The organism is Brevinematales bacterium (genome assembly GCA_026415355.1).
GTDB lineage: Bacteria > Spirochaetota > Brevinematia > DTOW01 > DTOW01 > SKYB106.
On record JAOAHF010000012.1, the window covers coordinates 1 to 57,671 of the forward strand.

The window sequence follows — 57,671 nt, forward strand, 5'->3', positions numbered from 1 at the left end:
ATCTTAAATATGCTTTCACAAACTCATTCCCCATACCTAATCTCTAAAAACATACAGAATCCTCCAAACACCCTCAAATACTACCACCTAAACTGAATAGAATCTATTGGAATATACTAGGAGAATCTAGATTAAATTGTTCCTTCCTATACACTTCTAACCTATTTATTTTTACTTTCAGTTGATTATCAATCAAATCTATAAAAGTCATATCTGTACCAAAGCTTCTCTAAATCTAACAAAATTCTAGATTGTCATTTCTACTTAGGTTAAGAGACTCTTTAACATTTCTCTACTTTCCCACTTATTTAACAAGGCATAGGATTCTATTTAAAATACATTTTTACGAAAATACTCTACAAAACTTTTAGATACTAAAATGTTGTTTTTAAGAAACCTATTATATAAAATATTTTTAGGTATCGGAGGATAGTATGGAAGTAAACACCGAGATTGTAGACAATGAAATCGTAAAAATAAAAGTCAAAGGTGAGTTAAGCATATTTTACATAGATCCCTTCGAAAGTACAGTACAAAAGAGTATTATTGAGGGAAAAAGCAAGTTTATATTTGATCTAAGAGAAGTTACTTACATAGACTCAATGGGCATTGGTCTGCTATCCATAGCAGCAAACAGTGCATTTCAAAAAGGAGAAAGAGTAACAGTCATAGTTAATAATCCTAAAATAAGGTACACCTTAAATGTCTCTAGACTACACGATTTCATAAACATTGTAGAAACCGAGGAAGAGGCATTAAACTTATTCAGGAAATAATTATGGTTTTCAAGAAGAGGATTTTCTCTACCTTCTCAGATTTAAAAGAACTAGAAAATGATTTTGAAAGTTTTCTAAGGGTAAACAGGGTACCAAGTGATGGAATATACGACTTAAAAATGGCAGTTCATGAATACCTTTTAAACATTATGGAGCATGGATATCACTGGATACCAGATAAAACAATAGAATTCGAAGCAGAAGTCAAAATGAAGGGCAAAAAGTTCGAAATATCTATAACAATACAAGACCATGCACCAAAATTCGAAATATCAAGAGAAAAAGTCCTCAAATCAATCGACAATAAAAGCTTCAGAGGGAGAGGTCTTTTAATGATACTAACTTTTATAGATGATATAATCTATGATTACTCATTTCAAGATGGAAATAGAGTAACAATGACTAAGTCTATTTTAATATCCTCATAAAAGCTCAGAAAGATATCTTACTACATCAACCATACTAAAAACACCAACTATATCTCCTTTCTTATTAACAACTGGTAATTTTCTTTTATTCTTTGAGATCATTAACCTCAACGCATCTTTTAAAAGCATATCTTCATTTAAAACTATTTCTTCTTGTTTCTCAACGATCTCTTCAGCCGTTATATCCTTTGCTTTATCAGGAGCAAATATGTACTTAATTAGATCAGTCGCATAAATCATACCAACAGGTCTGTCTTTATCTAAAACAATAACACCACTTATCTTTGACTTTATCATTTTATCAACTATCTTCGTCAAAGGATCTTTCAAGCCAACATAGTAAACAGGAGAAACCATGAATTCTTTAACTCTAGCATTTGATAAATCCATTTCATCCTCCTTAGGAAAGTATAACCAAAACATACTACAAATTACAACTGAATACTGTGGATAAAGACACAAATTTACAAAAGTACGCTAATCAATAGCATAACCTTGGGTAAAAACTACAACAGAATTAAAGATCAAAGCAGTTCCCATCCACACCATAATACTTAACCTACTATATGAAGTATAGTAAAAACCAAATCAACTTGCGACGATTATCTTTGTTCCTCACCTTCAATTATATCTTCAATCTTATCTTCAGAACCGGACAGAGATACTATGAAAACAGCATGCTCATATGAATATCTTGCAACTAAAGAATTATCAACATATTTTTTGAAACCAATAAAAGGAATTTTTGTCAAAAAAAATAATACAGCACCAAAAAGCAAAAATACAACCCATCCACCCACCAACACACCTAGTAATCTGTTTATAACACCAATCCTGAATAAATCTATTAGATTTTTGAGCAAAATGTAAACTATGAAAAAAACTATAAGGGAAACAAACATCATAGACAAAACAGCAATTGCAAACGAATATTCTTCGGCCACACCCACATGTTTAAAAAATGAAGACAACGGAGTAGCAAATGCATCTATAAGTACTATAGTTACAATGATACCTATCACAAGCACAAATATACCTATGAAACCTTTCTTAGCACCCCAAATTATACCCATAACCACTAAAGACATAAGTATTACATCAAGAATATTCATAACTCTTTAAATTATTTTACATCCAACCATATTATTTCAAATTGAAAAACTATTCAGAAATATATAGTAAAATAACCTGTAATAGCTAAACTTTAGGTTTCCCAAAGATCTTTCAATTTATCCATTATACCCTTTTGATTTCCAAGCAACATTATTCTCTCAACATACTTTGCGAGTATATCAAACTCTATATTTACCAAATCACCATTCCTCAAAAATTTTAAATTTGTTGTCTCATAAGTAATAGGAATAACAGCAATAGAAAAACTACTAGAGATATCGTCAACCTCGTAAACAGTAAGACTAATTCCATCAACAGCAATCGATCCTTTATACACAACATACTTGATAAAGTGCTTAGGAACAGAAATTTTCAATTTATATCCGTCACCTATTTTATCAATTTCCATTATTTCCCCTGTAGTATCAACATGCCCTAAAACAATATGACCATCTAGAAAAGTACTAGGTGTCAAAGGTAATTCAAGATTTAGAATAGTTCCTTCTTTCAGAGTAGATACTGTACTTCTTTCAGACGTCTCATAACTTACGAAAAATTCTAAATTACCGTTTTCCTTGTTGACAACAGACAAACATACTCCATTAACTGCAATACTGCCACCTAAATAAGTAAAATCAAATATTTCTTTAGCTTTGACTACAATTTTACCCTGGTAGTTCCCATTAAGTCCCCTAACCAATACACCTGTATGTTTAACTATACCTGAAAACATAAATTGCTATCACTACTAAAAATTTTGTAATACTTTGTCAACCAAATTCATTCTATCAAAATTAGGATATTTATCTTTTATTCTTCTGTAATATACAATAGCTTCTTCTCTATCGCCATTCTTTTCAAGAGATACCGCAAGTTCAAATAAAGTTTCTGGTGTTTCTTTGACATTTACTGCTTGTTTATAAAAGCTTATCGCTTTACTAAAATCATTTTTCCTTGCATAGGATTTACCCAATCCGACAAGTGCCCTATACGAATCCCTAAACTTATCTCTCACTTTAGAATAATATTCTATAGCGTCATCATATAATCCTTCATTAAGCATGGCATCTCCCATACCTATAAGTGCATTGTAATCGTAAGGGTTTATCGAAAGTGCCTTCTTAAACAACTTTATTGCTTCAGCAGACTTATTCCTCTTGAGATAAACAAAACCTAGTCCAGCATAAGGTTCTGATAGATTCTGATTTTTCTTTATAATCTCTGAAAAAATTGAAGATGCTTTATCAATATCACCTTGACTTAAGTAAAGATTAGCAAGTGTTGTAAGTAAAAGTGGATCATCTTTATTTATCGAATACGCCTGCTCTATATACTTTCTTGCCATACTAGGATCTTCTTTAACAAATAGGTAAGAATTTCCAAGATTGTAAAGTGCTGCAAAATTTTTTGAGTTAATTTTAACAGCACTAGCATAAAATGGCATAGCCTTATCTGGCTGTCCTAGTTTATCATAAGTATTGCCTATCTTAACAAGCAAAGAATCATTATTCTTCTCATATTTATAAGCAGATAAAAAGTAATTAAGTGCTTTTTCATACTCACCATCAATATAGTATATAGTACCTAAATTAATATAAGGCTTAGAATAAGAAGGATTAACAGATATTGCTTGATTAAAAGCTTTTATCGCCTCACCTTTATCTCCAAGAACATAGTAACTCAACCCTAGATTATAATAAGCCTTGTCAAAACTTGGACTTATCTCAACTGCTTTCTTAAACTCTCTAACTGCATCATTATACATCTTCCTTGTATAATATATAATCCCCATTCTATATCGCATATCAGGATCATCTTCTCCCGACTGTAAAACTTTGTTAAACTCGTTTAAAGCATTATCATAGTCATTATTGTCATACAATATATTACCTTTAGTAAGGTGAGAGTACGGCTCATCAGGATTAGAAGACATAACTTCATTTGCTAATTTAATAGCTCTATCAGGATTTCCTTTACGATAGGTAGTATAAGATAAAGCTCCCTTTGCTTTAGAGTTCTCAGGATCAAGTTCATTCGCTTTCTCAAACCTTACGTGCGCATTGTTTATATCTCCCTTCCTTAAATATGTAATCCCATCTTTATAAATTTCCTCTGCTTGCTCTTTTTTATCCTTACCTTTTGTTTCTTTCAGTGGCTGAATAGGACTATCTTGAAACTGTCTCTCTTGAGATATGTCTGGTACCTCAACTTTAACCTTAACTTGCCTATTTATCATTTCTTCTTCCTTAATTCTTTTCCTTTTCATAACCTCCTTTCTCAAATTAGAAACTTCTTCATCACTAGGGTTTTCCATATATAGTTTATCAAGATAATCAAGAGCTCTTGAATAGTCACCTTCCTGAATATATATCTTGGCCAAACTAATTAGCTTATCTCTATTGCTACTACCATCCCTAATAATCAAAAATAATACTACTAAAAGAGCTATAATCAACAAACCTATAAAACCAATTATACTAACTTTCTTAAAATCCATAAAACCTCCTCATTAAATATATTACTATAGAATAAACAAATTAATCAACTTTGTCTTAATCCAGACAAAATCTAAAACTGAATACAACTACTAAACTCTTGAATAAAACATAACATTAGCACCAAAAACTAAACGTTCAACAAAGTCTATAAAAGTTTAAAATCTCCTATTATACCTTATATTAACCTTAGGTTCAAACTCCATGATCTTCCTACCCAAATCATCATTAAGCACAACTGAACCATACTGAAACTCAAGAAAGAAATCATAAAAAGAGACACCCAGAATAAAATTGTGTAACGGCACATTCGTAAAGACATTATTATCTCCCAAAGTATCAAACACCAATCTATACTCCAACAATAAACTTGACAGGATTGACTTACCTATTCTAATCTCAGTACCCTTTATTAAATCTCTTGTAGTGAAAAAAGAATTACCTTCAAGTATAGAAGTAAAGTATGTTGACAAAAGCGGAGATCTAAATACAAAAACATCAAGTCCAGTATACCTCCTTATATTATAAGACAGTACATCGTAAATTCCCACAGACTCAAAAAACGAAACTCCTTGTTTAACAGTGTCTCTAAACTGAGTAGGTAATCCTAAAAGCATAGCAATTTCCGACTGTGCTCTTTCAGGTTCAGATCTATACGAAGTTCTCAAAGATGTAATTCTACCAGACACATCCATAATTATCTTTACGTTTTCTTCAGTCCTATTATCAAAAGTAAACGTGTAAAGAGTTCCACTAACAAAAGGAACAAAGTCCATCTCATTACCATAAAACACCATTTTTATGTTATCAACATTAAAATACCTACCAAGATACTTCAAAAATCCTGAACCAATCGTAACTGTACCTGTCAAAGAAAGATTATTTCTAGCTACACTCCCTCTAACTAAAACATTACCATCAACTATATTCCCTTCAAGAAGCTCAGATTCAAAATAACTCTCTGAAAGATTAAGAGTTAAATTCCACTCCGAAAGTTGAGCAAAATTATAACCCCAAAACTCATCTTTAGATTGTTCATTGTAAAATATAAGGTAAGAAACCCTACTACCCTTGAGAAGCTTCATATTACCGCTTATAATCGGTGAATTTGCTCTACCTTTTATGTTCAAAGATATAGAAGAAGCACCACTTAGTTTAAGATTTCCCAAATCAAGATTTTGATTTAAAACTCCCCTAATCTGATGTAGTGTTATGTCAAGAGTCGGATCTGAAAGATTCTTCAAATCTATTAACGAGGACAACATCACTGATGTGTTACCATTCAATAGATAAATATTTCTAGCAATTACTTTGTTTCCCTGAAATTCCACTCTCGATTTTTCCGAAAAGAATGTTTGATCAATAAAACTTACCTTAACAGATTTAATACTGATAATACCATATCCTGTAGCCTCTAAAGTACTAACATCAAAACTTACTTTAACATTTTCAAAAAAAACATCTCCATCAATACTATCAATAAACCCCGGAATTAACAGAAAAGACAAAGGAATTCGACCTTTCAGAGTTCCAACAACCCTATCACCAATTTCTCCTGAAAACGAATATAGTTCAGTACCATTGCGATAATACGAAAAATTAATCACCTTATTGCTATTATAAATATTCAATCCATCTCCATCCCCATAAACGCTTAAAAAGTCTTTACTCCAGACTATCATTCTATCCCACTTTTCTTCGAGACCAGAAAACCCCTGAGTATTAACTTTGATTTTACCCTTAAACATATCATCTTGAAAAACACCACTTAAAGATAGTATTTCTTTATCTCGCCTTACACCACCAATCCTCTCTTTGAAGGAAAGTTTCGAACTTACAAAACTACCATCAAAATACGTACTAATAGTAAATGTATTGAAATAGTTAAACAAAAACAAAACAACACTAATACTATCATCCATTTTATTAGCACTAAGTTTGATTCTATTGAAAACACCTTCTGATTTCAAAGATAAATCAGCATTAAACTCTTGTATACTACTAAAACCTGACTTTTGAAGATCAATCCCAACTTTTATTCTTCCACTAACCAAAGATAAAAATCCATAAGACACAGGAAATTTATCAAAGTTACCTAACACACTCAAAAAACTATCAGAAGGATTAAAATTAAATTCTATGCCAGAATTACCAATTCTAAATTTACCACTTATGACATCATCAAAAACTATATTCCCGTAGAACTCAACAGCTCTAGTATGCGTATACAAAAATCCATTCGTTACTACAAGATTACTCAAGTTTCCCAAAATAATAAACTTTGATGAAAAAACTCCTGTAGAAATATCAAAACTTAAGTTAACATAAGGATAACTCATCAAACCAAAAACCTTATTTAAACAAACATTACCAAAATCTAGATTAGTCAATGACAATCTAAGAAGCTGCCTTTGAGGATCTAAAACAATATTGCCATACTTAGTAGAATTAATAAAAACGGCTTTAGTATCACCATAAACTTTTAGATAATCTCTCAAATCACCTCTTATCAAAGTTAGAAAACCTTCAAATTTTTCACCACTAATAAGGATCTTTCCGCTGAGAGATGTATCTAATCTCTTTATAATCAAATTATCCAAAACTAAATTATAGTTGTTCAAATACAATCCAAAATAAAGATCATCGTTTTCACCGAACATTTTCAAAACAAAGTTAGTATTTGTAAAAAACAACGACATCTCTAAATCTTCTAAATTACCAAGTTTTAAATAATCTAGTATCTGAGAAGAAAATGCTTTATCTAATACTATAAAACCTTCAAACTTATTCAAATCTAGTCTAACCTTCGCATAAGAGTTATCAAGAAGCAAATAATTAGAATAAATCTTTAATCCATCTAATATCTTCCCCCTGACAACATCAGTATCAAGATACGAGTACTCAACACTAAATACTTTCCCCAACCTTGATACCATACTTAAGTTCACATCTCTGCCAGCAAATAATATACTTTTTACATATACAGAAAGTTTATTACTATCAAGATTGACAACAATTCTTCTATTACCATTCTTATAGATCCCAAATAGATAAGTATTTTCATAATTACCTAAATAATAAACATATAAATTACTTGAAACAACACTAAAAAAAGTGTTACTAGAATAGCTCTTTATCTTAATACTTGTATCTTTGAGAATACTTTTTGCTATCGTATCAATTTCAGGCACAAAATTCTTGAGTTTAATTATATTATTCCTAAAACTCTCAATCTCGTATGCTTTACTAAGAAGATCCTCTATATACAACTCTGCCTCTACACCACTATTACGTATCTGGACATATCCATTATAACCATTACCTAATGCTACTCCAACAATACTCCCGTTATCCTCATAGAAGTTAAACTTCACATCATCAACAGCAACTCCTAGAATCTCGTTGCTAGTAAAAGCTAAAATTCCATTTAGGCTTTTTATACTACCATCGTTCGAAATACTCATAACACTAGAACCATTCAAAACTGTTGCAAATAATTTTATAGTTTCCCTAGAACCAATTTTCACTTGAGTTATAAAATCAAATGAAATGTAATTTTTAGAAACCCTAAAATACAACTCCTTAAATTTAAAATCAATATTGTTCCAACGAAAATTAACATCATTTATCTCAATTCTAGTCCTTTGAAAAAATCTAACCAAATCGTATGTGTTTAGTCCAATATTACTAGTGTAATTACTATTGCTAGATACCAAAAGTATGTCAACATTCGATAAACTAACATAACTAACAGGTAACCTATCAAACAGTAATTTTCTCACATCCAAGTGTATAAAAACATCATTAATCTTGCTACTCAAAATAGCATTCGAAATAGACAAATCCTTGAAAAAAACTTTTAAGTCAGGAGTTATAGCAAAATACTCAAAGTCAACATTTATACCACTTGAGGATAAAAAAACTCTGATATCATCCTTAAAGTTGTTTAGCACTATATTCATAGTGAATATAGAAAAAAAGTAAATCACTACAACAAAAATAATAACGTATAGTATTTTCAGAATCTTCAAAACCTTCATCATCCAGAATAATTATACTAAAAAGTACAAATTTAACAAAAATTAAATACCAGAGAATAAATTACTCTCAAAAACACAAAACGAGGGGTAAAGTCCCCTCTTAAAACTTACTTAATATCCAAAACTAAAGTTTCGCTGCTCGAAACAACATAAAGCTTATCACCAATTATCAAAGAAGTACTAGCCTGAATATCGAATTCTTTTACCATTTCACCATTATTTACGTTATAAACAAACACACCTTGAGTTGTAGTAGCAACTATGTACTCACCCACATAAGGCATTCCTTTCTGTTTTCCGTTCAAATCAATCTCATATTCAATTTCACCATTTTTCTTTACAGATACAATCTTTCTATCTCCAAATAGTATAATTCTATCTCGTGTCGATATAGGTAATGATTCTGTTTGTATGTCGGTATTTACTGATATTTCTTTAAACTTTTCAAGATTCACGATATGAAGTCTACCTTTCAAAAACACGAATAAGTTTTCACCATCCGAGGATAATGATGCTTTCCTGACAATAGATAGACTCATCTGACCAATTTTGGAATGAGAACCATCTCCAGATATTGAATAAACTTCACCTATTTCATTAATTGAAATTGCTCTATCCTTTATTGCTACTATATCAGAATAAACACTACCTATCTTTGCAACTTTTTTATCACCAGTCTTTATATCAATTATGTAAACACCATCTATTGATGGAACAAAAACTTTATCACCTAAAACAGCAGGTCGCGATACTACTAGAGTACCCCTAGATGACTCACCTAAATTGATCGACTGCAACAATCCACCATCAAATGAAGATATATTAACTACAATAAATTCATTCTCATCCTTTGATAATGAAACAATAATTCCATCACCAAATCCGTAGGCCAATCCTTTCACACCTACACTCTTAATACTCTTACCATCAAATACTATAACACCTGAAGATGATGGTATTAGAGATATGGTACCATGTTTTGCCCACTTGCCATATCCAGAGACAATATTCATACCAAAATTCATTTTCACAGTTTTCTCTTCTTTAGGCTTCAACTCTTCTTTAACATCAATTGTGATTTTACTATCCTTTGTGAATCTCATCTTTTCTTTAAATATAAACTTATTATCCTTTTTAACTCCGATAATATAATCAACATTTTTCCCCAAAATTCTTTCAACAGGAATACTTGAAATCTCAACATTATTTATGTACAACATAGCATCTTTAGTTGACTCTGTAGGCAAGAAAGATACTCTCACCGAATTCTCATAATCAACCATTATATCCTTTGAAATAGACTTATCAATAGATGCCAAAACCTGTTTATTAGCACTTTCAACCACCAAGCGATTTTTTGAAGATATCTGCTTAACTATTTTATTAATCTCCTCAATAAAATCATCGGTAGTATCAAAAGCTCCGACAGGTAAAGAAGATTGAACAGATTGTTCTACTTTTTTCTGAATCTTTTTATCTACATAAACTTGCTCACCTTCTTTTACAACTACACTCAAAAGAACATTTTTTTCAATATTTTTTCTCTGCTCATCATTAAGCTTTTGAATTTGCTCTTCAAGAGTTTTAGACCTAATTCCTACTGAAACCTTACCTTCCGATACAATAACTCTAGTTCCACCATTTTCATCAGAGTAAACCATAAATTTTGTTCCCCTAACAGCAGCAATCGCCGTTGATGTCCTGACTTTTAACTCACCTCCCTTCAAGTTACCAACAGCAGATTTAACAGTACCTTTTACTAAGTCAACGATACTTTCTTTTTTACCTTCTACCACAGAAACAATCTCAGATAGGGAAATTTCAGTTTTTTCTCCAATTCTCAAAACTATTCTTTTATCAACTTGCACTTCACATTCAGACGACTTACCAGTTCTTATGACATCTTCCTGTTTGAGAATGTAACCAACTTCAGCATCAAAAATAACACCTCTACTCTGAATCTTAACATCACCCACCACCATAGATACAATACCTCTGGTATATACATTTCCCGAAACCTCTGGTACTTCTTCTTTAGTAGTTTGCTCAGTAGATAATACCTTATCTTCTTTAACAACAGTCTTTTCAGAAACCTTTAGAAACTGATTAACCAAGAGCAATCCTCCTATTAAAACAGCAAGAATCGGCAAAGAAACAATTAAAATCCTGGATACATTCATAGTTTTTTCCTCCTTTAAAAACAACTCTCCTTTAAACTCCTTAGAAGTACTTTCAAACTTACTGAAGCTTAAGCTTTCTTTTAAGAGCTTTTCTATGTCTTCCATTTTCAACTCCTACTATAATATACCGTTCAAATACTAACTTTTTGCAATATCAGAAAAATCATTTGTGAAGATTCTACAAAACTTAACATCAAACTCTAGTTTAGAATCGAAAGATTTTGTAGAACATAGAAAATCAAATTATAATTCCATTCACTCCCACTCTATCGTAGCTGGTGGCTTTGATGTTATATCATATACTACCCTAGTTATCTCATTAACTTCTCTTACTATCCTATTAGCAACTTTGTTAAGAAATTCGTAAGGAAGCTTAGACCAATCTGCAGTCATGCCATCAACACTATTCACACTTCTCAAAGCAACAACAAAACCATAACTTCTTTCATCACCCATAACACCAACAGCTTTATCAGAAAGCAAAACAACAAAAGACTGCCAAACTTTGTCATAAAGATTTTCCCTCTTAAGTTCATCTATGAATATCTTATCAGCCTTTCTCAAGATATCGAGTCTTTCTCTTGTTACTTCTCCGATTATCCTAACAGCAAGACCTGGTCCAGGAAATGGATGCCTATTTAGTATGTTATCAGGTATGCCTAATACTTTACCTAGCTTTCTAACTTCATCCTTAAACAAAAACTTAAACGGCTCAAGAATTCTACCTTCCTTTTCAAGTTGCCTTATTTCTTTAACTCTGTTGTGATGTGTTTTTATAGTAGAAGACGGACCCTTAACAGAAGAAGTCTCAATAACATCCGGATATAAAGTACCCTGAGCAAGTATATCAATATTCCCTACATTCTTAATGAAAACTTCAATAAATTTTTTACCTATTATCTTCCTTTTATCTTCTGGATCTTTAACTCCTTTCAACGCTGATAGAAACTCTTCTTCGGCATCTATATACTCAACTTCAATTCCAAGAGATCTAAAGTTATTTATAACCTCATCAGTCTCGTTCATTCTTAACAATCCTGTATTCACAAACACAGGTTTAAGCCGCTTACCTAACACAATATTCAAATAAACAGCCATAACTGTTGAATCAACCCCACCGCTAACAGCCATAACTACATTTCTATCACCTACAAAATTTACTATTTTCCTCCTCTCATCTTCCATGAACTTTTCAACAGACCAAGATTTCTTTGCATTACAGACCTTAAAGACAAAATTCGATATTATCTCAGTTCCATATTGCGTATGAAAAACTTCAGGATGAAATTGAACACAGAAAAACTTACCATCATCAGATTGGACAGAAGCGATAATATTATTTTTTGTTATAGCAATTGGTTTGAATTTTGAAGGCAATTCAACAACAGAATCTCCATGGCTCATCCAAACAACTATATTTTTAGGTATGTCATGAAATAAAATTGAATCAGACAAAATCTCTAACTCAGTATAGCCATATTCCCTATATTTTGATTTTTCTAACTTACCACCCATAACTTTACACAACAATTGCATACCATAACATATACCAAGAATAGGAACACCATATTTTGCCAAAAAATCCAACGATATCGTTGGAGCACCTGGATCAACAACACTAGAAGGCCCTCCAGATAAAATTATACCTTCTATAATCTCTTCACCTAAATGAGAATGCAACCCTTTTTCGTCTATATTATAAGGAAATATTTCTGCATATACTCCTAATTCTCTTATTCTTCTTGCGATAAGCTGAGTGTATTGGGATCCAAAATCTAATATAACTATCATAATTCAAACATTTTAAATAATTCATCAACCCAACTTCTAATTGAAAAGCTCCTCTATAACCTGTAGTACTAATTTGTTTAGCAGATCATTACATTTTCATAATTGCTACTATGTATAAAGATTTTCTATTTACAGTACTGTCAAGCCTTATATCTTCGTTAATAATAGCATTATCCGTACTATTCATAATTACGGAACAACCAAGTGAAAATGTAATAAGATTAGTAACTTATTTACTCATAATTTCAATAACAACAAACTCCTTATTAAGCTTCACACTATTATCATTAAAATTAAAAATGCCATTTATAAGAACAATATCATTTATAGGTAACCTAACCTTTCTTCTTTTACCTATACTTCTAAAATTAGAAGATCATTCATCAATTATTAAAATAACGTTTCTCCTTACTATGTCCTTTATTCTTCATATGTCAATATCAGACATCTTTATTAAAATAGACAAACAAAATACTATCTTAAACATATTTTCCTCTAGATTACTCAATATGTCTCTCTTCTCAATTTTAGGTCCAATAATAACATGGGATACTAAATTCTCTATTATAAGCTTAGCATTTGTAACATTAGCTATAATAATATCAGAAACAAATAGATACAGAGTTATATCAAAAAACCTAGATTATTCTGGAACAGACATTCTTTTAAAAACATTTAGTAAAACTGTTAAATCTATAAACAAAAAGCTAGAGGAAAATAATGCATTAGTAAATGCACTTAAACTACAAATGGAAATATTCACAAACTCAAAAAAAGAAATATTATCAATCATAGAATCACTCAAACAAAATATCACGGAAGTAATATCATCAATTGAAGGATACGAAGATGAATATGAAAATATAATTCAAATAACAAACACAACCATAACAGAGTACTCAACCTATATTTTAAGTCTTGAATACAATCTTTCAATTTTCACGGAAAATATAAATTCTATAAAAAAAATCCTAATAGAATTTAATTCAACAATATCATCAAAAATATCAAAAAAAGAAGATATATTCAAGAACTTCAAGGAAACAGAACCAATATTGGATTCACTTATCAACAAAATAGACTCTGTTTCAGAAATTTTGACTAATATTATTACTAACGAAATATCTCTATCAACTACTATAAACTACATATCCGATGAACTAAGTGCACTAAATGTTATCTCAACAAACGCTCAGATTGAATCAACGAAGATAAAAGGATCTAGGACCATGACAACAATAATAAATGAGATAACAAATATCCAAAATAATATAAGGGCATACGTAACATCAATGCAAGATATATTCTCAAAAATCAAAGATCTCTTTGATTACATTTCTTCAACGTCACAAAGCCTTCTAAAACATTCAGACAGAGTAAAGTATAATATAGGACTAATCAACAACACATTACAAGATGTTATAACAACATTTTCAAACGAAACACTTAAAATAGACAAACTCATTTCAATGATTGAAAACATACAAGACGCAATATCATCTTCTCAAGAAAAAATAAGGGATTTCAGAAACTTCCTAGAAAAGCTTACAAGAGGTTCAATAGTATTAGAAAAAGTAAAATCTAGTATAACTTCAACCAAAAGCCTAATTAATGAAATACTTATATCCTTAGACGAAATACAGCAAAATGTATCAGAAAGTTAAACTATTTGCAAAAAAAGACACTCTATCTTTCGTTCTATCAGAAGAGGAATTCGTAATACTAGATTACGAAGGTAGACTAAACTTAGTATTTAACAAAGGTATCATGTATAGAAGGGGATACGACAATATTATAGTGTGTAGTAAAACAAATAACACTAATTATTACGAAACTATACCTAACAATCAAAAAACAAGGATCATAGATAGATATTATACAAAAATAAAAGAGATTATAGATAAATCACTTTTTGACATTATGCTACTGGAAACTAATAATCAGATACTCAGATATACACTGGAAAAGATCAAAGCTTTAAACAGTAATGCTTTAGAAGAAGACGGTAAAAAATTTAGAAGTATATTCAAACCAATAACCATAATCCCACCCGAGAATTATCTTTCGTTATACATACCTATAACAGAAGGATGCTCTTACAACAAGTGTAGCTTCTGTAATCTCTATAAAGATAGAAGCTTTAGAATAAAAAACCCAACAGAAATCGATAAACTTATGAAGGATATTATAGACTTTTTTGGACTATCACTACTCACAAGAAAGAGTATATTCTTAGGCGAAGGTAATGTAATAGTAGAAAATAACCAGACGATCTTACAGTCGATACAAATTATAAAAGAACACCTGAGTAAAACTAAACATATATCGTTTAATTTTGAAGACTCATTCTATGGGTTTATGGATACTTTCCACACTAAAAAAACTATAAAAGAACTAGAAGAACTCAAAAAAGCAGGAATAAGAAAAGTATACATTGGACTTGAAACAGGAGACGATGAATTAATCGCAAAAATACTCTTAAAACCATCAACTTCAAAAGAAACTATTCAGGTAGTAAATAATCTAAAAAGTGTAGGCATCAATGTTGGTATTATAATCATAGTAGGAATTGGTGGTAAAAAGTATAAAAATTCTCACTTTGATAAAACAATTCAAACAATATCAGAAATGAACTTAGACAGTCAAGATACTGTATTTTTATCACCCCTGATTGAGTACTCAAACCTTGATTATTCAAGAATAATAAATGAGCTAGGAATAGAAAGAATGTCAAAAGATGAAATACACCAAGAACTCAAAAGATTCAAAGAAGCACTAACTAAGATAAAAAAGTTAAAAACTCCTATCTACAAAGTAGATAGATTTTTGTATGCATAGTTTTTAAACCTATCTCTCAACCTCTTCAAGCTTATTCCCACATTACTAACAGTCATACCAAGAAGTTTAGCAACATCAGAATATCCACACAAAATATTCATCTTCTTTAACCTTTCAATTCTATTTTCAGTGGGTTTTTTATTTATTAACTGTATCAACTTTTTTCTTAATTCACACTTCTTAAAAACTTTCTTAAGTATATCCTGATACTCAGACAAAACTTGTTCAACAGGCTTGTTTGTATATTTTGAGATTAATTTTATATCCTCCGGAGTTAGTTCAAAGATAAACGTCTTTATTATAAGCTTTGAAAACTCATCAAGACTTTCAAAAAACTCAACAGCAATAGATATAAGACTATCATCAAAACTAAGATTATCACTAGAAAGCACGCTAAAAATATTTACATCGTTCAATTCAGATTCATAAACTATCTTCAAAGTGCGTCGCTTCCCTGCCAGAAAATTCTTGTAATAATTGATAAGAGAAGCCGTCAAGTATGTTACAAACTTACATCCTTTATCTTTAAATTTGGCTACTACACTTTCAACTCTTTCCATAAAGTAAATATAAAAATCACTAGCGTCATCTCTTGAGGAATTATACAAAACTATCGGAAAGTTATATACATATAGAGAAATTTCTCTTATTATAGCATTCATAACAGATTGATTTCCATTCTGATACTCACTAATAAGAGATTTGACTCTATTCTCATCTACAAGTGCCATATAACTGAAAAATATATTTACACTAAGTATTACTCTCTATCAAGTTAAAAATATTTTAAAAACCAAACTCAAAATCAACCAGATACTCCAAAAAGAAACTCAAGCTAAGTTAATGTCATGTTACAAAATAGATAAAGTATTCTTGGTTCCCATCGGTACCTTTGAGTTTTGATTTTGTTATTCCAATAACATTGAACCCTTTATTCTTAATAAAACACTCTATCTTCTCAAGCGCTAAATGATGATATTCTTCTTTTGCTATCCCATACTTACCTATATATCTAGGCTCAAGCTCAAACTGGGGTTTTATAAGCACAACAAATTCGACTTCTTTACCTACAACATTAAAAACAGAAGGTATAACCTTCTCAAGCGATATAAAAGATAAATCCATAACAACTAAATCTATTCTATAGTCAAAAAATACTTTACCTTCCTCAACGAATTTATCCAGATATCTAGCATTTATTTTTTCATAAACCTTAACTCTAGGATCTGTCCTTATTTTAGAATCAATCTGCCCTATTCCAACATCAACTCCGTAAACAAACTTAGCTCCTCTCTGCAAGAGACAATCAGTAAACCCACCTGTTGATACTCCAACATCCAAACATACTTTGTCTTTTACATCTATTTTAAACTCCTCAAGAGCACCTTCCAACTTGTATCCTCCTCTACTCACATACCTTGGTTTCTCAATCTCTTCTATTATATCACTTTGTTTCACTTCGTAGGAAGGCTTATAAACTTTTTCTCCATTAACTTTAATTATACCTGCCATTATCATTCTTTTGGCTAATTCTCTTGACGGCACAATCCCTCTATTCACCATAGCAACATCTAACCGCTCTTTTTTCATAATTATAAGTATAATGTATCTGGATTCAGATATACTAACTCTATCTCATATAGAGTATCCGCAACACAAAACAGAGAATATTTCTATCCTTCTAAATCCAAAAAACAAGGTATATCCTTTGATTAATTTGAAAACACCCAAAGCTGATAATTATATTAGTCTTATGATTTTAGTCTTAAGGAACTCACCCATAGAAGGATTAGGATACCTCGAAGAAGTACTATCAAACTACCACATAAGGTATAACTATTTTGACACTAAAAATCTATCAGATGATATTCTGGAAACATTAGCACTAGATAAATACAGCGGTCTAATAATACTAGGGGGGCCCCAATCGGTTTACGAAGAAAATATATACCCATATCTAACAGTTGAGAAGAAAGTGATAGATAATTTCATAAATAACAATAAACCAATTCTAGGCATATGTTTAGGATCACAGCTAATAGCAAGTACTTTAGGTGCTAGAGTATACAAGGGTGATAAAGGCGAAGAAATAGGATGGTACGATATAAAAATAACCGGAGATGGAGCAAAAGATCCCGTATTCTCAAAATACTACTCCTTAAAAGTCTTTCAATGGCATAGTGATACTTTCGATTTACCCAAAGATGCAGTTAGAATAGCAACTTCTGACAACTACCTAAATCAAGCATTCAAATACAAAAAAAATGTATACGCTATTCAATTCCATACCGAAGTAAGGTTATCAGATGCAAAACTATGGATAGAAAAATCAAATCTAAATCGAAGTAAAATAGAACAAATACTAGGAGATTTTGATATTCATTTCAATCAAGTAAAAAACATAAACAATGAGATTGTTTGGCACTTGTTTGTAAATGTATGATTGATAAAACATATGCTCTACCCAGTAGGATAGAAAATATACTTTATATCTCATCGGCAATCAGCACATTTACCGATATAGCAATAGTGGATGTTGAAAGAAAGGTCATATACCTTAAAAACACTAGCCAAATATCTAATCAAGATATGATAAGTATCCATAAAAGAACCATAGAAGAATATAACATATTTAAAATACCGTTTCTTTTCGGATCACATAATAATACAAAGTTTTTATCATACTATTTCAGAACCAAAGATTCAGAACTAACTCTGATAGGCTTTAGTGAAAATGAACTGGAAATACAAGATATCGCAACTTTCAAGCTAATAGCAATAAATATAAAAGAACTTTTTGAAATAATTGAAACAACAGCAACTATAATCGAAAAACTAACAGAACTTGAGTCAATAATCTCCTTCTACAAATCTATAACAACTCCACTCAATAGAGAACTATTTTTAGCATACATACTTGATAAAATAATATCCGAACTTGGAGCAGAAGTAGGAAGTATAATGATACTCGACAAAGATAAAAATATATCTTCTTTGTTTCAATTAGGACTTGAAGAAGAAACTACCAAAAACATATTTTACAAAATAAGGAAAGAACATGAAATAGATAAAATCACAATAATAACGCCAAAAGAAATACCTAATCTGATACCTAACAATTCTAAAAGACTAGAAAATCTAATACTATACCCCATAAAGTTTGAAAACGAAGTAGTAGGGGTAATAATGCTAGCAAATAAAAGAGTAGGTATAAATTACATACCATTCCAAGATCAAGACATACATAAATTGAACGTTTTGATAACCCCAGTAGGTATAATAATAAAAAACTACATAATGTTTAGAGATTTATTCATATTCAACCAGTTGAACCAGAAAATACTTTCAAACATAACAAGCATAATAGCACTAACCGACCCAAACTACAAAGTTAAATACATAAACAGAGAAAATTCAAAAGAAACCATAGAAAAACTTATAGAAAAAGCAAAGGAAGAGGATAACCAAATTCTATCATCAAGAGGAATAGAGATAGAGATAAACGGCAATTTTTATGAAGTAAAAGCACAACCAATATTTGAAGAATCAGGAAACCTTACAGAAATACTATGGACTATCGAAGACATAACCTACAAGAAAGAACAGATAAATAGGCACATACTATCTGAGAAAATTAACATAATAGGAGAATTAGTCTCCGGTATAGCACACGAAATAAGAAACCCTCTTACCTCAATAGGTGGTTTCGTTGAACTTCTAAAAACAAGAAAAAATGATCAGGACTTCATTAATAAGTTTATAAACATAATTTCAAAAGACATAGGTAGAATAACAAATCTACTTAATAGCTTTATAAGATTCTCAAAACCTGTAAGCTACGAAATAACAGACGTAGACATAAAATCAGTAATTTCTGAAACACTTGATATACTAATGTATCAGATAACACAAAAAAACATAAAAATCATAAACAAACTTGAAGATGAAATAATAATCAAAGGTAATTACAATCTTCTACTACAGGTATTCACAAACATAATCCTAAACTCAATTCAAGCAATAACCCACAACAAAGGTAAAATAGAAATAGGATATATGAACTACTCAGATGAAACAAATAGTTACATTGTAATTTACATAAAAGATAATGGTATTGGAATACCAAAAGAAATACAAAACAAAATATTCGATCCATTCTTCACTACAAAACCAGATGGGACAGGTCTTGGGCTATCCATATGTCAAAAAATAGTAATGGATTTAGGTGGCTTTGTGAAAGTCAAAAGCGATGAGGAATTGGGAACCAATATGATGGTATTCTTACCTTACCGCAAAACTAAACAGTTGTCCTAATAACAGATTCTATTTTCTTTATATTCCTATTGTATATCTCAACTAGAAGGTTATACCTCATAGCATTCTTAGAAAATTCAACCATTTCTTTATCTATGTCAACACCATTTTTATCATTTCTATAGAAAGTATCGTATTCTATACTTATTCTCGGTTTCACAGTCCTATAGTCTATTCTTTCATCAAAAGGTATATGTCTGGAATCAGACATCCTAGCAGGATACAAAGGCTGCTTTTCCGAATCTAGTGCTCTTTTAAGTTGAGACTCAAAGCTAACTTCAGCTCTCCTAAATCCTGGAGTATCCGCATTAGCTATGTTATCAGATATAACATTATGCCTTATCACAACAGCATTTAAATCTCTTTTTATTATGTCAAGTAACTTACCATCTTTGTGAGATGTTGAAAATATCATACTAATATTTTCGTTTCATTATCCAAAATCTAAACATTTCAATATTCCTCCCACAACTAAGTCTATTAGCAAAATATCCTTACTAATTTCAAAAACTACTAACTACAGTAAAAAAACTATAATTGCAAACCTATGACATAACTATAATTCCATAGAAAAACCTATACTAATACTATCAAAATCTTTCATTCTCGCAAGAGACGATTTACCATTTCCATCGATACCTAAAATATTTATATACATTTTCATTCCAATTACCGGGTAATAACCAACTTCAATTCCCCCAAGTACACCAGAATTATTTAAAACATCACTAAATCCATTACTAAATCTACTCATAATATCATCAACATTCAAGATGGAATACAATCTTATCTTAAGAACATCACCAAAAAACTTTCTTTCAAGATTGATTATGAAATAATCCTGTAGTTTCTCTTCATAAAATCCTCTCTCAAGCCCTAAGCCATGGGCAAACTGGAAATTGATATAAAAAACTCCTTCGATATCTCTATCGACACCGAATATGTATTTGGTATATATGTCTTTCAGATAATTTACTGAATAGTTTGTAGAAACATAATTTGTATTGGTTCCAGTAGGTAATGGGGAATAAGCGATAACAGCATTGTCAATGTTATAGCTTCTACTAATCTCCTGTGGAATAAATATTCCCATCTCAAACCACCCAACAACAAAGTCAAAATCTTTCGACAAATCAAATCCTATGATATTCTCTCTATGATACGATAATCTATAATTCAAACCATACACGAAAGTGTTGGTTTCAACAATCGGTGGAAGTAAGCTAATAGGTTTTATTGTTATGATATTGGAAATATAAAGATTTTCAAAATAAGGTAAATCATTAATTCTACTAACAAATGAAACTGAACCATCAAAACCCCAAATTCTACCTCCTACTTTTACTCCAAAGGAAACATTTGTTATATTTAAATCAACATTTTTTAGTTCCCCAACTGGATTACTATAAATCTTGCTACTAATCATCCTTACCTCATCCAATATGCTTTTAGTTATGGTATCAAAATACATATTAGCAAAACTACCACCAAATTTGGCACTCTCAAAAACAGGTTGAGATACAAATTGAATGTAACTCTCGTCAAGTAAAGGTAAAAATATCTTTAAGTTTAAAAGCCATGTTGGATACTTGGTAGAGAAATCAATAGCACTCATAAGGTCAAATCTATTCAATACATCTGTAGGATTAATCCTATCAGCCCTACCCCAAGATAGTCTCTGCCTACCGATAGAAAGCGATACAAAATCAAATATAAATTCATCAACTTTGAGATATACCTCATAAAGTGATATTTCAAAATCATTAGGATAAATGATGGACACTAAATTTTTTGAGCCTATATTAGGCACAATAAAAGAATACCTAGCAAGAAGAGAAGAATAAATAAGGGTATCATTACCTAGATCAGATGATAACTTTAGCTTTGAAGACAATGCACCTCCATCGAGATTACCGTTGTCAATCCCAAAAGATAAAAAAGAAAATATATCAACACTCAAATCGGTAGCAGAATAACACACTAGAGGTATAATAAAAACGAGTATAAAAAATATTACATACCTCATAATCCCTCCTACCTCTCAAGAAATCTTTGAGAAAATATACCTCTCGCTTCAAGACCTTGGTCAAACTTAACATCTTTGCTTATTATTTCAGTAGAAGTATTATTAGCTATCGATGTCATCCTAATTCTAGAAAGAACAAAATAGTTTGCTTTCTTTTCAGTTTCAAGTACATCCAAAACTTTCTTTAACTTGCCCTTTTCATACATCTCAAGCTTCTTCGGTAAGAAAACATCCTTTAAAACAACCATCAATATTCTATCATAAGACCAATCAGAGTTAGGTTTTCTTACCAGCTCGAGAGTATAAGTTGTGCTATCTTCTGATAGTATCTTTGGATCAAAATCTTCTGAGTAATCAAATCCTCCCATTTCTCTATATGAAAAGTCGGTACCCTGAAAATTCTGATCTTTCATACTTCCTTGAACAGCTCTAACTTTTTTATAAGCTGGTAAGTAAACATACATCTCATTATTAGGTAAAGTCAAAATACCTACATTTTTAACACTTTCTGGTGAAATAAACTTTGCAACTCTTTTATCATTACCAGCGCTCCATATTCTCATTTCTCTCCTTTCTTTCTCCTTACCCTCCTTGTAAAGTATTACCTCTACAATACTTTCTCTATCTTTCTCTTTCGAGAGATTATTCTCTACTTTATCAAGTATTTCTTTAGCACTCAAACCATAAACATAGCTAATAACAAACATCATAATCAAAGAAAAAATCACTCTCTTCATATTCCCCTCCTTTAACTAACTAGTTATATAATAACCAAACTCAGATATTTTTTTCAACGAAATATTAATATCATAAAAAAATTACACTTTCTCAAAGGCAACAAGTTTTCAATAGATTTTGAATAAACCACAGATTTTAGAAACATTTACATTCGTAAGTTTATAATCTTCATATGAAAGTATTTCTCATAGGAGATGGAGATATTGTCGAGATAATAACAGAAGAATTCTTGAAGAATAATGTTGACGTGTATGTTGTTTCGATAGACAAGAATTTTGCTATGGGTCCTAATTTTGAAAAGGTTGACAGTTACTCAGAAGTTAGCAAAAACTTCTTTGAAGACAGAGATATATCTTCCTTCGACAAGTGCATAGTAGCAATAGGTGAAAAAAACATATTAGATGCTATCAACATAGCAGCAATACTACAAGAAATTGGTATTGATACTCTTGTTATTGTACCAACAAAAAAATACGAAAGTATATTTAACAGGATCGGAGTCAACTTTGTTGTACCTTCTTATGACATTGCTTCCAAAACAGTTGGTGAATTACTACTCAAGTCTGGTCCTGTTGAAAGTGCATTACCATTTATAGAAGATTACTTTATCGCAAGGATAAATATACTACCCGAATCAAAGATATGTAATAAAAAAGTATCTGAACTAGATATAAGAAATAGATTCAATATTAATATCATAATAGCTTTCAAAAGAGAAAGTATTCAACTTGAAAAAGGAATATCAAAAACATTTTTTAGTAAGATAGATGTAAAAGCACAAACAGTTCTTGATGAAACAATGTCAATAGTAGTAGTAGGGCCTCTAGATGATATTAAAAAATTTATCGACTATATGTATGGAGAAACCTAATTTCCAAGATAAACTTATCAGGCAAATCCGTTATAAGTTTTTGAGGAGTAAATTTTTTTACTCCCATATCTTTTATCTCCTGTAACTGGATCACTATTTCTTCACCGCTTATGAAGAAGAAAGTATCTCCCTCTTTTATCTTAGAGAAGTTAAAATACCTCTTATGAACTGGCATAGGAATTACTGAGTTGTATTTAGTAACAAGAAGTATTGAAGACTTACCATCATTTACAACATTCATTTCCATATTCCTAATTACTCCACAAACTATATTGGTATCAACTTCAATAGGACTCAAGGAATAAACTATATTCCTTATTTCTCTTGGTAATTTATCAATGCTAATCCTTCTATTATGGAAATAATCTTCCAAGAATCCCTTAATTGTTGCTACGAGTACAGAAGAATGAATTGAATTAGGTAGTATCCAAACTATACAGAAAAATACACCATTTTCAGTTTCCTTGAGTTTGTAAACTACTGGCTTATCAAGTTCACTTTTAACATAAGCATTTATTTCAAAAGCGTCACCTCTCAAACTACGAGAGTATATGAGCGGCTTAATAAAAACATTAGTAGATACAGAATAGCTTAATTTAAGGATATCTTTACTATGTCTATAAGTTGTATATTTTACCAATGAATTCATAAATCCTCCTACCAACTTTGCTACAATTTCCAAAAGTTCAATCTCTCTTGATGTCAATATACTACCTCCAACTTCCTTACCAAGCATTACAACACCAAAGAACCTAGTACCATATTTTACAGCCATAGCATATCTTGATTTTTCAATTAAATCCCTAAACTTTTCATCTCTAGCACTTTTACAACAGTTTATTATATCATCTTTATTAATAAAGTATTTACTTGATAAAAACAACATCTTCCTAACATCTTTAGGGATCAGCTTGTAAGAAACAAACTTCGAAAAAGAAAAATTGAGTATTCTCCCCAGATCTCTGTCTAAAAACGAGAAAAATTTACTTATCTTATCTATCATCCTAAATTTGCTTATAATATCATTGATGACATCCTTATTTACAGTAGATGTCTTGAATTTTACCCTAGACCTTATTATAGAGAATACAACAACAGACAAAACTGAAAAAATCAATGTTATTACCATGAAAAGTAATGTTTTTGGTATAAACGTAATTTTGTTATACACAGTTACATACAAAGTTGTAAAAACAAACGAAATAAGTATTATCAAAAGAAGATTCAATGAAGTCTCTTTTACAAAGTTTATATTATACACCATTACAGTAGACATAACCAATATAGGATACCCTATTATGAAAATAGGTATATAGTACGATGGAAAAGAAAAAGCAGTAGTAAGAATAGCAATAACAGATGGTATCAAAATAAATACAAACGAACCAATCATGAGCGGTAACAAAGCCCTAGAAAGATTATGTATTCCATGCTTAACTGCTCTTATATAATCATACACAGGAGACAAAACAGCAAATATTCCACCTATCCCTGGATAAAAATAATACATCTCCTGAAAAGAAACTACTTCCCTATTATTAGTATAACCTATCAAAGAAATAAACACAAAAGATAGACCTATACTAGCAACAATTGATGTTATAACATATCTCACATGTTTCTTAAACTTTACTAAAGGAAAGTGTAAGAAAAGGTACACCATACTAACAGGGAAAATAGAAAACGTCAATCTTTCTACAAATGTTATTATGAATACATCTGAAAACAAAGAACTAGATGGAGTTGTGATAAAATTAAGTCCCGTAAAAGTATTAGCAACAAGCCACATCACTCCCTTCTTACTCCTATTACTCAAAAACATCACAAAACCTAAGAGTAATAAAAGTACTCCTGAAGATTGCCAAAACAATGTAAAAAATATAAAGTCTTTGGCTTCAAATCTTTGTGATTTGACAAACTTTACGTACTTTTCACCATCCATTTCATAATAAACCTCATACTCAATTTCCCTATCCAGATTTTCAAATACCTCATTCCAAAAGTCAGAAGGAGTTTTAACCTCCCTATCATTTAGCCTGATAAGAACAGCTCTATTTGGTATTCCATGTGTTTTACCAGCCCACCACTCTGGGATATCGTAGATATTTATAACACCAGTATAATATATGAAAAATCCTGGGAAATACTTATTAAGCATAAAGTAACTACGATAAAGAGTTGAAAATATAACAAAAAAGGCAAATATGAAAGAAATTACACTGAACCCTATAAGTACATTATCTCTCATCCTCATACTAGAAATGATTTTATATGATTAATACAAAACTTTGTATAGAGTAGCTATTTTTTCACAGTGTCTAATAAAGTATAAATCATCACTAATTTGATATTATTTCAATTTTCTTTTAGAATTTTGGTAAATATTGTTTCACATAGGGGGTAGAATGAAAACAAGAATACTTGTACTCGCTATCATTCTTAGTTGTATCAATTCATTTGGTATAGAAATTTCTATTTTTCCTACTAATTACCTAGAGCGAAAAGGAGAAACAATAGGTATAGTAATACAAGAAACTGAAAATCTTAAAGTATCATCCATATCCTTAGAAGAATACTTCGAGTATGAAATTTATAAAATACAAAGTAACCTTGTTTATTCGCTTATAGGAATACCATACACAATCACAACTAATTTTAATCTTAATATAAAAATAAAAGATATTAATACTGACACTATCATCACAAAAACAATACCATTCGAGCTAAAAATTGACATTTTATCATACGCCAAACGAAAACCTCAGAAAATAACAAGCTTCGAAATCAAAAACGAATTTAACTTCAAAACTAACAAATTTCGAATAGAAAGCTTCTATACATCCAGAATAAGTAATTTTTCAAGACCTATAAGTGGTGAGATAGGAGATGCCTACGGAGTTAATAGATCAAGAGGAGGTATACTATACGGAAGAATACACTTAGGCATAGATATACTACGGGAAAAAGGTGCAAAAGTTTTCTCTACATATGATGGAATAGTTTCAATAACCTCGTACGAAAGGAATGCTGGTAATTATGTAGTAGTCAACCACGGATACGGTGTATGTTCCGTATACATGCACTTGAGCAAAATACTCGTCCAAAGAGGGCAATTCGTAACTACAAAAGACGTAATAGGTTTAGTTGGATCAACTGGTAGATCAATAGGACCACATCTACACTTTGGTATATCAATCAACAACATATATGTTGATCCTATACCGTTCTTTGAAAGAAATTACTCGCCAGAAAATATTATCACCAATGGAATGAAAATAAAACTAATACCTAAAGATACAGAAATAAGTTATGTTACAAATATACAAACTATGAATTTTGATTGATTAATTAAAATACCTAAAAACTTCAAATAATTTTTTCATTCCTTTTAATTTGAAAAATCTCCTAATTTCAAAAAAAATAAACCTTGTGAGGAGGAATGTATGAATAGAAGATACTTACCAATTTGGTTTTACCTTGGAATTGTAATATTACTATTGCTCATACTAGGAATAGCTTTAAAAGTACCCTTCTTTCTACAGTGGGCTACTCCAATATTTTGGACAGGTTATATACTACTAATTGATAGTATAATATTCTCCTTCAAAGGTAAATCATTCGTTTTCTTTAAAGGATTTCCAATAGTTTTCATAATATCAATTATCGTATGGTGGTTTTTTGAATGGACCAACATATTTCTATCAAACTGGCACTACAAGGGATTACCAGATACAGCAATTAGATATATAGGATACTTTTGGGCTTTTGGGACTATACTCCCAGGAATCCTAATAACTTACGCCCTTTTACTACTAATCTTCAAAGATGTAAAAATTGAATTTCATAGCTTACATTTTAAGCAATATCACCTTGTATTTATGATAATCTTAGGAATACTATTCCTACTACTTCCTACTTTACCTTTAAGCATGAATTACTTAAACAGAAGTGCCGATCCCGAATTGTTTCTATGGCTGAGATGGCTTGGTGACATAAAGTTTAGTGAATACATGGCTTTTGCGGTTTGGTTATCGTTTTTCCTAATACTCGACCCAATAAACTACCTTATGAGCAAACCATCAATACTAGGATACATTGAAAAAGGTAATTACAAGGTAATATTCCTTTTATCTCTAGCAGGACTTATGTGCGGTTTTCTATGGGAATTTGTTAATTGGTTTGCCCAAACAAGATGGGTATATAACGTTCCAATACTAGGACATATAAAAATTTTTGAAATGCCAGTACTAGGATACTTAGGTTTTATTACCTTCGCTTGGGAATTATACGATATAGCATCATTCCTCTACAAACCCAGCATCATTAGAATTCAAGAATGGTTCGTTTAAAATGACATTATTACTAACAAAGCTTGGTAACAATTTCGGAATGGGACATTATAAGAGGATGGAAGTATTGAAAAACTTTTTAAACTCTAACGGAATAGAGGCAGAAATATCAACACAAAAACTTCAAAAACTAGAAAAATACCAAGTAGCAGTAATAGACTGTAGAGAAGTTGAATTAGATTTGATTAATAATCTATTATCCAAAAATATTAGGATTATATCACTCGACGATACCCAAACATTCAAACCTTCACTTATATCAGTTATGTCATTACCATATCTCGCCTTAGAAGGACCCAATCCAAACTTTGAAGGATTAGAATACCTAATTCTTGATCCAAAACTACTAGAATTACAAATATCTCAAGAAATCGACATACTAATAACATTTGGAGGAGAAGATCCTAAAGGATTAACAACTATAACCCTAAAAAATTTCTTACCCCTATTAAAAAACAAAAACGTATGCATATATGTAGGAAAGTTGTTTAAAAACCAAAAAGAATTACTCGAAATATGTACTCAAAACGAAGTAGAAATATTTGAATCCCAAAATACCAACCTTCATCACCTAATAGCAAAATCAAAATACGTAATAACATCATTCGGAATAACACTCTACGAAAGCATCTCTCTTGGTAAGAGAGTACTACTCATAAACAATTCAAAATATCATCATGAACTATACACCATAAGCAAACTGAATAAAAAGGGAGTTTACGAAATAGGCTATATTGATGATGAAGGTAAACTATGTATAACACAAGACATTCAGCAACTAATTTCAAATGAAATCTCAACAGAAAAATTCGAAATTGACATAACATCTAATCTTTTTAGATGGAAAGATATTATAGAACGTATTACGGAGCTAAACATTGATTTTGAAATGTCTAAATTGATAAACAGCAAAAGTATTCACAGAAGTACCACAGAAACAATTTTCCTAATAGACAAAGAAAAGATAAAAATATCCATACCTAAAGCTCACTCTTCGTAGTATTCAACTTTATTTGAAGGAGTTTCCCAAACTGTTACTTTCAATAACTTTATACCTCTTTTCTTAACTTCATCGTATACGTACTTAGCTAAACTTTCTGCAGTTGCGGGAGATATAAAATCGTTTAAATGCTGATGATCTAGATTGAGATCTACTAATGCTTTCTTTATATCACCAAAATCAACTCCAATACCTATTTCATTGAGAGCATCAACTTCTACAGAAATTTCTATCTTCCAACGATGTCCGTGTAATCTAGCACATGGACCACTATATCCTTCAACAACATGAGAAGCATCTATTTCAATACTCTTTGATATTATCCATTTACCCATGTTACTATATTATTCCTAATGCCTTTCCATGCTTTTCAAATACTGTTAAAGCCCAATCAAGTTGCTCATCGGTATGAGTAGCCATATAACTAGTTCTTATTATAGTTTCTGAAGGTGGCACTGCAGGTGGTAAAACGGGATTTACAAATATACCATCATCTGAAAGTGCTTTCCAAAACTTAAGTGTCTTTTCAAAGTCATTTATCTTGAGTGGTATAATAGGAGTACATGATGTACCTGTATCGAAACCCATATCTTTGAATGCCTTTAGCATTTTATGAGTTATTTGCCATAATCTTTCTATCCTATACGGTTCTTCATATATTATATCAATTGCCTTACTAACAGTACCTACAGTTGCTGGTGATGGACTTGCACTAAATATCAAAGCCCTAGCTTTATGCTTGAGATAATTTATTAACCTTTCACTACCTGCTACAAATCCACCTATAGAAGCAAAACTTTTACTGAACGTTGACATTATAATATCAACCTCTTCATCAAGGCCGAAATGATGTACCGTACCTTGACCATACTTACCACCAAGCACTCCCATACCATGAGCATCATCCACCATTATCCAAGCACCATATTCCTTACATGCCTTAACAATCTCAGGTAAATCTGCTATATCACCTTCCATACTAAAAACACCATCAACTACTACTAACTTGGCCTTCTCTTCAACCTTTTCAAGCACTCTTCTAAGGTGGTTAATATTATTATGAGCAAACCTGTACATCTTAGCACCTGATTGCCTACAAGCATCAATTATACTAGCATGATCAAGCTTATCAGTAATTACTGCATCACCTGGACCTAGTAACCCTGCTATCGCAACTAGGTTAGCCATATAACCTGTACTAGTAAGTACAGCTGCTTCCTTATTCACAAATCTAGCTAGTTTCTCTTCAAGCTCTTCGTGTATACTAAGAGTACCATTTAAAAACCTTGATCCTGCATTACCAGTACCATACTTTCTCGTAGCTTCAACAGCCGCTTCTATAACCCTAGGATCATTTGTCAAACCTAGATAAGCGTTAGAACCTAACATTAGATATTTTTTCCCATTTATATAAACTTCATTACCATTAGTTTCTTCAATAGGTCTAAAATAAGGATAAAGCCCCATTTCCTTAGCATCATCCGCATCTCTATAATTGACTACCCTGTTATACAGCTCTTCATTCTTAAGGTGTGCTTCTAAATGCTTAGACATAATTATTACCTCCGAACTTTTGTAATAGAATGAATTTTATATATACTATAATCACAAATTCAAAAAACTCTTTCAGATTTCAGTGAAACTCAAATATGAGAAATCCTAATTCACAAATTTATCTCCACTAACATTTAAAATATCCATAATATGGATAAAGAAAAATTCATCGACTTTTTAATTGATTCTAGAGTTCTCTTATTTGGAGACTTCACAACCAAAAGCGGTAGAAAAACCCCATACTTTATAAACACAGGTATATTTGATGATGGTAGAAAACTTTCTATATTAGCTGATTACTATGCCGATATAGTACACGAAAAGTTTCCTGGTGCCACACTATTATTCGGACCTGCCTACAAGGGAATTCCACTATCAATTATAACCTCAGTTAAATTGTATGAGAAGTATAGAAAAGTTATTGGCGTATCTTATAACAGAAAAGAAGTAAAAGATCACGGTGAAGGTGGAATGATAATAGGAAGGAAACCAACACCCGATGACAAGGTTGTTATAATTGAAGATGTTATCACCTCAGGTATCTCTATCAGGGAAAGTATTGATATTCTTAAAACTAACGGAAATCCCATAATCATAGGCGCTGTAGTTTCAGTTGACAGAATGGAAAAAGGCAAAACTAAACTAGCTACTCAAGAAATAAAAGATGAATTTGGTATAGATATTATTCCAATAGTAAATATAATCGATATCCTAGATTACCTTAAAAGCAAAAAAGGTAATAATATACCCGGAGAAATCGTAAAAGCTATCGAAACCTATTTAGGTATTCATTAACATCTAAATGGGTAGGAAAGATAAAAAAACTTCTACACTTACATATCACTCTTCCCTCGAATTCCCGAAATAACTGTACTGAAAATTTGCAGATTTTATATAAATAGTTCATGATGACTATTCAAGCAGATATTAAGTTGATTTTTTTTCTCTTTTATGATAACTTTATTGTAATTTGTCATTATGGATAGTTTATTCCCTAACTACGATTCAGATATAAAGAAAAAGCTAGATGAGCTTTATACCAAGTATTGTGTTCCAGAGTTTATTGATAAAGATCCTATACAGTTTATTTACAAGTTCGATGATGAAAAAGAAAAAGAGTTAGCTGGATTTATAGCTTCCATAATGGCACAAGGTAAGAGGAAAAACATAATTCAAAAGACTAGAGAGTTAATCTTTGATCTCATAGGCGCAAATATATACGATTATATCTTAAACTTCGATCTTGATAAGATTACCCCCAACCTTGCTGAATTTAGTTATTTCGCTTACAGAAACATAACAGGTATTCAGATAGCCTATATTCTATTTTCTCTAAAGTTAGTTCTCAAAAAATGGAAATCACTCAAGAATTTATTTTTCGAGATTGAGAAAAAAAACAAAAACAAGCCTAATGTTAAAGATACCATAGAAGGAGTAGTAGAAGAATTATTCGGATGGAGCCCAAAAATACCCCATGAAGTACTTTCACTTGTTCCCTCCCCCAAAAGGGGTAGCGCTTGTAAGAGAATAAATATGTTTCTAAGATGGATGGTTAGAAAAGATAATGTAGATAGTGGATTGTGGAAAGATATTATACCTACTCGCAAGTTAATCATACCCCTTGATTTTCACGTTTCTAAGATATCAAGAGAGCTAGGTCTTACAAAAAGACAACAAGATGATTGGATAACCGCCGAGGAGATAACCAATAAACTCAAAGAGTTTGATCCAGAAGATCCAGTTAAATACGATTTCGCAATTTTTGGATATGGTGTAAACAAAGGCGATAAATAGTCAATTCACTTTGTTCTTGGACTTTTTTGACATATATAACCTTTTATCAGCAATGCTAAAAAGTCTTTCTATATCATAATTCGCCTCTATTATATCACTTACTCCTACCGACATCGATAGTTTTTTATCCTCAGGTATTTCTATTTTATTATTCCCGTAGTCTAAAATTACTTCTTCCCAGAAGCTATTTTCAAACACTCTAAACCACCTCTTCGCAGCTAGTAGTGCTTTAGTCCTATCTGTGTAAGGCATTATTACAACAAATTCATCTCCACCAAACCTACCAACAAAGTCAACCTTTCTGACAACTCTTGATAGTTTTTTAGCAAACTCTCTTAGTATCACATCTCCTATTATGTGTCCGAAAGTGTCATTATAGAATTTAAAGTTATCTAAATCAATTATAGCAAGACTAAAACAGTAATTCGAAACACGACTACATCTTTCAAGCTCCCTTACTATGAAATTATCTATCTCAACTCTGTTTGGAATCCCTGTTAGAAAATCAATTTTTGCTAATTTTTCAAGTTTATTTTGGCTTTTTATTATTTCCAGCTTGTTTGATAGTAATAAAGCACTTATTTTTACCGTCCCAATCTGTTCCTCTTCAATAAAGTAGCTAGGATCATTACTCGCTAATATTAAAAAACCTTTTGTTTCTCCATTTGAAAATATTATCGGTATTATTTTATTGTATTTGTAAGGAAGGCTATCATCTGGATACTCTATATCCGATATCTTAATATTTTCTATGTAGTACTTCTCAATATCTGAAATATCAGGCATTGATATTAGCAAATTTTTTTCTCTATCAAAAAATATTACCTTCTCCACTAGAAAAGAGTTTTTTATAAGTCTTACTATCCTATTCACTAATACGTTTTCTTGATTCTCTCTTATCAGTACTTCTTGGACTTTATTCAAAAATCTTAGTTCGTTTTTCTTACTTTGCAATGACGTGATTTGATATTGATGTTGTGCTTGTTGAATTAATATATCTCCTGGTATCCTTATTTTTCCAAGCTTTACAACAGGAACATTTTTGAAAAGTATATCTTCGTAAAGGGGATGCTGTAACTTTCTCATAGCTATGAAATTTCTGATGTTGTCTAAAAAACCATTCGAATCTCTATTATTCTCAAGCTGGTATATCAAATCTCTGATTATTTTAGCTTCTATGTACTTGAATTCATTTTTTGTTATATAATCCAAAGCTTGTCTTAAATGGTATATTTTTGCTCTTGGACTCTCTTTTATCATTGAAAGTCCCCAATGATAAAACGCTTTGCCCTCAGTATCTAGATATTCTATTTCTTCATCCCGCATTGATAGTAATTTACTAAACAATGATGATATACCACTTAGTTGCCTCTTCACATACATATCCATAACCCACAACTTAGTATTCGAGTGAATTGGTAATTTAGATATATTTGCCCTCTGAATTAAACTCATAAGAGTCTCGATTACTTCATTCGCATAATTAAAGTAATTCGTTATAATGTACACATATGCTATGTTAACTAAACTCATACACACTTCTTTTATATCTATTTTTGATATACTTTCCTTTAAAGATAACTTTGAAAAATACAGAGCCTTATCAAACTTATCTGTTGTATAATATATGTGTGATAGACTATTGTAAATATGAGATATGTTAGGAGAATTTACTTCTCTTGCTGTCCTAAGTGCCTTAAGGTCATATTTTATTGCTTCTTCAAAATTACCAAATTCAACCATAACATTTGCTAAAAGGTGATAATGCAGTACAAGCTTGAATTTATCGTTTGATCTAATGAGATCCTCTTCTGTAGCTTTAGCTATTTTTAGTATTTCCTCTAGTTCTATTTTGTTCCTAATTACTATATAAAAATAGTAGAAATTTGTTATATAGTTATAGAGCTTCTTAAAAAGCTGTTTATTTTCTCTCAGATAGTTAAACAATTCGAATAACTCATTACTATCCATCAATCCTACAAAAAACATAAGAGATTTTGATAGAATTATCTCTCTTTCATCCCCAGACCTTAAAGCAAACTCATAGGATTTTCTAGCAGCATTAATTGCTAACTTCCACCTAGACTGAGATATAGAGTAAAGTGAGGCAAGAAGTCTATTTAACCTTGATAATGTTACCATATTTTCATTATCTTTTAAGTTCTCCAACATACTATAAAAATCATCAATCGCATCATCAATACTATTATTACCGACCATCGAAATCACTGCTTTCAATTTAATACTTTTGTTGTTCCTCAATTTCTCATCTATACTATACAGTAAAACACATACCTCCCAACACATCCATCTATAGTGTTCGAGAAACATATTTTTATTGCTCAAAACTTTTCTTGGTTTTCTATGCTTGCTACTAAATAGTAGGATATGCTTTTCTACACCCATATTACCAGATACACTTTCAGTATCACTTATATCTTCGATCAGTACCAAACGAGGTCTTTTTGGAGTTTTTAGAAATACTTTAAGAATATGACTACTAGAAGTGAAAATTTCTGAACAGGTTACATGTATTACTAGATTCTTAACGTTACTTTTTAGTATTAATTTTATGAAAAATTCTGCTATAAGATTATATAGTTCGTTCCTCTTTATTGAGAATTCTACTATCTCAAAGTACTCTTCAAAGAATTCCATAACATCAACCTCTCGTTCCTGAATAAGTTTCAGGAAATATTCAACTATGTCCAAACTGTATTTTTTGCTTATTTTCTGAAATACTTTTTCATCGAAATTTGTTTTCAAGAATGTAGAAAATGGGCTCAACGGATAAGTAGTTTGTTTTAGTATTACGTAATCCTGAAGCTTTTCTATAACATTTTTAGTAGCTTTTTTAGGTGAATCTGTTTGGATAAAGACATCTTTATTTAGATCAAGAAGCTTTTTGATATGTTCCATTTTCTTGGTAGTATTATGATATAACAAAGATTTATCAAATTCAAATCCTAGCAAATTTCAAAGTTTTGTAAATAGTTTAGCATTTTTTGTAAAGGAGAATTCTAAACACCTTAGTGATAACCTATTTAAGCAATTAAATTATTCTCCTATCTCTAGTGCACCCACTTTACCTAAAACGTTGAAGAATATAAAAAGCCCCGAGTGTTTCAACCATACCTCCTACTCAAATCTACTACTTTTTAACCTTTCTATCACCCTAACACTGATATAGTACACAGTAAATTAATAACTTCCATAAAATCTCTCTTCATATTCTAGAAACTTTGATCTACCTTCATCCTACTATTATAACCTTCACCAACCCGAAAGCAAAAGTAGCAATAACATTATTTGTAGATGAAACTTTCCAAAATCTTAAATTTTAAACTAACATCAATATCAACTGTCTACCTTATCTTTCCTTATAAATTAATACTTATTGAACTTCTTTCCAAAAACTTCAGTAATGTATGAAACTCCGATACTAGTTTGGTATTATTCTATTCCATTAACATCAAGATAGTATATTTTTTATATCCATAGGATGATGCATAATGTAGTCAGGTTTAACTTCTCCTATTTCATCGAGTGATTTAAAACCCCAAGATACCATCACCGAAATCATATTTGAATTTTTAGCTGTTATCACATCTATCACGCTATCACCTATGAATAGAATCCCTTGAGGTTTTACTTCCATAATTCTGGCTATTTCAAGTGCTAATTTAGGATTTGGTTTCCTATCTTCGGAGTTTTCAATACCCCTTACTACTATAAAATCAAAATCTTTGAAAAAATGTTCAACAAGCTCCTTAGTAAAGAAATGTTGTTTGTTTGACAAAATTGACATTTTATACTTTTGCTCTTTTAGGAATTTTAGCATGTCGTATATACCATCGTATGGTTTTGTCTTGTTCAAGTAATTCCTTGAATACTCCTCTTTCATAAGTATTAATGACTTTTCAAGTTTCTCTTCAGAAAATTCATTTCTGTAATTTAGTAATCTTATAAAAAGCTCTTTAACACCCCCTCCTATAAAATCTCTATATTTTTCTTTTTCAACTGGCACAACACCTAGCCTTCTCAAGACATTATTACCGGCATCAACTATGTCATCGAGAGTATCTAAAAGCGTTCCATCAAGGTCAAATATTATCCCTTCTATGTTAACCATAGAATATTTTACAACACACTCCAGAAAAACTTCCAATTGATTAACCTATTTAGCTACATATCCCAACTTCAGATGGAAATTAGAGAAATTTTCAAAGTTTGGAAAATCTTAAAAATTATAAACAACATAGTACCAATACTATTCTTACGATGAATTTTTAGTTCACATAACACATAAATCCACAACTTGTATCAAAAAGAAGAAAAATCCAGCATTTAGCTTTGTAGAGTTCGGAAATGGAAAGGATGGACTTAATGTTTTTATAATTAAGCTCAAAAATCTTTGAGGAGAGTGTTATGGGAGAAGTTATACCTATTGAAAGGATAAGAAATATCGGTATTATAGCACATATTGACGCTGGGAAAACAACTACTAGCGAAAGGATACTTTTCTACACTGGTAAAATACATAAGATGGGAGAAGTTCACGAGGGTGCTGCGGAAATGGACTGGATGATTCAGGAAAAAGAAAGAGGCATCACTATTACAAGTGCTACTACTACTTGCTTTTGGAAAAACCATAGGATAAACCTTATTGACACTCCAGGACACGTTGATTTTACAGTAGAAGTTCAGAGATCACTCCGAGTACTCGATGGAGCTGTGACAATACTTGATGGTAGTGAAGGAGTTGAACCTCAATCTGAAACTGTATGGAGACAAGCTGATGAATACAAGGTACCGAGAATTATCTACATAAATAAACTTGATAAAGTTGGCGCTGATTTTTACATGTCTCTTGAGTCTATAAAACAAAAACTTGGTGTTAAACCATTACCTTTACAAATACCTATAGGTTATGAGTCTTCTTTTGTAGGTGTTGTTGATTTGGTTGAAATGAGAGGAATTTATTGGGATACCGATGAATTAGGCAAAGAATATAGAATTGGAGAAATACCTTCTGAACTCAAAGAAAAAGTAGAAATTTATAGAAACAAATTAATTGAAGCAGTTTGTGAAGAAGATGAAGAACTTCTTGAACTCTATCTTGAAGGGAAAGAACCTGATGTGCCTACAATAAAGAAAATGATAAGAAAACTTACCATTAGCACAAAAGCATTTCCTATTGTTGCTGGAACATCACTAAGAAATAAAGGAATACAAACATTACTTGATGCTATTGTAGACTACCTACCAAGTCCCCTAGATTTACCACCTGTTAAAGGATACAAAGAAGATGGGAGTATAATTGAAAGAAAACCTGTTGATTCTGAACCATTTACAGGATTAGCGTTTAAAGTAATGACTGACCCCTATGTCGGTAAGATAGTTTTCACAAGGATATACTCAGGCACTCTAAAATCGGGTATGTACGTATATAACTCCACAAAAGACAAGAAAGAAAGAGTATCTAGAATCCTTCTAATGCACGCTAATAAGAGGGAAGAAATAGAACAATCAACTTCTGGTAATGTTGTTGCTCTCGTTGGGCTAAAAGATACAACAACAGGAGACACCCTTATTGCTGAAAATTCTGAAAAAATAGTCCTTGAGGCAATAAAGTTTCCAGAACCTGTTATCGCTATTGCTATCGAGCCAAAAACAAAAGAAGATCTTGACAAATTGTCAAACGTACTATCTAAACTACAAGAAGAAGATCCCACATTCAAAGTCAAAACAGATCAAGAAACAAATCAAACTCTTATAATGGGAATGGGAGAACTACACCTTGAGATCATGGTTGATAGAATGATCAGAGAGTTTAAAGTACAAGTTAACACAGGTAAACCACAAGTTGCTTATAGAGAAACTATAGAATCAAAAGCTAGAGCTGAAGGTAAGTACATAAAACAAACAGGTGGTAGAGGTCAATACGGACACGTGTTTATAGACATAGAACCATTACCAAGAGGTAGCGGATTCAAGTTTATCGATAAGATAGTCGGTGGTAGAATTCCTAAAGAATACATACCTGCCGTTGAAGCAGGTATAAGAGAAGCTATGGATAGTGGAGTTGTCGCAGGATACCCTGTCGTTGACGTCCAAGTCACACTTTTTGATGGATCATACCACGAAGTTGACTCTTCAGAACTTGCTTTCAAAATTGCTGCATCAAAAGCATTTAAAGATGCTATGAGACAAGCTAATCCCGTTATACTTGAACCTATAATGAAAATAGATGTTATAACTCCTGAAGAGTACCTTGGAGATGTATTGGGTGACCTTAATTCAAGGAGAGCAAAAATAATAAATATGGATCAGAGAGGAAATACAAGAGTCATAACTGCACACATACCACTCTCTGAGACATTTGGATATACAACCGTATTAAGGTCAATAACACAAGGTAGAGCAAGTTACATAATGTTCTTTGAGAAGTATGAGCCTCTACCCAAAAACTTGTATAACTCTATACCAACGTTGAAAACTTATCAAGTTGAAGAATAAAAAAATGCCGATGTAGCTCAGTGGTAGAGCAACTCACTCGTAATGAGTAGGTCGTGGGTTCGAATCCCACCATCGGCTAAATATATCTACTCTTTATCCTTTTCATCTCTAACTCAATATCTTTTTTCTTTAAATCCTCTCTCTTATCATATTCTTTCTTACCCTTGCATACACCTATTTCAACTTTACACCATTTTCCATTCTTTATATAAACTTTCAAGGGTATCACCGTAAAACCTTTTCTCGATATCTGACCTGATATTCTATCTATTTCTTTCTTGTGTAAAAGTAGTTTCCTTTTTCTATCAGGATCTGGCCTGAAAACACTAGAAGCATGATACGGTGATATATGCATATTATGCACAAATATCTCACCATTTTCTACTAGGCAAAAACTATCATCTATATTAACTCTGTGTTCCCTAATTGACTTAATTTCACTTCCCTTTAGTTCAATTCCTGCTTCGTAGGTATCGAATATTTCATAGTTCTTTTTGGCTTTCCTATTTGTCGAAACTATCTCTATTGACATAACATTCTCCCTTATTTTTTAAAATTATATTTGCACTATGCGTAAGCTTTCTAAACAAATATCAATACTGTAGCAAAAATCATGAATACAAGGTAGCCAAGATTTAGAAAACTTTATCAATTTCTGGACTTTTGCTGAAGTCACTTACTAATAACTAGACACTGACAATATCTGTTTATTATAATTCGTTTTGGAAGAGGGATATATGTTTATTCCTTTGTTTGACTTTGAAGAAAGAGATCGATGGGAAGGAATTGGAAGCGTTCCTAAACTACTTACCCCTGTAATGACATTAATAATAATAATATGTGTCCTAGTCTTCATCTACCAGACATTTTTTGTTAAAAACGAAAACAAGTTCTATATGGAATGGGGAGCAGTTCCTTATGAGATTATAAAAGCAAGAGAGCAGAATTCGTTTTTCGGCTATATAAATCTAATAACTTATGCTTTTTTACATGGTGGTTTTTTCCATTTACTTGGGAACATGTGGTTTTTTTTCATTTTTGGCAACAATGTTGAAAAAAGAATGGGTTCATTGGTCTTTATTTTGTTTTATCTAAGCTCCGCAGTGGTTTCAGCTCTTATACACATGTATGTACTTTATCCGCAAGAAATGCTAGGAATAGAAAAAATCTCAGCTAGATCCTCCGGTGAACTAATGATACCTTTAGTAGGTGCTAGTGGTGCAGTTAGTGCTGTCCTAGGAGCTTACCTAAAGTACTTTCCTAGAAATTACGTTGCTACTCTTGTCTTATTCTTCATAATAACTGTCATTCCAGTATCTGCTTCAATATTTATAGGGGTATGGCTTATAGGACAAATCGCAAACGCAATACTAAATCCATCATCAAACATCGCATGGTTCGCACACATAGGTGGTTTCCTATATGGGTACATTTTTGCAACTGTCTACAAAGGTAGATCATCTCAACAAACAAATTACTATTACAACTAGTAATGCCAGTTGATATAACCAACTTTCTTATATACAACTTTCAGTTTTTTCTTATTGCTTTTGCAAGAGGAATAGGGTTTTTAACTATACTACCATTATTTGGAGGAGTTAATGTTCCTAATAGAATAAGAGTCTCTTTATCTTTTTTCCTATCATACATGGCTTTTCCTATACTAACCCAACTGGGATACGAAATTCCAACATCACTTGGTGGTTTCTTCTTCATACTTTTGGGAGAACTTATAATAGGACTACTCATGGGATTTTTTGTTTATCTTATATTTATAGCATTTCAATTAGCAGCTCAGATATTTTCAACTGTTTTTGGTATTGGATTTGTTGAAGTAGTTGATCCTTTATCTGAAACTAGCATACCAACTTACGGAACGCTACTACTTATATTCGCTACTCTTGTCTTCGTATCAATAGATGGTCCATTCCTATCTTTCCAAGCGTTTATCGAAAGCTATAGAAAAATATGGCCATATAATTTGGATTTAGACAATATCAAAACAATATCACAATTCATAGTAAGTGGCTTCAACGCTATGTTCTCTATTGCTATTAAAATATCTCTACCTATTATAGCAGTTATTCTTGCTATTGATATAGTTGTAGGAGTTATAGCTAAAACTGCTCCTCAGATGAACGTCTTAAACTTAAGCTTTGACGTAAAGATAGTTGTTGGACTAATACTAGTAATAATATTTGCTCTACCTATTCTGACAATTATGCAAGATACATTAAAAGAAGCATTTTACAAACTTTGGTCCTTCATGAAACTGTTTAAAGTTTAACTCTGTGTATTTTAATTAAGTATCAAAGTATACTGAATTATCTATTATGTTGTGTTTTATCAGTTTCATGAAAAAGTTTTTGTGGTACGAACCAAATGTAGAAAATCATTCCTAAAAGTTCAACAAGGGATTGAAATATTACTATGACAGATGATATTTTGAATGGCTCAGGTAAAGCCAAAGCTAAAGGTAATACAACAAAAGAATTCCTAGTACCTAAACTGAAAGCAATTACTCTACTCTGAAAAGCAGATAGTCTAAAAATAGCACTTAAGAACTTCGATATTACAAGTGAAACTGCTAAAAACATAAAAAATATTGGTACCAACGACAATAAGGTTTTATACTTATCAAAAACCAAACCTGCCTGAATTGAGGAAATCAAGAATATTATAACACTTAACGTAGGAATAGTCATCAACGACAATTTATCAATATATTTGGACCTTTCTCTACTTTTGAGAATGTATTGAGTAAGAAAAGCCATAAGTAAAGGCAATAATATTACAAATCCAAAAATTCTTAGAATATGAGTACCAGAAAAACTAATGAAAATATCTCTACCTAAGAATATGAATACGTAAACTGGTAATAATATCACTTGTAATACAAGGCTTATTGGAGTAAATACAATCGCCAACTTAGTATCACCTTTACCTAGATGAGAAAAGGTTATAAACCAGTCCGTACAAGGCACTAACAACACTAAAATTACCCCTAGTCTAATACCGATATCGTTAGGAAGTAATAATAGAATTACCCATACTACTATAGGTAATATAAAAAAATTGCCTATTATTGCTGCAAGTATAAACTTTATATCCAAAAAAGCATCCCTCATACTCAGTATTGGTACCTGAACAAAAGTAAGGTACAAAAGAAAACCTAGACAAATCCAAATCAAAACCTCAATAGTTGAATTTAAATCTCTTAATACCAAACCAAAAGTTAAACCAACAATAACTGAAAACAGATAATAAAAAACTTGATATCTCTCAATTATCTCCCTTTTCATATCTTCACTGTAAAAAAAACTTTAAATAAATTCCAATTTATATCCTCAAGCAAATTTGTAAATACTACTATAACATCTCAACTACGTTTATACTTCATGATCACTACCAAAGTGATTTAATCTTCTTTAGCACACCAAATCTATAAAACAAGCCTTCATTTTATCCTAGCGTTCCTAAGAATGGAAATAAATCAAGCAAATATCCAGATATTATCCCAAGCGAATCTGTAACCAATGCTAACCCTATGAGTATTAGTATAATTCCACTTGTCACCTCAACAACTTTAACAACTTTCTTTAGTTTTGATATTAATGAAACTGCAGAGTTTATAAATATTGATACCAACAAAAATGGTATCGATAAACCCAAAGAATAAACAAAAAGTAACACCCCCCCATAGATCAAATTACCACTATAAAATGCTATACTAGTAATACCACCAAGAATAGGTCCTATACAAGGTGTCCATCCAAACGCAAATAATAATCCCATAACAAAAGAAGTAAAAAAGTTTGACTTCTCAGGAGTAAAGCTTGTTATTCTCCTCTCATAGTCAAGAAACGATATTCTAATTATCCCTATCAAATGTAATCCAAACGCCAATATTATAATCCCCGCAATCCTAGACATAATATCCTTGATAGATATAAGAATACCTCCAATCTGTCCAGCTACTATCCCAAATAGCAAAAATACAATTGTGAATCCTAACACAAAATAAGCCGTAGACAATATTATCAATACTCTATCTCTTGTTGTTATATTCTTATCCTTCATGTTCAATACCGATATCCCAGATATAAAAGAAATGTAAGGTAAAACTAAAGGTAGTATACAAGGAGAAAGAAAAGATAATATACCCGCAACAAAAGCAACAAGAATACCTATATCTACATACATCTTGATAATAAGATACTATATACTTCTACCTAGTTTCAACTTTTATCTACCTTGGTAAAATAAAACTTCTACCGATAGTCTTCAAAGATGATTCCAGGGTTTTGAGCAAATTTAAAAACTTTCCTCTCGAGTAGAAGTATGGTAGCCAAAATGTACCTTAATTTACTGAAAATATCCTAGAGGAGAACATACTTAATATCCAGCCAAACTATATCTTAGGATTAGTTTATAATTCTTATATTTTTGTTTCAAAACCCACCAATTTTGGATCTTTAAACGATTAATCGTTCCTCAAAATTTGAAAGTATTTGTAAAGTTATTACACTATTACTTTCAAGTTATGGACAAGATAGAAGTTCTAGTAGTAGATGATTCTGCTTTAATGAGAAAGATGATTAGCGATATTCTTTCATCTCATCCGATGATCGAAGCAAAAGATACTGCGATTAATGGTAAGGTAGCATTAAATAAACTAAAGAAGAATACATATGATGTTATACTACTTGACATAGAAATGCCTGAGATGGATGGACTACAGTTTTTGGATGAATACATAAAATTAGGTATAAATACACCCGTTATAATACTATCTTCTTTTGCCAAAAGAGGTGCCGAAGTAACAATAAAAGCATTATCTCTTGGAGCCAAAGACTTTATAACCAAACCTTCCGGACCTATATCTATCGATATTGAAAAGGTGAAAAATCAAATACTTGAGAAAGTTTTGGTTTGGGGTTTAAAGAGTCCAAGAAATACAAAAACTGAGGATGTTGAAATTACTCCTAACTTATCAATAGTTGAAACCAAACACGTAGAGTTTCGGAATCCCTCCATACGAGAGGTAGTAGCAAAGAAAAACATATTGCCCAAAGTTTTAGGTATAGGTATATCTACAGGTGGCCCTCCAACAATAAGAAAGTTTTTATCCAGTTTGGGAAACAATTTCCCTCTAGGTATAGTTATAGCACAGCATATGCCTGAGTTTTTTACTTCAGAGTTTGCTAAATCTCTTGAACTTTCGTTTCCACATTTTACTATCGTTGAATCAAAAGAATATGATATTGTAGTTCCAGGTAAGATAATAATAGCAAAAGGGGGTAAGCATATCATCATTGACTCAAAAGACAATAGAGTTTTTACGAGAACAGTTGATGATGATAGGTTTATCTTTAGACCCTCTGTAGATATGTTATTTGAGAGTATGGCAAATAGCTTAGGAAGAAATGCTATTGGTATTATAATGACAGGTATGGGATCTGATGGAGCAAAAGGACTTAAGAAGTTACACGATGCTGGAGCTATAACTATAGCACAGGGAGAAAAATCATCCGTAATATTCGGTATGCCTAAAAGTGCTATAAAGATGTCAGCTGTGGACTTTGTATGGGAACTTGATGAAATGGGACAAAACCTAAACCAGCTATTATCCTTACTCTTATAGTAAATCTTTACTCCATGCAATTATTCTGTCCTTACCTCTAAATTTTGCTGTATATAGTGCTTTATCCGCTAGTTCAATTAACAATGCTGGATCTTTTGTATCTGATGGAAATTCACTTATCCCTACACTTATTGTTGCGTTTATATCCTTTTCTCTAAGTGCTTCTTCAAATTTTCTCTTTATCCTGCTTATAAATGCTATAGCTCCAGATTTACTTGTTTCTGGTAATAGTACTATAAACTCATCTCCACCATACCTACATATAGTATCCTCTGCTCTTTTATTCAGATCTATCACCTTAGCTAGTGTTTTTATTACAGCATTACCTTTATCCTCACCAAACCTTACATTTATGTTCTTAAGATTATCTATATCTATTATAGCAAGAGAAAAAACTAGATTGTATCTCTCGGACCTTCTCGTTTCACTCCAAAGTGCTTCTTTGAAATACCTGTAGTTATAAACACCTGTCATCTCATCTACAAAAACCTTCATCTCAGACGAATCATACAAGAATATCTCAATAACAACTGGATTTTTAAGTGTACTATTATTGTATGTAAAATAGTCAATAACAGATGTTCTTATACTCACATTTCTTCCAAGTTTCTTTACAAGTTCTCTATGCCTTTCTACTATATTATACCAATGTAACTTTGCTACCTCTTCATTAAACTCTAGATGAGACAGTATGTACAAAAAAGAAGAAAAAAAGCTTTCCTTGTCTTTTGGATCATCAACTGAGTTGTACAATTCTTCCAACTTATCAAAAAATACATCACCAAGTGCATATTCTTGATTTAAAAGATCTATTACCTTTTGTCTCAAAATTTTACTTATCTTCCTTTCAAACATATTAGAGATTTATATTTGATTTTCGAGAGTAAAATCAAACTAAAGCATGGTTTCAGTACTTCTCTAGAGTCATCACATTCTTAAGAATATTTGATTGTATCCTTAACAAAATAACCTTCTTTTCATTTTTGGTAACATTTCCAGTTTTAATTGAACCTAAGAATTAGCTACTCTTCGACAAGAAATATTCACACATCTATATAAGACTCTAATGAAAATATTTAACTTTGAAGACTACTAAAAAACAATTACAAATCATGAATCAATCTATCTACAGTCTTGTACCATCGTTTAACAAAAGAAGGCAAACTGCCATACTTCGACACCCACATTTTAATCCATCTAATAGTTTTAGGGTCAGAAACATTACCCGATCCTGGAAATTCACCATTTATAACATATTCTTCGTTTATCTTCTTTAGAAAAACTTCTCTATGATACCTTGATATTATAGAAGCAACCTTACATTCAAGATAATTGTCATCCGCCTTATTCTCAATAATAACCAAAGCATTTATACATTTATTTATTATAGTTTGTTTATCTTTTTCTTTTATTCCAAAATCATCAATAGTAACTCTTGTCTTATTACTAAGCCCTTTCTCAACAAATTTATTAAGAACTAATAGGTAATACCTTATCATCAAACTGTACATATTTCCATAATTGAGTTCTTCATTTGGTATCTCTTCTATCACGTACTCAACACCCATTTCAATTAACCGATCAAATATACTTTCATATTTCTCAAATCCAACCTTACCTTTGGTATTAATTGTCGATACAATCCTTTCAATTTCATTTTTTCTATCCTGTATTTTAACTCCACAGATGATTATATTACCAAATAACTCTCCTTTTCCTGTCTCATCAATACCTATCAAAACATCATACTTTTGTTCATCTCCCATCGATATCAAGAAGTCTTCAATAAAATCAAGTTGATCATGCTGAAGCAAAACTTTTCCACTCTTGTAAATTACAAGCGTTCCTCCGTAAGAAGAAAACCTAAAAAGCTCATAATTACTTTTTGTGGGTTCAGGATGTAAAATCTCTCCAAACTCTTTACTTATTTTTTCTTTTACCAGATAAACATTTTCTACATCAAATTTCTTCAAAAAAGTTTTTTTAGACATATTAAAACTCCAACTTTAGCTGTCTTGACATAAGATCCCTTAGAGAATTCAAAGGATTTTTATTGTTGTATATTATTTCATAAACTTCATTTGCTATTGGAAGTTCAACACCTTGTTTTTCAGAAAGCTTTTTTATTGAGACTACATTGTAATATCCCTCTGGAATCATTTTAGATGAAGATATAAAATCTTCTGGTTTAACACCCTTTGCTATCATTTCACCTAGTTGTCTATTTCTACTATATCTACCAGTACACGTTAGAATAAGATCTCCAATACCAGCAAGCCCATAAAATGTCTCAAGCTTACCACCCAATCTTACCCCCAATCTTACAATCTCACTCAATCCTCTTGTTATAAGAGAGGCTTTAGCATTGTAACCAAGTTCAAGACCATCTATAATACCAGCAGATATAGCAATAACATTCTTGTAAGAACCTGCTATTTCCATACCTCTTATATCATTCCAACCGTAAACCCTGAAATAACTTGTACTTATAGAGGATTGAATAGTAGATGTAACCCTATCATCAGAAGTAGACAAAGTTATAGCGCAAGGTAGTTTTCTAGCAACTTCTTCAGCAAAACTAGGTCCAGATAAAACCCCCACTACTCTACTACCTATTTCTTCTTTTATTATATCTGTAGGAAAGCTAACACTCTCTACTTCTATGCCTTTTGTACAACTTATTATAGGTTTGTCATCAATAACACCTTTAAAAAGTCTCAAAGTTTGTCTTAGATATTTTGAAGGCACAACCACAAATATAACATCTCTGTCAGACATATCTTCACAAGAATTAGTCACATTTACGCTATCTGGTATCCTTACCCCCTTAAGATAATCAGGACTTTCTCTGTGTTTTAAAATATATTCCAAGGTCTCTACCTTTCTCACCCAAAGTCTGACATTATTTCTATCTGAAAAAACAACAGCCAAAGCAATTCCCCAGCTACCTGCCCCTATTAAACCTATCCTCATAAATTCTGAAATATTATACTCAAGCACTCACTTCGAATACAATCTTTAAATATACTAATATTAACAGTAAACTCTCAAACCTCATAACGTTCTTGTACAGTTCTTTTCAGATATTAAGTTATTTCAAGTTGTCCAAAATAACCTACCAAAAAATTTTACAGTTCGCTGTGTTGATCTTGAAAAAGTGAAAGTATCTTAGTATTATTTTTAAAATTTACCAACCGTAGAGGTGTATTTATGGATATAGATTGGAGAAAGTTCTATGAAAACATGCATGATGAATGTGGAGTAGGTTTTGTTGCGGATACTAGAGGACACAGAAGTCATAGTGTTGTTGTTGACGGTATAAACGCAGTTTCCAATTTGACTCACAGAGGTGCCGTTAGTTCTGATGCAAAAACTGGTGACGGATGTGGAATACTCACTAGAATTCCTTATAAGTTCTTCAAGAGAGTTTTTAACCCTTCTCTTGAAGAAGGCAAATTCGCTGTAGGTGTTATATTTCTACCTAGAGATCAAAATAAAAAAGATATTGCCACAAAGATAATAAACGAAGTTCTTAACAATAGAAATTTCGATGTAATAGGGTGGAGAAATGTTCCTGTAAGAAAAGAATTCCTGGGAGATTCTGCTTTAGAAAGTCTTCCTGATATAAAGCAAGTTTTTATTCATGTCGATAACTCTTCTAAAGAAACAGAGAGAAAACTATATATAACCAGAAAACATATTGAATATCTTTTCTATCGGAATAACCTAGAAAATCAATGCTACATAGCTTCGCTATCTTCAAGAACTATAGTCTACAAAGGTCTTCTTATTGCCCCTCAACTTCCTAACTTTTTCGTTGACTTGGGAGAAGAAGATTTCGAATCAGATTTCGTTATTTTTCACCAAAGGTACAGTACTAATACGCTACCCAATTGGTTTATAGCTCAACCTTTTAGAATGCTAGCACATAATGGAGAGATAAATACTCTTCAAGGTAACTACTATTGGATGAAGTCAAAAGAATCATCTTTTAGCGAAAGCATTTGGGGAGAAGATACAAAATACTTAAAACCTGTGATATGGCCTTATGGTAGTGATTCTTCTCAATTAGACAATGCTCTTGAACTTCTCTACATGTCTGGTAGAGACTTACTACATTCTATTATGATTCTTGTACCAGAAGCATATAAATATGATCCCTACATAGATAGCGACGTTAAGGCCTTTTTTGAATATAATTTAACTATTTCTGAACCTTGGGACGGACCCGCAGCACTCGTTATGACAGATGGAGAAGTTATTGCATCTATACTTGACAGAAATGGATTAAGACCAACAAGATATATAATTACTGACGAAAGGATTATTTTAGGATCTGAAGTCGGAATGATAGAAATCGATGAAAGCAAAGTTGTCGAAAAAGGAAAGTTAGGACCTGGAGAAATAATCGCTTTTGACCTAATCAACTGCAAAGTCTTAAAGAATGAAGAAATAAAGAAAAAATACTCAAAGAAACATCCTTACTCAGAATGGATAAAAAACATTCAAGTTGTTAAGATTTCTGACGTACCAGGGGAAAACTATCATCTTTCTTTTGAAGGAGAAGAACTAATAAGACAGCAAAGAGCTTTTGGATATGACGCAGGAGAAAAAGAAAAACAACTCGCTGAAATGATAAAAACTGGAAAAGAACCTGTAGGGGCAATGGGAGATGATACTCCGCTAGCCGTCTTATCGTTTAAACCCAAGAGTATTTTTGAATACTTCAGACAGAGGTTTGCACAAGTTACTAATCCACCAATAGATCCATACCGAGAGAAATTAGTTATGTCTCTTGACACTTATGTGGGATCTTACGGAGACATATTAGTCGATAAACCTGAAAATGCTAAACTTCTCAAGTTTTCATCACCCATTATAACAGATGCTGAGCTTGATTATCTTAAAAAATTGAACAATGAAGATTTTAAATCAATCGTTATAAAGACACTATACAAATCAAAAGACAATTCAACTAACCTTGAAAAGGAACTTGAGAGGATTATAGAAGAAGGTGTCAGAGCTGCAAGAAATGGGTATAACATAATAATATTGAGTGACAAAGGAGTTAATAGAGAGTTTACTTATGTACCCATACTTCTTGCTAGTGCTGGATTACACCATAGGCTAATAAAAGAAGGTATCAGAGCAAAATGCTCTATAGTCGTTGAAACTGGTGAAGCTAGGATAGACCATCATTTTGCTGTACTTATTGGATATGGTGTTTCTTTGATAAATCCCTATCTTGCTTATGATGTTGTTGTAGATATGGCTCAATCAGAAGATATAGAAAAGCAAGTAGAGTTTCCTTCCGACTACACTACAGTTCTTAGAAACTATCGAAGTGCTATCGAAGCCGGACTTTATAAGATAATGTCAAAAATGGGAATATCCGACATAAATAGCTATAGAGGAGCTCAAATATTCGAAGCTTTAGGTTTATCAAGTGAGTTAGTCGATAAGTATTTTACAGGTACTGTCACTAAAATACAAGGAGTAGGTATTAAGGAAATAGAAAAAGATTATCAGGAGTTTTACAAGAAAGGTTACGGAGATAATTTTGTCCCCATGGTTGATGACTATGGTTTCTACAAATACAGAAAAGACGGAGAGTTTCATGAACATAATCCAGAGATGTTAAGAGCTATACAGAAAGCAACTAGGCAAGGTGATGAAGAAGCATACAGAGAATTTTCAAAAATTGTAAACACTAGACAGCCATCATCTTTGAGAGATTTGCTTGAGATAAAGAGTGATAGAAATCCAATATCTGTTGATGAAGTAGAGTCTGAATATGAGATAGTAAAAAGATTTACCACACAGGCAATGTCTTTTGGTGCCTTAAGTAAGGAAGCTCACGAAACCATCGCTATTGCTATGAATAGATTAGGAGCAAAGAGTAATAGTGGTGAAGGTGGAGAACTTGACGAACGTCTCTATAGCGAATCAAATAGTAAGATAAAGCAAGTTGCTTCAGGTAGATTTGGAGTTACTCCTTCTTATCTTATATCAGCAGAGGAGATGGAGATAAAGATAGCGCAAGGTGCTAAGCCCGGTGAAGGTGGACAATTACCAGGTAAGAAAGTCAGCGGCGATATAGCAAGAGCAAGGCATACAAAACCTGGTATAAGTCTTATATCTCCACCTCCTCATCATGACATCTACAGCATAGAAGATATAGCACAACTTATATATGACCTTAAGCACATAAATCCTGATGGCAGAGTTTGTGTGAAACTTGTTTCCGAAACTGGTGTTGGAATAGTAGCAGCAGGAGTAGCAAAAGGATATAGCGACAGTATACAAATAAGTGGGCATAATGGCGGCACAGGTGCATCTCCTTGGGGATCAATAAAGTATGCCGGTATGCCTTGGGAACTTGGACTTGCTGAAACTCAAAGAATATTAGTTGATAACGGTCTAAGACATAAAGTCAAGTTGAGAGTCGATGGTGGCTTCAAAACTGGTAGAGATGTTATCATAGCAGCCTTACTTGGTGGAGACGAGTATGGTTTTGGTACTATGGCTATGATCGCTGAAGGTTGTATAATGGCTAGGATATGTCATACCAATAAGTGTCCTGTAGGCGTTGCTTCACAAGACCCAGAACTCAGAAAAAGATTCCCAGGTAAACCAGAATGGGTGATAAATTACTTTATATTTGTCGCCAGGGAAGTCAGAGAAATACTCGCTCAAATGGGATATAAAAAACTCGATGATATAATAGGAAGAACAGATTTACTTAAACCCAAATCTGAAGTTTATCTACCAAAAACTACTAACATAGACTTATCCTATTTATTGCAAAATTACTCTAATTGTGATAATAATCTTTTGAGATACGGTGGTAAGAAAAACGATATACCAGAAAAAGATCATATTGATGATACTGTTATCAACAATGAGGAATTTAGAAAGGCTGTCGCGGAAGATAATGGTGAAGTTAATTTTGAACTTAAGATTAAAAATACAGATAGAACAGTGGGTGCAAAAATATCAAACTATATTGTCAAAACCTACAAGAAAAACAATCCACTTGAAAACGCAAATATAAACATAACATACAGAGGTAGTGCTGGCCAAAGCTTTGGTGCCTTCATAGTAAAAGGCATCAACTTAACCCTAATAGGTGATGCTAATGATTATCTTGGTAAAGGTATGTTCGGTGGTAGAATAGTCGTAAAACCTTCTGAAAATATTAAGTTTGATCCAAGTAAGAATATTATCGCTGGTAATGTTCTTTTGTATGGTGCTATAGGTGGTGAAGTTTATATAAGAGGTAGAGTAGGAGAAAGATTTGCCGTCAGAAACAGTGGAGCTAAGGCTGTGGTAGAAGGATTAGGTGATCATGGATGCGAATACATGACAGATGGTATTGTCGTGGTTTTAGGTAATGTAGGAAAGAATTTCGGTGCAGGAATGAGTGGTGGATTAGCTTTTGTGCTCGATGAAGAAAATAGATTCCAAAAACTCTATAATCCCCAAATGGTAACTATAGTCAAAATGACACCTAATGATGAGCATATCAGCATCCTAAAGAATATGATAGAAAATCATTACAAATACACTCAAAGTACTAAGGCAAAAGAGATTCTAGATAACTTTGATAAATATGTATCGCTATTCTGGAAGGTAGTACCACTTTCAGTTGAAGACTCATCTATGGTAAAACAATATCAGGAAGAACAAAAACAACTTTCAAAAACATTTTAGGTTTATGATCGATAATAAGATATTCAAGGTTGACAAAGATAGATTCATTTCGTACTTTGAGATAGGTAAAGGGAAAGAAGTATTATTATTTATACATGGCTGGCTAACTTCAAAAGAAAGCTGGATACCCGTCATACAAAATATTGATAAACGTAAGTATAAAATAATTGCTATCGATATGCTAGGACATGGTCAAAGTTCAAGATCACTAAAACTCAACTTCAATACTTCAGAGAACATATATATCTTAACCAGATTCATAGTATCACTTGGTTTGAATAATGTCATACTTATAGGTCACTCTACAGGAGGCAAAATATCCCTCTTTCTTGCTAATAAGTTATATGAAATATCAAAAACTCTAGTTAAGAAGGTTATAATCGTCAATTCAATAGGTTCATATGAGTTTTGGAGATTACTCCACCCTATACTAAAAATTTCTTTTTGGAAACCAATACGTTTTTTAATAGGTATTTTCACAATACCACTTTTTATAAAATTTTACTTTAAGAATTTTCTATTTTTCCTTCCAATATCAGATAAAGTCAAAGAGAATATATCAAAGTACCTATCAGACTACACATCAATTCATTTCAATTCACTAAGAAATAAAATATGTGCGCTCAGAATAACAAAAAATCTTTTCGATATGTTCGTTGAGGATATAGATAGAAGTATGTTACCTGACGTTGAAATTATATGGTCACATCACGACAAACTAGTACCTATACAGGTTCAATACAAATTCTCAAAAATTTTCAAAAAACCAGTGTACATAATCTCAGAAGGAGGACACATGACTCCTATTGAAATTCCAGAAAAGCTAGCCAGCATCATAGATCATCTTGCTAAATAATCGCTCTAATAAAATTGATGACATTAAATAACAGTACCTTTCTTCTAATACTTTTATTCATTAAGTGTTTTTACTATAGAAACTTATAGTACAATGCTCAAAATAATCTATCTCAATTTGAATAAAGAAAAATTTTACAAATAAAATTTTGTTTGATAGATTTATTTATGGTAGATGTATTAAGTTTAATAGGGAATACACCTATTATCAGGATAGAGCCTTGGATTAGTAGCATATCGAAAAATGTTTTGATCTATGCCAAGTTAGAGTTTTACAATCCTGGAGGATCCATTAAGGATAGACCAGCTTACTTTATAATAAGAGATCTTGAGACTAAGGGAATTTTGAATAGTAGTAAGATACTTATTGACTCAACTTCAGGGAATACAGGTATAGCCTACGCTATGATATGTAGTATAAAAAAGTATCCTCTAACCCTTGTTGTACCAAGTAACGCTAGTGAAGAGAGAAAAAAAATACTTAGTTTCCTTGGTGCAAATGTTATCTACTCTGATCCACTTGAAGGTACTGATGGAGCTCAAGAGATAGTTTATGAGATAATCAAGAAAAATCCAGACAAATACATTCTACTTGACCAATACAGTAATCCAAATAACTATTTAGCTCATTACAACACTACTGCTCTTGAAATAATATCTCAAACTAATGGTAAGGTAACACATTTTATTTGCTCTATAGGTACAAGTGGTACATTCGTTGGTACTTCTAAAAGACTTAAAGAATTTAATCCTCTTATAAAGACATATACTGTCGAACCTGATTCTGAATACCACGGTGTTGAAGGAGTAAAACATCTTGCTTCATCCAAAATTCCAGCTATATTTGATAGCTCTTTAGTTGATGGAAAGTTCTTTATATCTACTGAAGATGCTTACAGAATGGTTAAGGAAATTGCAAAAAGGTTAGGTATTATGGTAGGTCCATCTTCAGGATTAAACTTATGCGCTGCTTTCGAGTTAGCAAAAAGAATCGATAGCGGTGTAATTGTTACAGTGTTTCCTGATAGTATAACCAGATACTTTAGTAACCAATCTCTTTGGAATTTTTAGGGGTGTTTTATGAAGATAAAAAAAGATGTTTACAATCAGATGATAGATTGGATGAAAAAAAATATTCCTTTTGAGGCATGTGGTTTACTTGTTGGAAATGGAGATACCATTGATGAGTTCATACCTATGAACAATATAGCCAAAAGCGAAACATTCTTTGAGATGGATCCTGTTGAACTTATGAATACGCTCGATAAAATCGATGAAAAGGGCAAAGACTTTATAGCAATATTCCACTCTCATCCTGTTACTGACCCATATCCTTCAAAAACTGACTTAGACAGAAACGAGTTAATTGATCATTTAATTTTTGTTATATCTTCTATGAAAGACGGCTCACCAACAGTAAAGGCATACAACATAAAAGATAAAAACGTAAAAGAAATTGGAGTTACCATATTAGATGAATAACTAGCAGAAGCTTTATGAATACAACAAAATATTTCCAAAACTTCACTCAGAAATTTCAAATATAGTTAAGGTTCCGACTTTCAAATACTAATCTTAAAAAGACTTAACCTACTATTCGTACTTTCGTTTTAAACTTCTCTTTGTAGCTAAGCAATAAAGTATACACTAACCTCAATGTTTAGACATTTTAAAAGCTAATACCCTCAAGAACAAATGCCCCCAAATAAGTAGGGGGGGGATTACCCCCTTGTCTTATTATAATTCTTCTAACTTTTCAACTGTTTTCTTAGGTGATATATCTGCTTTACCCTTAACCTTCGGTTCTTCTTGTTTTGATACATCAGACACTTTCTTATAAGCCATTTCTGAAACACTTTCTTTATCCTCAGGTTGTGCAAAAGATTGATCTATATCAGTTCTCACAGTTGATCTCCTTCTACTATATTGAGCAAACGCAACATCAGTAAATCCTTTCGACAACTGGAATAGGAACTCATTGATAACTTCAGCCATCTGTCTTAGTATAAATTGTTTCCTCTTTATTGTAGTTATATCTAATTCTAAAACTAGACCTGGTTGTATATGGTGTGGATTTAACGAGTAAGCAAACTCATTAAACCTTTCAAGGACAAAATTAATTCTTTCTTCGAGTATCACTCTTTCTAGTGGTTTTTCTTCTCCATGCATTTTCTTTAATAGATCTTGTATGAACCTTATCCTTCTAAATAAGTTATCAGTTTCCGGTATGTAGTGAGGATTACTTTCTTCAACAACAGTATCATCTGGTGATAGAAAACCTAGTTCTTGCCACTTTATTTCATCTCCACCATTCTCTGCATTTGCTTCAAAGTACTCTTTTGCCCAATCTCTTGGCATATACCTCAAAACCATATCATCAAAATCTTTTATGTTAAATCTTTTTTTGTTTTTAAGGTAGTACTGATAAGTTAACTGCCATAATCTTCTTACTTCTCTCTCAAATGCTTCAAAGTGTTTGTCATATTCTTCCCTAAGTTTGATTAATTGATTTTGATCATAGTATGCTATCTTTATTCTATAGTTTTCGTGCGGTAACTTAGTAGGATCAGATTCTTCATACTCTTTTATTACACATACTCTGGCATTTTTGAAGTTATTTATGTACTGATACCCTAATTTACCTGTATCAAGTATTGAAGTTAAAACATTAACAGCAGAGTTATATCCTCTATTTCTTATATTTTCTATATCAAATATTTTCTTTATGACTTCTCTTATATTCAAAGGATCATACTCATCAGGTGGGATTTCTGCTCTTAGTCCCTCTATTTTATCGATAAATTTCTTTGCTAAAATAGTATACCTCGTCGAGTTTTCATCTTCCTTTTCATCGCTAGTGAAGTTTTCTATCTGTCTTATCTTCTCAAATATTATTTCCGTTTTATCTAGTTCTGCTTTACCTTGATCTATCAGTTCTTCATTTATTCTTTCAATCTCCTTATCTATAAGTTCAATGATTCTATGCTGTATAGCTTCTTTTATTATCAAAGACAGTGGTACTTGATAGTGGTATATTGGGCTTATTAGCTCATTCTCAAGGATATTTATAGAGAGCTTTACATCATAGACATAGGTAGGATTGTAGGGATTATTCCTGAAGGTACCTTTCATTATCGCATAAGCATTTTGTCCTCTTACTAGTGCTCCAACATCAGTTTTTTGCCTTAATAGAGCATTAGTTCTTTCTTCTACCTCTGTAACTTCTCTTTGAATATGACCTTGTAAGTGACCATACATATTAACTATCGACTTTTCAATTTCTCCTGTGTGAAACTTATCAGGACCTGCTATCTTATCAAGTAGCTCAACTAACTCCCTTGGTGTGTATCTTGCCATCTGTCTGTTTTCTTCTCTGTCTACAAATGTTCTCACCTTCTTCAAAAATTCATCCTCAACAGTCTTTAAGTACCTATTCATCATGTTTTGATATGTGATGTTAATATAGTTATAGATTTTGTCCCTTATACTTCCCATTATGTCAAGCTTATCAGACATTTCAGGAGGGAGTTTAGTTATTATTTTATTCATTAATTCATTAGTCAAATCATTAACAAACTTCTTATCTTCAGCTTCTTTTGACCTCCCTTCCTGAACTAAACTTTCGTGGCTACCAACCGCACTAGGTATATTGGGGTCAAAAATATTAGGCCCCTTTGGAAATTGATCTAACATATAAACCTCCTCTTGAAGAATTTTTATAAAAACACTTCATAAATCAAACAAAAAAATTTTAAATATCTTTTAACTGTTTTTGTGATTATTGCCTAGAGCAAGAAATGGGATGCAGAAATACTTTCTGCATCCCCAACTCAACATAGAATCAATTACTCAACTACTAAAACTGCGTTTTTGCCACCAAAGCCGTCATCGACATACTCAGTTGGTTTTGGTGATATATATTGTTCTAATTCACTCATATCTTTTGGCCAATTCCCGTCGATATAATACTTGTATAAATACTTACCTGAATCCCACTCAACCTCTATTTCAAAAATACCATCTCCATCTGGATCTTCCATAGCATAATTAGGATCTGTTGGATTCCATCCATTAAATGAACCAACTAAGTTAACAGAAGATGCTCCACCATACTCGCTAGAGTTAAAAGAGAAAACTATCTTACCAGCCTTTATTTTACCTTCACCTGTAGTCACTTTTGCCGATTTTCGGTCTTTTTTTGCACTTGCTTTTTTAGTACCACCAGCAGGAGCACAAGATACCAGTGCCATACCAAAAGCTAGAACAACTAGCAAACCTATTAGCCTTCTCATAATTTACCCTCCTTTGCTTTAGCTTTATTTTAAGAATTTGGTTTTTCATTGTCAAGAAAAAATAAAGAACACTATAAAGTAAAGATCAGAACTCATATCCTATTTGGAAGTAAGTTTTCCAATCCTGAGTATCAAGCAATTTATGTCCATCAAAAGGTGAAGCAAAATCAAATCTTAACTTAAATCCTGTCCCTAACAATACCCCTATTCCTACACCTACACCAACCTTCAAATCTTTTAGCTTAAAGAGTCCATCAGTTGTGTCAAAATATGTAATCTGCCATTTTGTAGGATCATCTCCTATAATTCCAACATCAACAAAAGCACTAGCAAAAACAGGT

Annotated in this window: 46 protein-coding genes and 1 tRNA gene (1 of these 47 running past the window's edge); 21 read left to right on the forward strand and 26 right to left on the reverse strand. The window is 31.8% G+C overall.

From position 1 onward, the window contains the following. Positions 1-434: 434 nt before the first annotated feature. Both N2712_05620 and N2712_05625 read left to right on the forward strand, forming a co-directional pair. On the forward strand, positions 435-776 hold the full coding sequence (locus N2712_05620; GenBank protein ID MCX8029455.1) for an STAS domain-containing protein: 342 nt from the start codon (positions 435-437) through the stop codon (positions 774-776). A gap of 2 nt (positions 777-778) precedes the next feature. After that, positions 779-1,204, forward strand: coding sequence for an ATP-binding protein (locus N2712_05625; protein ID MCX8029456.1), 426 nt, complete (start codon positions 779-781; stop codon positions 1,202-1,204). On the opposite strand, the gene N2712_05630 is transcribed toward N2712_05625, so the two are convergent. The 7 genes from N2712_05630 to guaA form a co-directional block, all read right to left on the reverse strand. Beyond that, complete coding sequence (locus N2712_05630) at positions 1,199-1,594, reverse strand: CBS domain-containing protein (protein MCX8029457.1); 396 nt, start codon at positions 1,592-1,594, stop codon at positions 1,199-1,201. The two genes, N2712_05625 and N2712_05630, sit on opposite strands and share 6 nt — an antisense overlap. Positions 1,595-1,806: 212 nt before the next feature. Continuing rightward, positions 1,807-2,316: a CvpA family protein gene (locus N2712_05635; GenBank protein ID MCX8029458.1), complete on the reverse strand. Its 510-nt coding sequence runs from the start codon at positions 2,314-2,316 to the stop codon at positions 1,807-1,809. 92 nt (positions 2,317-2,408) lie between these two features. Continuing rightward, the gene (locus N2712_05640) at positions 2,409-3,050 is read right to left on the reverse strand and encodes a riboflavin synthase (GenBank protein ID MCX8029459.1); all 642 of its coding nucleotides are present in this window, start codon (positions 3,048-3,050) and stop codon (positions 2,409-2,411) included. Between the two features lie 15 nt (positions 3,051-3,065). Next, the gene (locus N2712_05645) at positions 3,066-4,814 is read right to left on the reverse strand and encodes a tetratricopeptide repeat protein (protein ID MCX8029460.1); all 1,749 of its coding nucleotides are present in this window, start codon (positions 4,812-4,814) and stop codon (positions 3,066-3,068) included. A gap of 156 nt (positions 4,815-4,970) precedes the next feature. Beyond that, positions 4,971-8,852: a translocation/assembly module TamB gene (locus N2712_05650; GenBank protein ID MCX8029461.1), complete on the reverse strand. Its 3,882-nt coding sequence runs from the start codon at positions 8,850-8,852 to the stop codon at positions 4,971-4,973. Between the two features lie 107 nt (positions 8,853-8,959). Further along, positions 8,960-11,137, reverse strand: a complete 2,178-nt coding sequence (locus tag N2712_05655) for a FecR domain-containing protein (GenBank protein ID MCX8029462.1) — start codon at positions 11,135-11,137, stop codon at positions 8,960-8,962. Between the two features lie 150 nt (positions 11,138-11,287). Continuing rightward, positions 11,288-12,823 (reverse strand): glutamine-hydrolyzing GMP synthase, encoded by a 1,536-nt coding sequence (gene guaA, locus N2712_05660; GenBank protein MCX8029463.1) that lies wholly within the window; start codon positions 12,821-12,823, stop codon positions 11,288-11,290. Positions 12,824-12,933: 110 nt separating this feature from the next. Here guaA and N2712_05665 point away from each other — a divergent pair, with 110 nt between their 5' ends. Both N2712_05665 and N2712_05670 read left to right on the forward strand, forming a co-directional pair. Continuing rightward, complete coding sequence (locus N2712_05665; protein MCX8029464.1) at positions 12,934-14,487, forward strand: hypothetical protein; 1,554 nt, start codon at positions 12,934-12,936, stop codon at positions 14,485-14,487. Then, a complete protein-coding gene (locus N2712_05670; GenBank protein MCX8029465.1) occupies positions 14,471-15,661 on the forward strand; it encodes a radical SAM protein in 1,191 nt (396 codons plus the stop codon). Before N2712_05665 ends, N2712_05670 begins: the two co-directional genes overlap by 17 nt. Here N2712_05670 and N2712_05675 read toward each other — a convergent pair. Both N2712_05675 and N2712_05680 read right to left on the reverse strand, forming a co-directional pair. Further along, the gene (locus tag N2712_05675) at positions 15,631-16,392 is read right to left on the reverse strand and encodes a sigma-70 family RNA polymerase sigma factor (GenBank protein ID MCX8029466.1); all 762 of its coding nucleotides are present in this window, start codon (positions 16,390-16,392) and stop codon (positions 15,631-15,633) included. The genes N2712_05670 and N2712_05675 overlap by 31 nt on opposite strands. Before the next feature lie 115 nt (positions 16,393-16,507). Continuing rightward, entirely contained in the window at positions 16,508-17,251 is a 744-nt protein-coding gene (locus N2712_05680; protein MCX8029467.1) for a TlyA family RNA methyltransferase, read from the reverse strand. Positions 17,252-17,414: 163 nt separating this feature from the next. Between N2712_05680 and N2712_05685 the strand changes: the two genes are divergently transcribed. Next, positions 17,415-18,104, forward strand: coding sequence for a type 1 glutamine amidotransferase (locus tag N2712_05685; GenBank protein ID MCX8029468.1), 690 nt, complete (start codon positions 17,415-17,417; stop codon positions 18,102-18,104). Then, entirely contained in the window at positions 18,101-19,975 is a 1,875-nt protein-coding gene (locus N2712_05690) for an ATP-binding protein (protein ID MCX8029469.1), read from the forward strand. Before N2712_05685 ends, N2712_05690 begins: the two co-directional genes overlap by 4 nt. Here N2712_05690 and flgB read toward each other — a convergent pair. The 3 genes from flgB to N2712_05705 form a co-directional block, all read right to left on the reverse strand. After that, positions 19,959-20,390 carry a flagellar basal body rod protein FlgB gene (gene flgB / locus N2712_05695; protein MCX8029470.1) on the reverse strand — a complete coding sequence of 144 codons (432 nt, stop codon included), beginning with the start codon at positions 20,388-20,390 and terminating at the stop codon, positions 19,959-19,961. The genes N2712_05690 and flgB overlap by 17 nt on opposite strands. Before the next feature lie 141 nt (positions 20,391-20,531). Continuing rightward, complete coding sequence (locus tag N2712_05700; protein ID MCX8029471.1) at positions 20,532-22,001, reverse strand: hypothetical protein; 1,470 nt, start codon at positions 21,999-22,001, stop codon at positions 20,532-20,534. Between the two features lie 8 nt (positions 22,002-22,009). Beyond that, positions 22,010-22,738, reverse strand: coding sequence for an outer membrane lipoprotein-sorting protein (locus N2712_05705; GenBank protein ID MCX8029472.1), 729 nt, complete (start codon positions 22,736-22,738; stop codon positions 22,010-22,012). 173 nt (positions 22,739-22,911) lie between these two features. On the opposite strand from N2712_05705, the gene N2712_05710 reads away from it, so the two are divergent. Then, a complete protein-coding gene (locus N2712_05710; protein MCX8029473.1) occupies positions 22,912-23,610 on the forward strand; it encodes a hypothetical protein in 699 nt (232 codons plus the stop codon). Here the strand turns inward: N2712_05710 and N2712_05715 are convergent. Beyond that, positions 23,582-25,858: a hypothetical protein gene (locus N2712_05715; protein MCX8029474.1), complete on the reverse strand. Its 2,277-nt coding sequence runs from the start codon at positions 25,856-25,858 to the stop codon at positions 23,582-23,584. The two genes, N2712_05710 and N2712_05715, sit on opposite strands and share 29 nt — an antisense overlap. Positions 25,859-26,015: 157 nt before the next feature. On the opposite strand from N2712_05715, the gene N2712_05720 reads away from it, so the two are divergent. From N2712_05720 to N2712_05730, 3 genes are all read left to right on the forward strand, one after another. Further along, complete coding sequence (locus N2712_05720) at positions 26,016-26,954, forward strand: M23 family metallopeptidase (protein ID MCX8029475.1); 939 nt, start codon at positions 26,016-26,018, stop codon at positions 26,952-26,954. A 99-nt stretch (positions 26,955-27,053) separates the two neighbouring features. Beyond that, positions 27,054-27,959, forward strand: coding sequence for a hypothetical protein (locus N2712_05725; GenBank protein ID MCX8029476.1), 906 nt, complete (start codon positions 27,054-27,056; stop codon positions 27,957-27,959). Positions 27,960-28,017: 58 nt separating this feature from the next. After that, on the forward strand, positions 28,018-28,959 hold the full coding sequence (locus tag N2712_05730; protein MCX8029477.1) for a hypothetical protein: 942 nt from the start codon (positions 28,018-28,020) through the stop codon (positions 28,957-28,959). Here N2712_05730 and N2712_05735 read toward each other — a convergent pair. Together N2712_05735 and N2712_05740 are read right to left on the reverse strand one after the other, a co-directional pair. Beyond that, positions 28,947-29,294: a 6-carboxytetrahydropterin synthase gene (locus tag N2712_05735; GenBank protein MCX8029478.1), complete on the reverse strand. Its 348-nt coding sequence runs from the start codon at positions 29,292-29,294 to the stop codon at positions 28,947-28,949. The genes N2712_05730 and N2712_05735 overlap by 13 nt on opposite strands. 4 nt (positions 29,295-29,298) lie before the next feature. Continuing rightward, entirely contained in the window at positions 29,299-30,513 is a 1,215-nt protein-coding gene (locus N2712_05740; protein MCX8029479.1) for a pyridoxal phosphate-dependent aminotransferase family protein, read from the reverse strand. Positions 30,514-30,663: 150 nt separating this feature from the next. On the opposite strand from N2712_05740, the gene pyrE reads away from it, so the two are divergent. Together pyrE and N2712_05750 are read left to right on the forward strand one after the other, a co-directional pair. Beyond that, on the forward strand, positions 30,664-31,308 hold the full coding sequence (gene pyrE / locus N2712_05745) for an orotate phosphoribosyltransferase (protein MCX8029480.1): 645 nt from the start codon (positions 30,664-30,666) through the stop codon (positions 31,306-31,308). Between the two features lie 183 nt (positions 31,309-31,491). Beyond that, complete coding sequence (locus N2712_05750) at positions 31,492-32,307, forward strand: TIGR02757 family protein (protein MCX8029481.1); 816 nt, start codon at positions 31,492-31,494, stop codon at positions 32,305-32,307. Here N2712_05750 and N2712_05755 read toward each other — a convergent pair whose 3' ends face one another. Then, entirely contained in the window at positions 32,308-35,226 is a 2,919-nt protein-coding gene (locus N2712_05755; protein ID MCX8029482.1) for a diguanylate cyclase, read from the reverse strand. A gap of 553 nt (positions 35,227-35,779) precedes the next feature. Then, complete coding sequence (locus tag N2712_05760) at positions 35,780-36,439, reverse strand: HAD family hydrolase (protein ID MCX8029483.1); 660 nt, start codon at positions 36,437-36,439, stop codon at positions 35,780-35,782. 296 nt (positions 36,440-36,735) lie between these two features. On the opposite strand from N2712_05760, the gene fusA reads away from it, so the two are divergent. Together fusA and N2712_05770 are read left to right on the forward strand one after the other, a co-directional pair. Beyond that, positions 36,736-38,826 (forward strand): elongation factor G, encoded by a 2,091-nt coding sequence (fusA, locus tag N2712_05765; protein ID MCX8029484.1) that lies wholly within the window; start codon positions 36,736-36,738, stop codon positions 38,824-38,826. 6 nt (positions 38,827-38,832) lie between these two features. Continuing rightward, positions 38,833-38,904, forward strand: a tRNA-Thr gene (locus N2712_05770). Here the strand turns inward: N2712_05770 and smpB are convergent. Beyond that, the gene (gene smpB / locus N2712_05775) at positions 38,903-39,358 is read right to left on the reverse strand and encodes an SsrA-binding protein SmpB (GenBank protein ID MCX8029485.1); all 456 of its coding nucleotides are present in this window, start codon (positions 39,356-39,358) and stop codon (positions 38,903-38,905) included. The two genes, N2712_05770 and smpB, sit on opposite strands and share 2 nt — an antisense overlap. 205 nt (positions 39,359-39,563) lie before the next feature. On the opposite strand from smpB, the gene N2712_05780 reads away from it, so the two are divergent. Both N2712_05780 and N2712_05785 read left to right on the forward strand, forming a co-directional pair. Beyond that, positions 39,564-40,316 carry a rhomboid family intramembrane serine protease gene (locus tag N2712_05780; protein MCX8029486.1) on the forward strand — a complete coding sequence of 251 codons (753 nt, stop codon included), beginning with the start codon at positions 39,564-39,566 and terminating at the stop codon, positions 40,314-40,316. A gap of 2 nt (positions 40,317-40,318) precedes the next feature. Then, positions 40,319-41,113, forward strand: coding sequence for a flagellar biosynthetic protein FliR (locus N2712_05785; GenBank protein ID MCX8029487.1), 795 nt, complete (start codon positions 40,319-40,321; stop codon positions 41,111-41,113). A 37-nt stretch (positions 41,114-41,150) separates the two neighbouring features. Here the strand turns inward: N2712_05785 and N2712_05790 are convergent, their stop codons facing one another. Continuing rightward, positions 41,151-42,128 (reverse strand): hypothetical protein, encoded by a 978-nt coding sequence (locus N2712_05790; GenBank protein ID MCX8029488.1) that lies wholly within the window; start codon positions 42,126-42,128, stop codon positions 41,151-41,153. A 160-nt stretch (positions 42,129-42,288) separates the two neighbouring features. Further along, entirely contained in the window at positions 42,289-43,029 is a 741-nt protein-coding gene (locus tag N2712_05795) for a cytochrome c biogenesis protein CcdA (protein ID MCX8029489.1), read from the reverse strand. A gap of 340 nt (positions 43,030-43,369) precedes the next feature. Between N2712_05795 and cheB the strand changes: the two genes are divergently transcribed. After that, entirely contained in the window at positions 43,370-44,470 is a 1,101-nt protein-coding gene (gene cheB, locus N2712_05800) for a chemotaxis-specific protein-glutamate methyltransferase CheB (protein ID MCX8029490.1), read from the forward strand. Here the strand turns inward: cheB and N2712_05805 are convergent. The 3 genes from N2712_05805 to N2712_05815 all read right to left on the reverse strand — a co-directional run bounded on the left by N2712_05805 (position 44,465) and on the right by N2712_05815 (position 47,443). Continuing rightward, entirely contained in the window at positions 44,465-45,325 is an 861-nt protein-coding gene (locus N2712_05805) for a GGDEF domain-containing protein (GenBank protein MCX8029491.1), read from the reverse strand. The two genes, cheB and N2712_05805, sit on opposite strands and share 6 nt — an antisense overlap. Before the next feature lie 248 nt (positions 45,326-45,573). Next, complete coding sequence (locus N2712_05810) at positions 45,574-46,461, reverse strand: hypothetical protein (GenBank protein MCX8029492.1); 888 nt, start codon at positions 46,459-46,461, stop codon at positions 45,574-45,576. 1 nt (position 46,462) lies between these two features. After that, positions 46,463-47,443 carry an NAD(P)-dependent glycerol-3-phosphate dehydrogenase gene (locus N2712_05815; protein MCX8029493.1) on the reverse strand — a complete coding sequence of 327 codons (981 nt, stop codon included), beginning with the start codon at positions 47,441-47,443 and terminating at the stop codon, positions 46,463-46,465. A 237-nt stretch (positions 47,444-47,680) separates the two neighbouring features. Here N2712_05815 and gltB point away from each other — a divergent pair, with 237 nt between their 5' ends. The 4 genes from gltB to N2712_05835 all read left to right on the forward strand — a co-directional run bounded on the left by gltB (position 47,681) and on the right by N2712_05835 (position 54,520). After that, entirely contained in the window at positions 47,681-52,183 is a 4,503-nt protein-coding gene (gene gltB, locus N2712_05820) for a glutamate synthase large subunit (GenBank protein ID MCX8029494.1), read from the forward strand. Between the two features lie 4 nt (positions 52,184-52,187). Continuing rightward, positions 52,188-53,039 (forward strand): alpha/beta hydrolase, encoded by an 852-nt coding sequence (locus N2712_05825; protein MCX8029495.1) that lies wholly within the window; start codon positions 52,188-52,190, stop codon positions 53,037-53,039. Positions 53,040-53,206: 167 nt separating this feature from the next. Next, complete coding sequence (locus tag N2712_05830) at positions 53,207-54,109, forward strand: cysteine synthase family protein (protein MCX8029496.1); 903 nt, start codon at positions 53,207-53,209, stop codon at positions 54,107-54,109. A gap of 9 nt (positions 54,110-54,118) precedes the next feature. Beyond that, positions 54,119-54,520, forward strand: coding sequence for a M67 family metallopeptidase (locus N2712_05835; GenBank protein ID MCX8029497.1), 402 nt, complete (start codon positions 54,119-54,121; stop codon positions 54,518-54,520). Between the two features lie 255 nt (positions 54,521-54,775). On the opposite strand, the gene cfpA is transcribed toward N2712_05835, so the two are convergent. The 3 genes from cfpA to N2712_05850 form a co-directional block, all read right to left on the reverse strand. Continuing rightward, positions 54,776-56,731 carry a cytoplasmic filament protein CfpA gene (gene cfpA / locus N2712_05840; GenBank protein ID MCX8029498.1) on the reverse strand — a complete coding sequence of 652 codons (1,956 nt, stop codon included), beginning with the start codon at positions 56,729-56,731 and terminating at the stop codon, positions 54,776-54,778. A 152-nt stretch (positions 56,732-56,883) separates the two neighbouring features. Beyond that, positions 56,884-57,330 carry a glycogen-binding domain-containing protein gene (locus N2712_05845; protein MCX8029499.1) on the reverse strand — a complete coding sequence of 149 codons (447 nt, stop codon included), beginning with the start codon at positions 57,328-57,330 and terminating at the stop codon, positions 56,884-56,886. An 85-nt stretch (positions 57,331-57,415) separates the two neighbouring features. Continuing rightward, positions 57,416-57,671, reverse strand: the 3' end of a protein-coding gene (locus tag N2712_05850; GenBank protein ID MCX8029500.1) for a hypothetical protein. It continues 2,666 nt past the right edge of the window; only the last 256 of its 2,922 coding nucleotides appear in the window; the start codon falls outside the window, past its right edge — the gene reads right to left on this strand; the stop codon is at positions 57,416-57,418.

Bases quoted from the DNA above. Each gene is read 5' to 3' on its own strand.
- N2712_05700 (MCX8029471.1), bottom strand. From the start codon at position 22,001: ATGAGGTATGTAATATTTTTTATACTCGTTTTTATTATACCTCTAGTG.
- N2712_05665 (MCX8029464.1), top strand. From the start codon at position 12,934: ATGTATAAAGATTTTCTATTTACAGTACTGTCAAGCCTTATATCTTCG.
- N2712_05825 (MCX8029495.1), top strand. From the start codon at position 52,188: ATGATCGATAATAAGATATTCAAGGTTGACAAAGATAGATTCATTTCG.
- N2712_05620 (MCX8029455.1), top strand. From the start codon at position 435: ATGGAAGTAAACACCGAGATTGTAGACAATGAAATCGTAAAAATAAAA.
- N2712_05810 (MCX8029492.1), bottom strand. From the start codon at position 46,461: ATGTCTAAAAAAACTTTTTTGAAGAAATTTGATGTAGAAAATGTTTAT.
- N2712_05795 (MCX8029489.1), bottom strand. From the start codon at position 43,029: ATGTATGTAGATATAGGTATTCTTGTTGCTTTTGTTGCGGGTATATTA.
- N2712_05845 (MCX8029499.1), bottom strand. From the start codon at position 57,330: ATGAGAAGGCTAATAGGTTTGCTAGTTGTTCTAGCTTTTGGTATGGCA.
- N2712_05680 (MCX8029467.1), bottom strand. From the start codon at position 17,251: ATGAAAAAAGAGCGGTTAGATGTTGCTATGGTGAATAGAGGGATTGTG.
- flgB (MCX8029470.1), bottom strand. From the start codon at position 20,390: ATGATATTTTCAACATCTCACAAAGATGGTAAGTTACTTGACATAATA.
- fusA (MCX8029484.1), top strand. From the start codon at position 36,736: ATGGGAGAAGTTATACCTATTGAAAGGATAAGAAATATCGGTATTATA.
- N2712_05675 (MCX8029466.1), bottom strand. From the start codon at position 16,392: ATGGCACTTGTAGATGAGAATAGAGTCAAATCTCTTATTAGTGAGTAT.
- N2712_05640 (MCX8029459.1), bottom strand. From the start codon at position 3,050: ATGTTTTCAGGTATAGTTAAACATACAGGTGTATTGGTTAGGGGACTT.
- gltB (MCX8029494.1), top strand. From the start codon at position 47,681: ATGGATATAGATTGGAGAAAGTTCTATGAAAACATGCATGATGAATGT.
- N2712_05830 (MCX8029496.1), top strand. From the start codon at position 53,207: ATGGTAGATGTATTAAGTTTAATAGGGAATACACCTATTATCAGGATA.
- smpB (MCX8029485.1), bottom strand. From the start codon at position 39,358: ATGTCAATAGAGATAGTTTCGACAAATAGGAAAGCCAAAAAGAACTAT.
- N2712_05835 (MCX8029497.1), top strand. From the start codon at position 54,119: ATGAAGATAAAAAAAGATGTTTACAATCAGATGATAGATTGGATGAAA.
- cfpA (MCX8029498.1), bottom strand. From the start codon at position 56,731: ATGTTAGATCAATTTCCAAAGGGGCCTAATATTTTTGACCCCAATATA.
- N2712_05670 (MCX8029465.1), top strand. From the start codon at position 14,471: ATGTATCAGAAAGTTAAACTATTTGCAAAAAAAGACACTCTATCTTTC.
- N2712_05755 (MCX8029482.1), bottom strand. From the start codon at position 35,226: ATGGAACATATCAAAAAGCTTCTTGATCTAAATAAAGATGTCTTTATC.
- N2712_05685 (MCX8029468.1), top strand. From the start codon at position 17,415: ATGATTTTAGTCTTAAGGAACTCACCCATAGAAGGATTAGGATACCTC.
- guaA (MCX8029463.1), bottom strand. From the start codon at position 12,823: ATGATAGTTATATTAGATTTTGGATCCCAATACACTCAGCTTATCGCA.
- N2712_05760 (MCX8029483.1), bottom strand. From the start codon at position 36,439: ATGGTTAACATAGAAGGGATAATATTTGACCTTGATGGAACGCTTTTA.
- N2712_05730 (MCX8029477.1), top strand. From the start codon at position 28,018: ATGGAAGTATTGAAAAACTTTTTAAACTCTAACGGAATAGAGGCAGAA.
- N2712_05740 (MCX8029479.1), bottom strand. From the start codon at position 30,513: ATGTCTAAGCATTTAGAAGCACACCTTAAGAATGAAGAGCTGTATAAC.
- N2712_05710 (MCX8029473.1), top strand. From the start codon at position 22,912: ATGAAAGTATTTCTCATAGGAGATGGAGATATTGTCGAGATAATAACA.
- cheB (MCX8029490.1), top strand. From the start codon at position 43,370: ATGGACAAGATAGAAGTTCTAGTAGTAGATGATTCTGCTTTAATGAGA.
- N2712_05790 (MCX8029488.1), bottom strand. From the start codon at position 42,128: ATGAAAAGGGAGATAATTGAGAGATATCAAGTTTTTTATTATCTGTTT.
- N2712_05720 (MCX8029475.1), top strand. From the start codon at position 26,016: ATGAAAACAAGAATACTTGTACTCGCTATCATTCTTAGTTGTATCAAT.
- N2712_05705 (MCX8029472.1), bottom strand. From the start codon at position 22,738: ATGAAGAGAGTGATTTTTTCTTTGATTATGATGTTTGTTATTAGCTAT.
- N2712_05805 (MCX8029491.1), bottom strand. From the start codon at position 45,325: ATGTTTGAAAGGAAGATAAGTAAAATTTTGAGACAAAAGGTAATAGAT.
- N2712_05630 (MCX8029457.1), bottom strand. From the start codon at position 1,594: ATGGATTTATCAAATGCTAGAGTTAAAGAATTCATGGTTTCTCCTGTT.
- pyrE (MCX8029480.1), top strand. From the start codon at position 30,664: ATGGATAAAGAAAAATTCATCGACTTTTTAATTGATTCTAGAGTTCTC.
- N2712_05785 (MCX8029487.1), top strand. From the start codon at position 40,319: ATGCCAGTTGATATAACCAACTTTCTTATATACAACTTTCAGTTTTTT.
- N2712_05815 (MCX8029493.1), bottom strand. From the start codon at position 47,443: ATGAGGATAGGTTTAATAGGGGCAGGTAGCTGGGGAATTGCTTTGGCT.
- N2712_05635 (MCX8029458.1), bottom strand. From the start codon at position 2,316: ATGAATATTCTTGATGTAATACTTATGTCTTTAGTGGTTATGGGTATA.
- N2712_05735 (MCX8029478.1), bottom strand. From the start codon at position 29,294: ATGGGTAAATGGATAATATCAAAGAGTATTGAAATAGATGCTTCTCAT.
- N2712_05650 (MCX8029461.1), bottom strand. From the start codon at position 8,852: ATGAAGGTTTTGAAGATTCTGAAAATACTATACGTTATTATTTTTGTT.
- N2712_05655 (MCX8029462.1), bottom strand. From the start codon at position 11,137: ATGGAAGACATAGAAAAGCTCTTAAAAGAAAGCTTAAGCTTCAGTAAG.
- N2712_05715 (MCX8029474.1), bottom strand. From the start codon at position 25,858: ATGAGAGATAATGTACTTATAGGGTTCAGTGTAATTTCTTTCATATTT.
- N2712_05725 (MCX8029476.1), top strand. From the start codon at position 27,054: ATGAATAGAAGATACTTACCAATTTGGTTTTACCTTGGAATTGTAATA.
- N2712_05690 (MCX8029469.1), top strand. From the start codon at position 18,101: ATGATTGATAAAACATATGCTCTACCCAGTAGGATAGAAAATATACTT.
- N2712_05780 (MCX8029486.1), top strand. From the start codon at position 39,564: ATGTTTATTCCTTTGTTTGACTTTGAAGAAAGAGATCGATGGGAAGGA.
- N2712_05750 (MCX8029481.1), top strand. From the start codon at position 31,492: ATGGATAGTTTATTCCCTAACTACGATTCAGATATAAAGAAAAAGCTA.
- N2712_05625 (MCX8029456.1), top strand. From the start codon at position 779: ATGGTTTTCAAGAAGAGGATTTTCTCTACCTTCTCAGATTTAAAAGAA.
- N2712_05645 (MCX8029460.1), bottom strand. From the start codon at position 4,814: ATGGATTTTAAGAAAGTTAGTATAATTGGTTTTATAGGTTTGTTGATT.